Source organism: Marinobacter shengliensis, from assembly GCF_030297115.1.
In the GTDB taxonomy this organism is placed as follows: Bacteria; Pseudomonadota; Gammaproteobacteria; order Pseudomonadales; family Oleiphilaceae; genus Marinobacter; species Marinobacter shengliensis.
The window spans coordinates 1,898,233-1,954,173 of sequence record NZ_AP028062.1 but is presented as its reverse complement, the minus strand read 5'-3'; the positions used below and the strand labels follow the sequence as shown (position 1 = coordinate 1,954,173).

The following is a 55,941-nucleotide window of genomic DNA, read 5'->3' as shown; positions in this document are numbered from 1 at the left end:
CGCTCCGGTGCATGCCGCTCCAATCCTCAGCGATATTGTCTTTGTCGTTGACGAATCTGGTTCCATGGGAACTGTCCAAGCCAACCTGCGGGCCAATATCGGCCTATTTGCCAGCATTCTTACCGGTACAGGCCAGGTTGACGCCCAGTACGGGCTGGTTGGCTATGGCGACAACGCAGTAGTACCACGCATGGTTACCGATCTCACCGATCCAGCCAGCTTTGCAACAGCAGCGCAGGGTCTAAAAATTAATGGTGGCACAGAGCCGGGTTACACCGCCACCGCCTTTGCCCTGAATGCCCTGGATGGGCAGAGTGATCTGTTTTCATTCCGGAGTAATGCCGTCAAGAACATCATCATTCTGACGGATGAACCATCCAATGGCGACTTCGCCTTCAGGGGCACGGTTGGAGGGTCTGCGGTCAATAGTTCGGTGCTGGATGGCCTGCTGACCTCCAATAACGCGCTCTATAACGGTGTTCTCAGAGGCACGTCCACTGAGAATTCGTACAGGACCTTGATCGAAGATCATGGCGGAACCGTGTTCAACCTGAACCTGTTCAACACTTCCGATCAGACGATTGTTCAGCAGTTCGTGACTGATTTTGCCAACGCAAAGCTCCAGGAAACCCTGGACTTCTGCCAGTTGAACCCCACTAACCCGGCCTGTCAGCCGTCCGCATCCGTACCGGAGCCATCTTCCCTGGCGCTGATTGGCCTGGGACTGTTGGGAATCTTTACACGTTATCGCAGGCGCCCAGTGGCGCAAGTGGCGGTGTGAGTGCCTGAATAGCCGTGCACCAATGAAAAAAGCCAGCGTTTTGCGCTGGCTTTTTTTGTTCTGATGCTAACCCGGCTTCTACGCTTTGTAGAAATCCCGATACCAGTCCACGAAGTTGGCGATACCCTCTTCCACCGTGGTGTCGGGTTTGTAGCCTACGTCTGTGATCAGGTCATCCACATTGGCGTAGGTGGCCGGCACGTCTCCCGGTTGCAGTGGCAGCAGGTTCTTTTCCGCTTTCTTACCCACACGCTCTTCAATGATTTCAATAAAGCGGGACAGCTCTACCGGGTTGTTACTACCGATATTATAGATCCGGTACGGGCCTTTGCCGGTGCCAGGGTCCGGCTTCTCGCCAGACCAGTCCGGATTGGGTTCTGCCACATGGTCCAGGGTGCGGATAACACCTTCAACGATGTCGTCAATGTAGGTGAAATCCCGGCGGTGATGGCCATGGTTGAACACGTCAATGGGCTCACCGGCCAGGATCTTTTTGGTGAAGATAAACAGCGCCATGTCTGGCCGGCCCCATGGGCCGTATACGGTGAAGAACCGCAGGCCAGTGGTGGGCAGGTTGTACAGGTGGCTGTAGGTGTGCGCCATCAGCTCGTTGGCCTTCTTGGAGGCCGCATACAGGCTCAGGGGATGGTCCACGTTGTCATGCACGGAGAACGGCATGGTTTCGTTGGCACCATAGACCGAACTGCTTGACGCATACACCAGATGTTTCACATCGTTATGGCGACAGCCTTCGAGAATGTTCATGAAGCCAACCAGGTTGGCGTCCACGTAGGCGTGGGGGTTTTCAAGGGAGTAACGGACGCCGGCCTGGGCTGCCAGGTGCACTACCCTCTCGGGTTTGTGCTCTCGGAACAGGGCTTCCATTGCTTGTCTGTCCGCCACGTCCTGGCGCACTTCGGTGAATCCTGCCTTCCCGGTTAACCGGGCAAGCCGGGCTTCTTTGAGGTTCACGTCGTAATAATCGTTCACGTTATCCACGCCGATCACTTCGTCGCCACGATCCAGCAGTCGATGGGCCAGGTGTGAACCAATAAAGCCGGCGGTTCCGGTAACGAGGATTTTCAAGATCTGTTCTCCATGAAAAATGGCGCCCGGGGGCGCCTTTTAATACCAACTCAGAATCGGAGGCCAGCGCTGACAAACGGGCCGCTGAGTTCTATATCCAGGTTGTCGTCGCCATCGTCATAATCGAGAGATATCTGGCGATAACCTGCCCGCAACTGCAGCAGCGACATTTCATACTGGCCATACACGTTGAAGTCATAGACCGAGTCGCCATCGTAGGAAATGGCGTTGGCGTCGCCACCCACAGACACACCGGTGAAAGGCAGGTCAAAACGGGCGGCTACGTATACCAGGGGTAACACGGCGTCGGCCTTGGTTTCAGAGAACTGGCTGGTGTCGTTCCTGTTCTGAACAAGTAACTCGCCAGAGAAATCCCGAACGGTCAGGCCAAGATCCAGATTCACCCAGTTATCCAGGATTTCGTAGTAAAGGGTGACGTCCAGCTGTTCCAGCTCGAGCTCAGACCGAACATTCGCACCGGCAGTAATACCATCATAAGTTACATCCAGCTGGCCATTACCACTCTGCTTGGTACGGGTATAAGCCAGCCGTACATTCGGCAACACCGGAACCGGGTGCTCAAAATACGCAGTGAGATTGGCGTTGGAATCGCTGCTGAGGTTCAGATCCCGCTCCAGGTCTACCCGGTCGCTGCCTTTGGAAGCCTTGCCGGAATAGTCCGCATCCCAGTAGCCAACCGTGGCGCCTACGCCCAGGATATCGGCGGAGACCACTGGCGCCGCGACCATCATGGACGCGCCCATTGCCATCATTAATTTACGCATATCACACCCGTTTTTTGTCGGTTTTTTGTATTCAGTCGAACTGGATACCCAGACGACGCCCTACTTCTTCGTAGGTTTCGATCACTTCACCAAGGCCCTGGCGGAAGCGGTCTTTATCCATCTTTTTACGGGTTTCCTTATCCCAGATACGGCAGCCGTCCGGGCTGAATTCATCACCCAATACGATCTGGCCTTCGCTGCGACCAAACTCGAGTTTGTAGTCCACCAGCAACATGCCGGCGTCATCAAACAGGGCTTTGAGTACGTCATTCACCTTGTAGGTGAGTTCTTTCATGCGCGCCAGCTCTTCAGCACTGGCCCAGCCAAAGCTGACCGCCAGCGACTCATTCACCATGGGGTCGTGCAGGGCATCGTTCTTCAGGAACAGCTCGAAAGTGGGCGGGTTCAGTTCCTGGCCCTCTTCCACGCCCAGTCGACGGCACAGGCTGCCGGCCGAGATATTTCGAACCACGCACTCCACCGGAATCATATCGAGCTTTTTCACCAGGGATTCAGTGCCAGACAACAGGCCCTCGAAGTGGGTCGGAATGCCTGCTGCTTCGAGCTTGTCCATGATGAAGGCATTGAACTTGTTGTTCACCATGCCCTTTCGGTTCAGCTGTTCTTTCTTCTCGCCGTCAAAGGCTGAGGTGTCATCCCGGAACACCAGTACAAAACGGTTCGGGTCGTCAGTGCGGAATACCGATTTGGCTTTGCCCGCGTATAGCTCTTCGCGCTTTTCCATTTAGATCTCCAAAATCGGACAGCGGCCTTGCCGGCCGCCCCGAATCAATACAGGTGTTCAAATAGTTGTGTGAGCAGGTCTGACGCGCTGTACTCACCAGTATAGCTGTCCAACCTCTCAGCTGTGACAAACAGGGCGTCTTCACGCTGTTCAATGTTCACGGTATGGGTATGGCGGGGTTCAGCCTTATTGCTGAACCAGGAGAACCAGCCCGGGGTGCGTTCGTCTTCGGTACGGAAGTCCACGTGGAACCAACGCTCACTCCGGTTGAGGTCCTGGATGTCTGCGCCAATCTCCTCAAGGGAACGGTTCACTTCCGCCCAGGTGCGGCCGAAATCTAGCTCAACGCGCACAGCAACCGCCTGGTCATCTTCAGACAGCAGCCTCACCAATGGCTGGGCAACCATGCCGGATGCCGCCCGGGAGAACGACTTGCTGTCTTCACGCTGTTTCATGAATTCACCAAGCTCGGCCAACAGCGCCTCTTTCCTGCTCTGGGCACGGGTGTCGGATTCCTGATCCGACTGCCAGGCAACGAGCCCTTCAGGCGCGTCATCAAGCTCCAGAATCCGTAGCCGGATTTCGGTCGTCTTGCGTCGAATGCCCGGGGCCAGTCGCATCTGCAACAGCACTCGGGGCTCCTGAGCGACCGGGTCATCGGCCAGCCCCAGCATGTCACGGCTGCGCTTGCTGAAGTTGGCCAGTTCACTCTGGAGGATGCCCAACTGGGGGTTATCGTAGGCCACGCCAAGGCCGGCATCGTTCATCCAGGCACTGGCAACCGGCCACAGGCGGCCGGGCACTTCATTGACCAGAAGCCAGACACGACCATCCAGTTCCTCGATCACGTAGTTCTGATCCAGAATTTCCGAGGTCATGTCCGGTGGGCGCGGGATGGAAGACGGAAACAGCCGGCGTGAATCATCCTTATTGATGCTCCGAACCGGCATGATCTGGCTCAGCCTGGAATCGTCTGCACCCTCGGGCACGTTGATTGGCTCGCCTTCCGGCGCGTGAACGTATCGCTGGGAGCGATCTTCCAGGATGCCACACCCAACCAGGGTGCTGGCCAACAGGAGCCCGGCTAACGGCCGGAACAGGAATGTCTTGGTGTTACGGGCTCTTCCAGGAACCTGCATCGAGTTACTCCGGTAAAACGGGAATCGGTTGGCCTCAGAGAACACCTGAGGCCTTAAGTGCGTCTTCCACCTCGGCGTGGAACTTCTCGCTCAGCGGCGTCAGCGGCAGGCGAATGCCCTCACCGATCATCCCCATGCGATGCAGTGCCCATTTAACCGGAATCGGGTTGGCTTCCAGGAACAGCTTGCGGTTCAGCGGCATGAGCAGGTCATTCAAACGACGTGCCTCGGCTTCGTCACCTTTGATCGCCGCCTCACACAACTGTGACATGGCTTTAGGTGCCACGTTGGCAGTGACAGACACATTGCCCTTGGCGCCGGCCAGCATCAGGTCTGCTGCGGTGGCGTCGTCGCCGGAGTAGACCGCCAGGCGGCCATCCAGGGCTTCGATCAGCTCGGCACCGCGGGGAATGTTGCCGGTAGCGTCTTTGATGGCAACGATATTGGGGATATCCGCCAGGCGCAGTACGGTTTCATTCAGCATGTCGCACGCTGTGCGGCCAGGCACGTTGTAAAGCATCTGACTCATGCCCGGCACGGCCTCGGCAATGGCTTTGAAGTGCTGATAGAGACCTTCCTGGGTTGGCTTGTTGTAATAAGGCACAACCAACAGACAGGCATCGGCCCCCAGCTTATGGGCTTCGGACGTCAGCTCAATGGCTTCCCGAGTACTGTTACCACCGGTGCCGGCGATAACAGGAATCCGGCCATCGACCCGTTTTATGATGTGGCCGATAACCCGACAATGCTCCTCCGGGTCCAGCGTTGCGGATTCGCCGGTGGTACCCACAGCAACGATGCCGTGCGTGCCGTTTTCAATATGAAAGTCCACCAGCTTGTCCAGATCCTCCCAGTGAATGTCACCGTTTGGATGCATGGGCGTGACCAGTGCGACAAGGCTACCCGTAATCATAAAAACTCCGTCCGAATAAAAGCGATATGGTAATGTTGGGCTCGAACTGACACAAGGGAATTAAAGGAGATGTCATGTCATCCGTAGCATTGAACCAACCCGTGCCCGATTTTGAAGCCGAGGCGACCGACGACCAGATTATCAGACTGGCCGACCTCCGGGGTAAAAACGTCGTCATCTACTTCTACCCGAAGGACAACACACCCGGATGTACCACCGAAGGCCAGGATTTCCGGGACAGGATGCCTCAGTTCAGCGAGCTTGATACCGAAATCTTTGGTGTATCCAGAGACGGGCTCAAGGCTCACGCCAATTTCCGGAGTAAGCATCAGTTTCCGTTCCACCTGATCTCGGACAAAGACGAGGCCCTGTGCAAGCTGTTTGATGTGATCAAACTGAAAAAACTGTACGGCAAGGAGCACCTGGGTATCGAGCGTAGTACCTTCCTGATCGACAAGGACGGCAACCTGAAACGGGAGTGGCGTGGCGTTAAAGTAAACGGCCACGCCGACGAGGTCCTGGAAGCCGTCAAGGCACTCTGACCTACTCTGATACCGCCGGTGAGGGCTCGGATTCCTTCACCGGCCAGGCAGCAAACACCGCCTTGAGCATGGTGGCCAGCGGAATCGCAAAGAACACGCCCCACAACCCCCAGATACCCCCGAAGAACAGAACCGCCACGATAATGGCAACCGGGTGCAGATTGTTCACCTCAGAAAACAGGATAGGCACCAACACGTTGCCATCCAGCGCCTGAATGATGCCATATACCACCATCACCCAGATGAAGTGGGAACTCCAGCCGAACGCAAACAGAGCGATCACCGCGACCGGAATGGTGACCACGGCAGCGCCGATATAGGGAATCACCACGCTCAAGCCCACCAGCAGCGACAGCAGCGCCGCATAGGGCATGCCCAGGAGTTTGAAAGCGGCGTAAGTGACCACGCCAACGATCAGAATCTCAACCGCCTTGCCCCGCACGTAATTGGCGCACTGCAGGTTCACCTCCTGCCAGATGCGAATCATCATCGGACGTTGGGGAGGCAGCATCCGGCCAATGGAAGCGACCAGTACACGTCGGTCTTTCATGAAAAAGAACACCAGAATCGGCACCAGGACCATGTAGATCAGCAGCGCTACCAGGTCTGGAATGCTTGATAGAGAGAACGAGACCAGTACCTGGGTCATGTGAGCGACTTCTGCCGATACCTGGCGGTATATGGTGTCTACTGCCTCCATGGAAATCAGATGAGGATATTCCTCCGGCAGGAGCTCAAGGTAAGACTGAAGCTCGCGAATGATTCGAGGTGCTTCACCGGCAAGGTTACTGACCTGCGTCCAGATCAGTGGCAACAGCCCGAAAATAAACCCGACCAGAACACCGAGGAACACCACAAACACGCTGATGATCGCCACCAGTTCGGGTACACCCATCTTGTGCAGCTTGGCAACCAGGCCCTGAAGGATAAACGCGATAATCAATGACGCGATCGCCGGAGCCAGCATGGCGCCGAACAGAATGACAAAAACCGTACCGGTAACCAGAAGCAGAAACAGAATCACTGCTTCTTCATCAGAAAAATACTTGTGGGCTAGACCGCGCAGAATTCTGACCATGAACAACTCCGGAAGATTAACCGCCGCACTTTATCACGAAACGGAATTCGCCGTGATGCTCTGACTGGCTGACCAAAGTATGAGAAGACATTCCAAGCCAGGCCGGGATATCCCGGGCAGAACCCGAATCCGTTGCAATCACTTCAAGCTCTTGCCCGGCATTCATGGCGTTGAGTTCCAGCTTGGTTTTGAGAAGTGGCATCGGGCAACGCAGCCCGGAGGCATCCAGAATTCGATCAGCCATGTTAAGCGAACACCATTACCATTTATCCAATAATCGAGCAGGCATTATGCCGGGGGTGTTACCCTATTGCATCTCAAGTCTTCGTAATACAGATAAGAACTTTCCGGGCTATGCTGATGTCAAAGTGGCAAATCCCCACGGGTGTGACTGAAATCCATGAATCGAACTGATCGCCAGAATCCTGTCTGCCGTTTACTGACCACGTTTGCTCTGGCACTCCCCCTGCTGCTCTCCGGCGGGTTCAGCCATGCCCAGGAATCCAGCCTGCCCAGTATAGGCGGCAGCGCTGGCCTCATTTCCGGCCAGCAGGAAGCGGAAATCGGCCAGCAGGTGATGGCGTCTATCCGGCGTTCCGCACCCCAGATACAAGACCCGCTGGTATACGACTACCTGCACGCCATTACCTACAAACTGGTGCCCTCTGCCCCGCTGGATAACCGGGAACTGAAGCTGGTTCTGATCGACAGCCCTGCCCTTAACGCCTTCGCCGTCCCGGGCGGTATCGTGGGCGTTAATGGTGGACTGTTCCTCAATGCCGCAACGGAACAACAGTTTGCCTCAGTCATGGCCCACGAACTGGCGCATTTGAGCCAACGTCACTTTGCCCGCCGCATGGAGCAACAGGAAACCAGCGCACCGCTGACACTGGCCGGGATGATCGCCGGTATCGTGCTGTCCGCGGTTACCCAATCCGATATTGGCATTGCCGCCATCGCCGGCACCCAGGCCCTGTCAATCCAGAACATGCTGGCCTACAGCCGGGCCCATGAACAGGAGGCCGACCGGGTGGGCATGGAGATTCTGGCCAACGCCGGCCTCGATCCGCGCGGCATGCCGGAAATGTTCGAAATCATGATGAGACAGAACCGGTTACAGGGAAATCAGATGCCCGAGTACCTGTCGACCCACCCATTAACCCAGAACCGGGTCGCCGACAGCCGTAACCGGGCGGAACAGTATCCCGACGAACGCATCCGGGATGGCCAGGAATATCACCTGGTTCGTAGCCGCCTGCAGGTGCGTTACGCCTCGTCAGCGCAACTGGCAGTCGAGACGTTCGAGGATTACCTGGCAAGGGATGACGCCAAACGCAACGACGCCATTCGCTACGGGCTGGCTGTGGCCTATCAGCGCAACCAGCAATACGACAAGGCCGAGCGCATACTGCGGGAACTTCTGGACGGCAGCCCGGGCAGAATCACCTTTCAGGTGACCCTGGCCGACGTGATGCTGGACCAGAAACGTTATGAAGACGCACGGACATTGCTGCGGCAGGCATTGGCCAGAAACCCACGCAACTACCCCATCACCTGGACACTCGCCGAAATCGAGATTGCCGACGGCAATGGGGATACCGCCGCCGGCTTGCTGCGGGACCTGGCCCGGCGCCTGCCGGAACGGGAGCAGATCTGGTTACGACTGGCCGAAGCCGAGGGAATGGCCAGGAATATCGTGGGTGTGCACCGCGCACGGGCAGAATACTATGCCTTGATGGGGGACTTGCAATCCGCCCAACGTCAGCTGCGCCAGGCTCAGGAAAAGCTGCCCGCCGGGTCTGCCGAACGGCAGGTGGTCAACGAACGCCTGAACGACATTACTGACAGACTGCAAGCCCGGAGAGGCTAACGGGGATGGTCAGGCGTTTCCGGCAGCTTTCAGGTTCATGTTGGCGGTGAAATCCAGCATCCGGCGCAGCGGGCGCAATGCGTCTTCACGCAGGGTCGGGTCAACCAGCACTTCCTGATCGCCCCGCTCCAATACCGCAAGCAGGTTCTCAAGGCCGTTCATAGCCATCCAGGGGCAGTGGGCACAACTGCGACAGGTGGCGCCATTACCCGCCGTTGGCGCTTCAATCAGCGTCTTGTTGGGCGCCAGTTGCTGCATCTTGTAGAAAATACCGTTATCCGTGGCCACGATGAATTCTTCATTGGGCAGCGTCTGGACCGCGTGAATCAACTGAGAGGTTGAACCGACCACATCAGCCATCTCCACCACCGCGTCGGGAGATTCCGGATGCACCAGTACAGCTGCCTCGGGATAAAGCGCCTTGAGATCTTCCAGGCCCCGATGCTTGAACTCTTCATGCACGATACAGGAGCCATCCCACAACAACACATCAGCGCCCGTTGTCTTCTGCACGTAGTGGCCCAGGTGTTTGTCCGGCGCCCACAGGATCTTCTCCCCTCTGGCATCCAGATGCTCAACAATGGCCTGGGCGCAGCTGGAGGTCACCACCCAGTCCGCCCTCGCCTTTACGGCCGCAGAAGTGTTCGCGTACACCACCACCGTCCGGTCCGAATGTTGATCGCAGAAAGCGGAAAACTCATCCGCGGGGCAGCCAATATCGAGGGAGCAGGTAGCCTCCAGCGTGGGCATCAGCACCCGCTTCTCGGGATTGAGAATCTTGGCGGTTTCACCCATGAAACGGACACCAGCCACCACCACCGTAGACGCAGGATGCTGGTTACCAAACCGTGCCATTTCCAGGGAATCGGCAACACAGCCGCCGGTTTCCTCGGCAAGACGCTGGATATCCGGATCTGTGTAGTAATGGGCCACGAGCACAGCATCCTTCTCTTTGAGGGCTGCCTTGATGCGTGCCTCAAGCTCAGCTTTCTCGCTGGCACTCAGGGCCTTTGGCTCCGCTTCGTGTGCCAGATGTTCCTGAACAAGGATACGGTCTTGCGCTCGTGTCATTTCTGGATCTCTGAAGTTACTGTTACCGCGAGAGTATATCACTTCCGGGCATGTTTTCATGGGGCTGTAACATAGCCTCCCGGGCACCCGGAAAATGAGTACGCCCATGCTGACTAGATGGGATCGTGAAGCCAAAAAAAAAGAGCCCTGGGGCTCTTTTTTCCACAAAACCCGGTGTCGGGCCTTGCTATTTGGTGGGTCGTGAAGGATTCGAACCTTCGACCAATTGGTTAAAAGCCAACTGCTCTACCAACTGAGCTAACGACCCATAACTGGTTGCCGGCGCTTCCCCGGCGAATGAAGGCACTCAAGACCACCATTCCGCAATTTGGTGGGTCGTGAAGGATTCGAACCTTCGACCAATTGGTTAAAAGCCAACTGCTCTACCAACTGAGCTAACGACCCAAACGAGGCGCACATATTACTGAATTTTTTTTGCTGATCAACCCCTTTTTGCGGGATTTACCAACTTTTTTCCGGGACCGATCAACAAGCAGACAAGCGGTTCAATCTGTGATCAGAGTCACGCCTTCTCGAGGTACTTCCGGGCCAGATCCGCAGCACCCGTATTCGGATAATTATCCACAACGCTCTGCATGCGGCGTTTCGCCTCGTCTTTTTCGCCCATCCGATCCAGTGTTACACCGAGCTTGTAGACCGAGTCTGGCGCTTTTCGGTGATCACTGAAACGGGTAGCGACAATGGTGAATGCCTGCTTGGCCTGCTCGAGGCGGGGTTCCGCCAGGTACACCTCACCCAGCCAATAGTAGGCATTGACGGTAAGGTCCCCTTCCGGATATTCATCGATAAACTCATACAGCCGACTGATGGCGGTATCAAAGTCTTTCTTGTTCCGGATCAGATCAATGATTTCGTTATAGGTTTTCTGCTCATCCGCACCGGGGGATCGGTAAACCCTGGCCGGCGTTAGCTGGCCACCCTGACCAGATTCGGCTGCACGGCTTGATTCCCGGGTGTTTTCGGCCTTGCGCTCAACAGCCTTGGACAGGTCCAGTATCCGCTGGTCCAGATCCACGTAGCGATCCCGGCTTTGCTGCTGCAAGCGGCTGATCTGATGCTTCTGTTCTTCCACCTGCCCCTGCAGCCTGCGCACATCGCTCTGGAGCTGCTGGATCATGTAGAACAGTTCCGCCGTAGCCTGGTTATTACCCGACTTACGCTGGGCCTCAGAGGCATTGTTCTGAAACGCGGGTGCAGACGACTGTGCCAGACTGACTCCCGCCAGGCCGAGGCCCAGCGGAAGCAGCACTGTCGCCATGAGCAATTTTCTCATGGGACCTTCCGATCATTGATTTCGATTACTTGAACACCAGCTCAACGCGACGGTTCTGTGCCCAGGCACTTTCGGACGAACCGCGAACAGCCGGCTTCTCTTCACCATAGCTTACGGTTTCGATCTGGCCACGGGAAGCACCATTAACGATCAGGAAGCGCTGAACCGCATTGGCACGACGCTCACCCAGGGCAAGGTTGTATTCCTTGGTACCACGCTCATCGGCATGACCTTCAAGACGAACATTCTGGCGTGGATTGTTGGCCAGGAACTGGGCGTGGGCAACCAGAACATCGCGAGCTTCCTGCTTGATCTCGGAGGTATCGAAATCAAAGTAGAACGTAGTGATGTTGCGCAGTGCTTCCTGCTCAGCCTGCTGGCGCGCGGCCTGACGCTCTTCTTCGCTCAGACGAGAGGAAGAAACGCCATCACCATCGGCGCCGCCGTAAACGGTGGAACCACCGTCCTGATCAATAGCGGCCACATCGGAGCCATAAGCACCATCTTCCATGGTATCGCCGGTGGAGCTACAACCGGCTACCAGGCCCACGGACAACAACATCGCAAACGCTTTAGTCTGTACTGACAGTTTCATGTGTGCACTTCCTTATCGTGATTGGTTTATTGGACAACAACGTGTTCAGCGAACGATAGGGCCCCAGGCGGGCTCACGGACATCACCGTCTGACGCCGGCAGGCTGTACGCCGCCCCGCCATTTGCCGAGACAACCGTGAGCACGCTGGTACCGTTTTGCTGTGTGGCATAAATCAACAAGCGTCCGTTTGGTGAAACGCTCGGTGATTCATCCGATTCGGTTCGGGTAATGACAGATTCCTCCCCGTTTTTCAGATTCGTGCGGGCGATATGGAACGCCCTCTCCCTTTGATGCACGTAATACACGTACTCGCCTTTGGCATCCGGTCTTGGGCGGGCGTTGTATCGGCTGCCAAAGGTAATGCGCCTTGGTTCGGCACCCGCTCTTTCCATATGGTAGATCTGGGGGCCGCCTGAACGGTCTGACGTGAAATAGATTCCCCGGCCGGTGTGATCCCAGGCACCCTCAGTGTCGATGGCCCAATGGTTGGTCATCCGGGTCAGGTTGCCTGAGGCAATATCAAGCCGGTAGATCTCTGCGTTACCGTCTTTGGACAGAGTCAGCAGCATGGACTTGCCATCCGGTGACCAGGCGGGTGCCGAGTTCAGACCAGGAAAATCCGCCACCTTCTTGCGGTTTCCACTGGCCAGTTCATGAACAAACACCACAGGCTTGCCGGTTTCAAAAGACACATAGGCCAGCTGCTTGCCGTCCGGAGACCAGGCGGGAGACAAAATGGGCTCGCGGCTTTCAAGGCGGATTCTTGAGCGCTTTCCGTCTACATCGCTTACGTGCAAACGATAGCGGGCGTTATCGCCGTCTCCGGTCACCGTGACATAGGCAAGCTTGGTCGAGAACACCCCCGGATCCCCGGTAATAGCCTCGTACACCCGGTCACTGATGTGATGGGCGAGAGTTCGAACGTTGCTGGCCGGGGCACCGGCTGTTTCTCCGAGGATGCGTTCTTCCCGGTTAACATCAAACAGTTCGTACCTGGCTTCGATACGGTCACCTGAACGGGTGAGTTGCCCCACCAGAACATAGCGCTGCCCCAGCAGGCGCCAGTCCCGGAAATACACCTCCGAGCGCTGTGAAGGCAGGCTCAGCATTCGGGAGGGCTCAAGCGGGCGAAACTCGCCGCTCATGGTCAGGTCTGCCTGCACAATACTGCTTACCTTGTCGCCCGCGGGCATGGCACCGCTTTCGGCAAATGGCACCACCGAGATCGGTATGGCGGAATCAGCGCCTTCCGTGATGCGGATCAGCAGCTCTGCCCTCGCCTGACTGGCAAGCAGCATGAGAACAACCAATGCTGCCAGTGCCGTGCTAAAGGGAATTCCCTGACGATATGAGTCATGTGCGTTCAATGTCATAGGCCTCACCGCAACCGTTGCGGATTGAATTCAATAGTAAACTGACGGAAATAACGCTCAAACGTATCCCGATCTGACGGAATCGGGTACCGGCTCAAAGACCGGACTGCACCCAATGCCGAGTTATCAAATGCCGTATTCCCGCTACTGCTGACCAGACGGGCGTTCACCAGTTCCCCGGTGGGCAGCAGGGTTATCTGAACCCTGGCCGTCATATCTTCCGTCGCTGACGACGGCGGATACCAGGCCTGGCTCAAACGCTCACGTATAAGCGCCTGGTATTTCTCGCTTTCTGACAGCATTTGCGCTTCACGGGCGCGGGCGGCAGCGGCTTCCTGCTGGCGCCGGGCTTCCGCTTCCCGCTCTCGGCGGGATTCTTCGGCCAGGGCTTCGAGTTGCTGCTCTCTCAATCGGCGCTCGGCTTCCTGGCGTTTGCGTTCTGCTTCCTGCCGGGCAGCCTCCTCCTGACGTTTACGTTCCGCTTCTTCCTGCCGGCGACGCTCTTCCTGGCGACGCTTCTCTTCCTCGGCTTTGCGCTTTGCCTCTTCCTGACGCTTGCGTTCCTCTTCAGCACGCTGGCGCTCACGCTCTTTGGCCTCTGCCTCAGCTTTCTGGCGCGCAGCCTCCTGTTCCCGTGCCTGCTGCTCGGCCCGTTCGCGAGCCTGAGCTTCCTGACGCTTGCGCTCTTCTTCCCGCTGCCGCGCCTGTTCCTGAGCCTGCCGTTCGGCTTCCCGCCGGGCCTGCTCTTCCTGCTGACGACGGCGCTCCGCTTCCTGCTGCTGGCGCTCAAGCTCCTGTTGCTGACGACGCTCCTGTTCGCGATCTCGCTGATCCTGCTCATCCACCACCGGGCTCGGCCGGGGTTCCGGGCTGACCAGCCGCGCAGAAATGGTTCTGGGCTCCGGCTCAGATATCGGCGATGTCCAGGACCAGCCCGCCAGCGCAATCCCGACAATCAGCAGGTGTAATGCCACAGACATTACCACTGGCGATTTCAGGGGCGCCGTATCGGTACTGATGGTTTCCCGCTCGTGACCCTTCACAACAATAATGCCACCCTGTTAAGGCCTTTCCTGAGGTGCGTCGGTTATCAGGCCAACCCCGGTTGCGCCTGCCGCCTGAAGCTCAGCCATCAGTCGCACCACTACGCCGTACTCCACGAACTCATCACCGCGCACCAGCACCTCACCATTGGTGCGCTGAGACAGGATATTGGCCACCTGTTCACGCACCTCAGCCAGCGTCATCGGGTCGCTGCTGCGGTCACCGATATCCATGTAGTAGGCGCCGTTGGCGTCTACAGAGACGGTAATGGACTCAACGTCTTTATCCTGCTGGATCGGGTCTGACGTGGTTTGGGGTAAATCCACCTTTACCCCCTGGGTTAACATCGGAGCCGTCACCATGAAAATGATCAGCAGTACCAGCATCACGTCGATGTAGGGCACCACATTAATCTCAGACATCGGCTTGCGCTTTTGCTGGGGCATCAAGCCCATACCTTTCATGCCGCTCATGCCGTTCTCCTCCCGTTATCGACGAGTGCCATCAGGCAGCCTGGTCACTGTTATGGACACGGCGATGCAGAATGCTGGAAAACTCCTCGGCAAAGGTTTCATAGTTCTTCAGCAGCGCATCCGACATGGCAGAGAACCGGTTGTAGGCGATAACCGCCGGGATCGCTGCAAACAGCCCCATGGCGGTTGCGATCAATGCCTCCGAGATACCTGGAGCCACCGTGGCAAGCGTTGCCTGCTGCACCTGCGCCAGCCCCCGGAAGGAATTCATGATGCCCCAAACAGTCCCGAACAAACCCACATATGGACTGGTTGAACCCACAGTTGCCAGGAACGGAAGATGGGTCTCCAGGCGCTCCTGCTCACGGGAAAAGGCAACCCGCATAGCCCGCTGGGTGCCCTCCATGACGGCGTCGGCATCGCGACTTTGCTGGCGCAGACGGGAAAATTCCTTGAAACCGGCCCGGAACACAGATTCCATGCCGGAAAACGGCGTCGGGTCTGCATTCACCTCTTTGTAGAGCTGCCCCAGATCCATGCCGGACCAAAACCGTTCTTCAAAGGCCAGCTGCGCCTGCTTCGCTTTCCGGAACACCTGAATGCGTTGAAAAATCAAAGCCCAGGACACCACCGATGCCAACACCAGCAACAGCATGACCAACTGCACCAAAACCCCGGCATTGGCAATCAGATACCAGACTGAAAGTTCCGCTTCCACTGTGCACTCCCAACTATGTTTGTAGGCTTTTCAATAAACTAAATGGATTTCTTCAGAATTTCTTGCATGTTTTCAGGCAGCCTCTTGGGCTTGCCGGTATCCAGTGCGATGCAGGCCACCCGCACATCGGCCTCGCACAACAACTGCTGGTCTGCCGCTCGCAGCACCTGCTGCCGAAAGTTCATCCAAACCCGGGATGAGGCCGTGGGCTCTGCAGTAACCAGCAGTTGGTCGTCCAGTTTGGCCGGCACTTTATAGTGCAGATTCATGCGCTGAACCACGTAACTTATGTTGTCTTCCAGGCCGGCCCTCAAGCCAACACCGTGGCTACGCACCCACTCGGTTCTGGCCCGTTCCATGTAGTGAAGATACTTGGCATGGAAGACGATACCACCAGCGTCTGTATCTTCTATATACACCCGGATAGGTAATTCAAAGCGTTCTTTCGTACCGTTTTCAGTCAAAGAGGTCATCCTCAGCACCGGATTTCGGGGCCACCACACCAAAATGGCGGTAGGCGCTGGAGGTTACCATCCGCCCACGGGGCGTTCGTACCATAAAGCCCTGCTGAATCAGGAACGGCTCCAGCACGTCCTCGATGGTCCCCCGCTCCTCGCTAATGGCCGCAGCCAGGCTTTCCACACCCACCGGCCCCCCATCAAACTTTTCGATCATGGCCAGCAACAGGCGGCGGTCCATGTGGTCAAAGCCCTGGTCGTCCACTTTCAACATGTTCAGAGCCTGGTCGGCAATGTCGGCAGTTATGTGGCCGTCTGAGCGAACCTCGGCAAAATCCCTCACCCGCCGCAGCAGGCGGTTGGCAATTCGTGGTGTGCCCCGGGAACGGCGGGCTATCTCGAACGCCCCCTGTTCATCGATGGTCACCGAAGACAACCGTGCCGACCGTAGAATGATGTGCGTGAGGTCCTGGGTGTTGTAGAACTCCAGACGCTGAACAATGCCAAAACGGTCCCGCAGTGGCGATGTCAGCAAACCGGCCCTGGTTGTGGCACCCACCAGGGTGAATGGGGGCAAATCCAGCTTGATGGATCGCGCCGCCGGCCCTTCGCCGATCATGATATCCAGCTGATAATCTTCCATCGCCGGATACAATACTTCTTCAACCGCAGCGCTCAGGCGATGAATCTCATCGATAAAGAGCACATCGCCTTCTTCGAGATTGGTCAGCATGGCGGCCAGGTCGCCGGCTTTTTCCAGTACCGGGCCAGAGGTGGTCTTGATCGACACCCCCATCTCGTTGGCAATAATGTTTGCCAAGGTGGTTTTACCAAGTCCCGGCGGGCCGAAGATCAGCACGTGGTCCAGCGCTTCCTGGCGGCCCCGGGCAGCAGAGATGAAAATTTCCATCTGCTCACGAACCGTCGGCTGACCCACATACTCAGACAGCAACGTCGGGCGAATGGCCCGATCATGCACTTCCTCGTATTCACCGGCCTTTGCCGAGATCAGTCGGTCAGATTCAATCATGGCATTATCCGCTTGCTGGGAATAAACAACGTGCCCACAGGTTTGGCCTGACGTTCAAGTTGCCCCAATTGTACAAAGGGCATGGTTGGAGTCACGTTACGCTCTATACACATTGGTGTCATGGGGCGACACATAAAAAGACCGGGGAGCAAGTTAACTACCCGGCCGGAATCATATTACGCAGGGCAAGGCGAATCAGCGCCTCGCTGGTCATATCTGGCTCAGCCACCTTGCTGATGGCCTTGGCCGCTTCCTGGGGCTTATAGCCCAGGGCAATCAACGCGGCCTCGGCCTCGTCTCTCGCATCGTGACTTGCCTGCGGCGCTGTTGTGGAGCCGCCCGGAGCCGCTGAACCGGGTACCGTCGGGGTGAACTGCCCTTCCAGTTGGCCAATGCGGTCAGCCATATCAATCAGGAGTCGCTCGGCGGTTTTCTTACCGACCCCCGGCAGCTTCACCAGGGCGCTGACATCGCGGGCCTCAACACAGCGTATAAACTGTTGGGCATCCAGGCCGGACAGTATGCCGACAGCCAGTTTAGGGCCAACGCCATTGACCTTGATCAGCAGCCGGAAAAGATTGCGATCCAGCCGGGAGGCAAAGCCATACAGGCTCTGGGCATCTTCTCTGACCGCAAAATGCGTGTGTAGGGTAACTTCCTGCCCGGTTTCCGGCAGGTGAAAGAAGGTGGTGTAGGGAATGTCGACTTCATAACCCAAACCGGAGCACTCCACCAGTGCGTGGCCGGGGGCCTTCTCTATTAATACGCCTCGGATTCTACCGATCAATGCAGGCCTCCTGGGGCTTGTCTGAGCCTGTTATTGTTGCCGAACCCGCCCACTTCGCGCTTTGCCACCGCTGCCGGCGAGCTTCAGTATGCTCTGGTTCATGTGGGCATGACACAGTGCGATCGCCAGGGCATCCGCCGCATCTGCCTGGGGCTTGCGGGACAAACCCAGCAGTGCCTGGACCATATGCTGAACCTGGGATTTGTCAGCGCCACCAGTACCAACCACCGCCTGTTTGACCTGGCGAGCGGAATATTCATGGACAGCCAGGCCGCTGTTGGCGGCACTGACAATCGCCGCACCCCTGGCCTGCCCCAGCTTAAGGGCTGAATCCGGGTTCCGGGCCATGAACACCTGTTCAATGGCGAACTCTTCCGGGCGGTACTCACCAATCAACACAGCAAGGCTATGGAAAATGGTTTGCAGGCGTTCCGCCATGGGCTTTTCACCCACCCGGATACAGCCGCTGTCGATATACTCGATCTGGCGGCCTTCCGCACGAATGATGCCGTAGCCGGTGATTCGTGAGCCAGGGTCTACACCCAGGATGATGGCCATCCGCGCGCCCTCAGAGATCGCTTGAGCAAAAGCACTCAGCCCGGAGGCCCCAGGAGCAACCTCCGGGCTTGCGCATCACTCGTTGTCTTCGGCTTTGTTACCTTCAACCGCTTTGGCTGAGCGGCGCAGGCGAATATGCAGTTCTTTCAGCTGCTTTTCGTCTACCGCACCCGGCGCCTGGGTCATCAGACAGGTGGCGCTCTGGGTTTTCGGGAAGGCGATGACGTCCCGGATGGACGACGAACCGGTCATCAGCATCACCAGGCGATCCAGGCCGAAAGCCAGGCCGCCGTGTGGCGGGCAACCGAACTTCAAAGCGTCCAGCAGGAAGCCAAACTTGGCGCGAGCTTCCTCTTCCTCGATACCCAGGATGCGGAACACCGTTTCCTGCATTTTGCCGTCGTGGATACGGATAGAACCACCGCCCAGCTCGGTGCCGTTCAGTACCATGTCGTAGGCGCGGGACAACGCATTGGCCGGGTCCGCTGCCAGCTCGTCCGGGCTGCAGGATGGCGCAGTGAATGGATGGTGAATAGCGGTGAGGCTGCCGTCTGGCAGTTCCTCAAACATCGGGAAGTCCACCACCCACATCGGCGCCCACTCGCAGGTAAGCATGTCGAGGTCATGACCGACTTTGATGCGCAATGCGCCCAGTGCTTCGTTGACCACGGTGGTCTTGTCAGCACCGAAAAACACGATGTCGCCATCTTCCGCCGCAACGCGCTCCATGATCGCCATGGCCACGTCGTCGCCCAGGAACTTAATGATCGGCGACTGCAGGCCTTCGACGCCCTTGGCCAACTCATTGACCTTGATGTAGGCCAGGCCCTTGGCCCCGTATATGCCGACAAACTTGGTGTAATCGTCAATCTGCTTACGGGTCAGCGCACCACCCTTCGGCACACGCAAGGCTGCAACACTGCCTTTCGGATCTTTCGCGGGTCCGGCAAAGACCTTGAAGTCCACGCCTTCCACCAGGTCGTTCACGTCTTGCAGTTCCAGCGGAATACGCAGGTCCGGCTTGTCGCTGCCGTAACGCTGCATGGCCTCGGAATACGGCATGCGCGGGAATTCCGGCAGCTCCACATCCAGCACGTCTTTGAACAGCGCACGGATCATGTCTTCGTTGAGCTTCATCAGGGTCTCTTCATCAATGAAAGAGGCCTCGATGTCGACCTGGGTAAACTCCGGCTGACGGTCTGCCCGCAGGTCTTCGTCACGGAAACACTTGGCGATCTGGTAGTAGCGGTCAACGCCCGATACCATCAGCATCTGCTTGAACAGCTGCGGCGACTGGGGCAGCGCGAAGAAGGAACCTTCGTGGGTACGGCTGGGCACCAGATAATCACGGGCGCCTTCGGGGGTGGCACGGGTCAGGATCGGTGTTTCCACATCCATGAAACCGCGGCTATCCAGGAAGTTGCGGATGTAACTGGTTACCCGGGAACGGAAACGCAGACGGTTGATCATTTCCGGGCGGCGCAAATCGATGAAGCGATAGCGCAGACGAACGTCTTCACCCACATCTACGTGCTCGTCCAGCGGGAACGGCGGCGTGGCAGCGGCGTTCAGGATCACGACTTCCTTACCCAGCAACTCAACCTGGCCGGTCGGCATGTTGCTGTTCTCGGTGCCCGCCGGACGGCGACGCACGCGGCCGGTGACTTTAACAACAAACTCACTGCGAACCTTCTCCGCCAGAGCAAAGCTCTCAGGGGTGTCAGGATCGACAACCACCTGGGACATGCCATCCCGATCTCGCAGATCCAGGAAGATAACCCCACCGTGGTCCCGGCGGCGGTGTACCCATCCACAGAGAGTGACTTCCTGATCGATGTGGGATTCGTTGATCCCACCGCAATAATGACTGCGCATATCGGTTCCCGTTGTATCTGAATGTGTTCTTGGTTTGCCGCATCGGGCGGGGGGTGTGCTTTCCGAAACACGCTGTGGATACGTCCATGTACGCTCTGCTCCGCCATCCATGGCTCCGCAAGGTTTCGGAAAGCACACCCCCCGCCCGACGCTACGTCGTTCTTGACCGCACGGTGTTGAGGCGCCGCCGGTAAAAGCCGCCCATTATAAACACAATGACTGTGAAAATCAGGCGTCCCCAAGCAGAATTGAAGCCAGATATTGAACACCGGGATGACTATCAAAAAACCGGGGGCTAGAATGCATGGTTTGAGCGGACCATGGAGTATGACGTTGGCCACCAGAGCGGAACAAAAACTGAAAACCCGACGGGCTTTGATGGATGCCGCCCTGGCACAACTGAGTGCGGATCGGGGCTTTGGCAGCTTGAGTTTGCGCGAGGTTGCCCGGGAAGCGGGCATTGCCCCCACCTCCTTCTACCGGCATTTTTCCGAGCTGGATGAACTGGGCCTGGCCCTGGTTGATGAAGGCGGTGTTGCGCTACGACAGTTAATGCGCCAGGCGCGCAAGCGAATAGCCCGTGACGGCAGCGCCATCTCGACATCTGTCGATACGTTTATGGAGTATCTGGGCAACAACTCCAACCTGTTCCGCCTGATGCTGCGCGAGCGCACCGGAGTATCGAAACCGTTCCGAACCGCCGTCAAGGCCGAGATCGATCATTTCGTTACGGAACTGGCAGATGACCTTGGACGGTTTGCGGATGAACAGAACAAGCCTCTGGCCGATGCCCGGGTTGTGGCCGAAGCCATGGTGACACTGGTTTTCAATCAAGGCGCGGAGGCGCTGGATGCGACGCCCAAGGAGCGGGAGGAACTAAAGCACAAGCTCAAAACCGAGCTGCGGATGATTCTGGTGGGCTCCCAGACCCTGGCGCAGTGGCAGCAGGGCCGGGAATAAAACCATTGAAGTTCAAGTGAGATGATGGAGAAGCGGTTTCAGCTTCTCTTTGACCTGCGCCAGTGCAGCCCCTTCATAGGGCACCGGTGGCTGCTTGCCCCACACAGGGCCTGGCCAGGCCGGGTCACCTTCAAAGCGCACGATGTGGTGCAAATGAAGCTGCGGCACCATGTTACCCAGCGCCGCCACATTCATCTTGTCGCCCCTGAAAAGCTCCATCATGCCCTGGCTAAGCGTGGAAGACTCTTCCAGCAACCGCACCTGTTGCTTATGGTCCAGCTGGTAGATTTCCCGGATGTCCGGCACCGCCGGCACCAGAATTATCCAGGGCCAGGTGCTGTCGTTCATCAACAGGATTTCACACAGGCGGCTGCAACCCAGGTAGTAGGTATCTGCCGCGAGCCTTTCGTGTAGCTGAAACATCACCGGCCCTCTCGATCAGCCCGCGGAATGAAACTGGTTACGGCCGCGGCCAATGGCGTAGTAAACCAGACCATGGCGCTCGAGCATTTCCGGCTCGTACAGGTTACGACCGTCAAACACCGCTGGCTGTTTCAGGGCACCGGCAATCAGGTCGAAGTCCGGCGAACGGAATTCTTTCCACTCGGTACAGATGGCCAGCACATCGGCACCTTTCAAGGCCTGTTCTTTGGTGCCACACAGGGTCAGGCCTTCGTGGTCACCGTAGATGCGCTGGGTTTCTTCCATGGCTTCCGGATCAAACGCCTGCACCGCAGCTCCGGCCTTCCAGAGATTTTCCATCAGCGTCCGCGAGGAGGCTTCACGCATGTCGTCAGTGTTCGGTTTGAAGGCCAGGCCCCAGACCGCAACCACCTTGCCTTTCAGATCACCCTGGAAGAAGTGGCTGATCTTGTCGAACAGCACGTGTTTCTGAGCGTAGTTAACGGCTTCTACCGCATTCAGCAACTTGGCCTCGTAATCGCAATCACCTGCCGTCCGGGCCAGGGCCTGTACGTCTTTCGGGAAGCAGGAGCCTCCATAGCCGCAGCCAGGGTAGATGAAGTGGTAGCCGATACGGGGGTCGGAACCAATGCCCCGGCGTACCGCTTCGATGTCGGCACCCAGGCGTTCAGCCAGGTTAGACATTTCGTTCATGAAGCTGATCTTGGTGGCCAGCATGGAGTTGGCAGCGTATTTGGTGAGTTCCGCCGAACGGATATCCATAAAGATCATCCGGTCGTGGTTGCGGTTGAACGGGTAGTAAACCTCCCGCAACAACTCCGCCGCCTGTTCGCTGTCGGTACCCACCACAATGCGGTCCGGCTTCATGAAGTCATTGATGGCGGCGCCTTCTTTCAGGAATTCCGGGTTGGAAACCACGTCGAAATCCAGCTCCAGGCCGCGCTTGTCGAGCTGTGCACGCACCGCTGCCTTGACCTTGTCACCGGTACCTACCGGCACAGTGGACTTGTCGACAACCACCTTGTAGTCATCCATGTACTGACCGATGGATTTCGCCACCGCGAGCACGTATTGCAGATCGGCAGAGCCGTCTTCATCCGGCGGCGTGCCCACGGCAATAAACTGAAGGGTGCCATGTTTGACAGCCTGTTCGGTGTCGGTGGTGAACGACAGGCGGCCGGCTTCCACGGTGTGTTTAACAATGCTATCGAGGCCTGGCTCGTAAATTGGAATCTTACCGTTCTTCAGTTTCTCGATCTTGCCCTGATCCACATCCATACAAAGCACATCGTGACCAACATCCGCAAGACAGGCACCTGTTACCAGGCCCACGTATCCGGTTCCGAAAATCGTAATCTTCATTTAAAAGTTCCTGAAAATCGTTGTTTGAGAGTGTTATCGAGAAGCTTTTTTCTTCTGCCAGACCGCTTCCCAGGCCAGGGCGGTGCGCACGATGGTATTGAGGTCATCGTAATCCGGCTGCCAGCCCAGAACATTCTTGATTCGCGTGTTGTCGGCCATCAGTGCCGCCGGGTCGCCGGCGCGACGGCCGGTTTCAGTTACCGGAAAATCGACACCGGATTCCGCCTTGACCACATCAATGACTTCTCGCACGGTAAAGCCGCGGCCGTAACCACAGTTGAGCACCAGAGACTCGCCACCGCCAGCCATGTAATCCAGCGCCATCACGTGGGCCTTTGCCAGGTCTTCCACATGGATATAGTCGCGGATACAGGTGCCATCGCGGGTTTCGTAGTCAGTGCCGAATACACTCATACCATCGCGCTGACCGGTCACACATTCGCAGGCCACTTTGATCAGGTGCGTCGCCTCCGGCGTTGCCTGCCCCAGCAGTCCCTCCGGATTAGCGCCGGCCACATTGAAGTAGCGCAGGATAACGTAGCTAAGGTTACTGGCCGCAGCCAGGTCCATCATCATCCGCTCGCTCATCATCTTGGAGGCGCCATAGGGATTGATAGGTGCCAGCGGCAGGTCTTCTGTCAGCACCGTTTCCTCTGGCATGCCGTAGACCGCCGCGGTGGAAGAAAACACCATATACGGCACCTGGTGGCGTTCAACCGCTTTCAGCAGATTCAGAGTGTTACGGGTGTTATTACTGTAGTACTTGAGGGGATTGGCGACAGACTCCGGCACCACGATGTTCGCTGCAAAGTGCAGCACCGCTTCGAACTTATGGGCGGAAAATACGGCTTCTATCGCGTCTTCATCCGCCAGGTCGGCTTCCACCAGCTCCCCGGCGGTTACCGCCCAGCGATAGCCGGTAGAGAGGTTATCAAACACCACAATGTCGTGGCCCGCTGCTGCCAACTGACGCACAACGTGGCTGCCGATATATCCGGCACCGCCGGTAACAAGAACTTTCATGAGTCTGTGCTTCCCTTCCCTGAGTGTTGTTGGCGGCGCTGCCGGATTTCCCGACGGCGCCGGCTGAAAAATTCGGAGATCACCCGACCGCACGGTTCGGCCATCACGCCCCCGCAAACCTCTACCCGCCAGTTCAGATGCGGCTCTTCAAGGGTTCTTCTGGCCGACTCGACGGCACCCGCTTTGGGCTCAGCGGCACCATACACTAACCGGCTGATACGACCGTGGACAATAGCTCCCACACACATTGTGCAGGGCTCCAGGGTTACATACAGCGTAGCACCCGCCAACCGGTAGTTCCCCACCCGAGCCGCAGCATCCCGCAGGGCTCTGATTTCCGCATGGGCGGTCGGGTCGCAGTGGGAAATCGGGGCATTGAAACCCGCCCCAATCTCCCTGCCATCCAGAACAACAATGGCGCCAACCGGCACTTCACCGGCTGCCCCGGCCTGGGCGGCAAGCTCCAGTGCCCTGGCCATCCAGCGCCGATCTTCCGGAGTGTCGCTCACTATCCCTTATCCCCTGCCTCGACTTACTCCCACTCAATCGTCGCGGGTGGCTTGGAAGAGATGTCGTAGGTCACACGGGAAACGCCAGAAATCTCGTTAATGATCCGGTTGGAAACCGTTTCCAGCAGATCATACGGCAGGCGCGCCCAGCGTGCGGTCATGAAGTCCACGGTCTCCACAGCCCGGATGGCAATCACGTATTCGTAACGGCGGGCATCGCCTACCACACCGACGGATTTCACCGGCAGGAACACCGCGAACGCCTGACTGGTCTTGTGGTACAGATCCGCACGGTGCAACTCTTCCAGGAAGATGGCATCGGCGCGGCGCAGGATCTCTGCGTATTCCTTTTTCACTTCGCCAAGAATACGGACACCCAGACCCGGCCCCGGGAACGGGTGGCGGTAAACCATGTCGTACGGCAGGCCGAGCTCAAGGCCAATCTTGCGAACTTCGTCTTTGAACAGCTCCCGCAGCGGCTCAACCAGTTTCATCTTCATGGTTTCCGGCAGGCCACCCACATTATGGTGGGACTTGATGACATGGGCTTTACCGGTTTTGGAGGCGGCAGATTCGATCACATCCGGGTAGATGGTGCCCTGGGCCAGCCAGTTCACGTCTTTGATCTTGGCGGCCTCGGCATCAAATACATCAATAAAGGTGTTGCCGATGATTTTGCGCTTCTGCTCAGGATCGTTAACACCCTTGAGCTTTGACAGGAACAGGTCTTCGGAGTCGGCACGGATGACTTTAACGCCCATGTTGCTGGCGAACATGTCCATCACCTGATCGCCCTCGTGCAGGCGCAGCAGGCCGTTATCCACAAACACACAGGTGAGCTGGTCGCCGATGGCCTTGTGCAGCAAGGCGGCGGTTACCGAGGAATCCACACCGCCAGACAGCCCCAGCAGAACCTTTTCGGAGCCTACCTGCTCACGAATCTGGCGAACGGCGTCATCAACAATCTTGGCCGGTGTCCACAGGGCCTCACAGCCGCTGATATTCAGGACAAAGTGCTCGAGAATCCGCTTACCCTGGAGGGTGTGGGTCACTTCCGGATGGAACTGGACACCGTACAGGTTACGGCTGAGGTCCTGCATGGCGGCAATCGGCGCGCTCTCGGTAGAGGCTAAAAGTTCAAAGCCTTCCGGCATGACAACTACTTTGTCACCGTGGCTCATCCAGACGTCAAGCAGGGATTCACCCGCAGGTGTCAGGTGGTCGGTAATGTCCTGCAGCAGAGGGCCCTTGGCCCGGACTTTCACCTGAGCGTAGCCGAATTCGCGCTTCTCAGAGCTGGCAACACGGCCGCCCAGTTGCTCCGCCATGGTCTGCATGCCGTAGCAGATGCCCAGAATCGGAATGCCTTTGTCGAACAGCCCTTCCGGTGCACGGGGACCACCCAGTTGGGTTACCGATTCCGGACCACCCGCCAGGATGATGCCTTTGGGATTGAACTCGTTGAGTTCTTCGTCTGTTACGTCAAAGGCCTTGATTTCACAGTACACGCCGATTTCGCGCACACGGCGGGCGATCAGCTGGGTGTACTGGGAACCGAAATCAAGAATCAGGATACGGTGGTCGTGAATGTTCTGAGCCATGGAGTCCTCGGGCTTTAAAAAAACAGCGCGGCCCGGAAACCGGGCCGCGTCAAATCAGGCAGTTTTTAGCCGATTCGGTAGTTGGGAGCTTCTTTGGTGATGGTCACGTCGTGCACGTGGCTCTCACGCATCCCGGCGTTGGTAATGCGCACAAATTCCGGCTTGGTACGCATCTCATCCATGGTTGCACTGCCTGTGTAACCCATGGATGCACGCAAGCCACCCACCAACTGGTGCACGATGTTGCGCATGGGGCCTTTGCAGGCCACACGGCCTTCAATGCCTTCCGGCACCAGTTTTTCAATACCTTTGCTGGCGTCCTGGAAATAGCGGTCGCTGGAACCCTGCCCCATGGCACCAATGGATCCCATACCACGATAAGCCTTGTAACTCCGGCCCTGGAACAATTCCACTTCACCCGGAGCTTCGTCAGTACCCGCCAGCAGGCTACCGATCATGACGCTGTGAGCGCCCGCTGCGATGGCTTTTGCGATATCACCGGAGAACCGGATACCACCATCGGCAATCACGGGTACGCCGCGCTCTTTCAGCGCCGCTGCCACATTGGACACCGCCGAAATCTGCGGCACACCAATGCCGGCGACAATGCGGGTGGTACAGATGGAGCCGGGACCGATGCCCACCTTGACCGCATCCGCGCCGGCATCAGCCAGGGCAATCGCCGCACCCGAGGTGGCAATGTTACCGCCAATCACCTGAACATCAGGGTAGTTCTGCTTTACCCAGCGAACCCGGTCAATCACACCCTTGGAATGGCCATGGGCGGTATCCACGACAATCACATCCACGCCGGCTTCGGCAAGCGCTGCAATCCGGGCATCGGTATCGCCACCGGTGCTCACCGCCGCACCCACTCGCAGACGGCCCTGCTCGTCTTTGCAGGCCAGCGGGTAGTCTTTGGCTTTCTGGATATCCTTGACGGTAACCAGGCCCCGCAATTCGAATTCGTCGTTCACTACCAGAACTTTTTCAATGCGGTGACGGTGCAGCAGTTCCTTGATTTCCTCCAGGCTGGCACCCTCTTTGACCGTAACCAGCTTTTCCTTCGGAGTCATGATGTCACGCACCAGGGTATCCATCCGGCTTTCGAAGCGGATATCACGCCCGGTGACGATGCCGACCAGATCAGTGCCGTCGACAACCGGAAGGCCGGAAATGCTGTTGGCCATGGTGATATCCACCAGTTCCCGAACCGTTGTCTCCGGTGTGACGGTGATCGGATCTTTCACCACACCACTTTCATATTTCTTGACCTTGCGTACGGCAGCTGCCTGCTGCTCCACTGACATGTTCTTGTGCATGATGCCGATGCCGCCTTCCTGAGCCATGGCAATGGCCAGCTCGGCTTCAGTGACCGTATCCATGGCCGATGACACCAGCGGAATATTCAGGGTGATGCCTTTGGTCAACTGAGTCTTCAGCTCCACCTGATGAGGCAGAACTTCGGAATATCCGGGCACGAGGAGAACGTCGTCAAACGTGAGGGCTTCTTCGGCAATACGCAGCATTTGGGTCCGCCTTTTGAACATGCTAAGTTTGGAAATTCCATGCTGTACCCGCGGCGGCACAGCAAAGCAAAATCCTTAATCGATCTATTATAAAGTGGTGCCAACAGACAGTAAACCGCGAGGTTTTTGGCGTTTGGTTGCATCTTTTTGAATTTCCGTTATTTTTACCCCTCTCTTTCGGCTATTGCGTATGAATAATCACGGAGCGCGCCCTTTGATACCCCCTTATCCGGATTCCCGGCCCCGGGCCCTGTCGGTCAGTGAACTCAACCATCAGGCACGACATCTGCTGGAAACCAGCTTTATGCAGGTGTGGGTGGAGGGCGAATTGTCCGGATTTTCAAGACCTTCCTCCGGGCACTGGTATTTCTCCCTGAAGGACCAGAAGTGCCAGGTACGCTGTGCCATGTTCCGGGGTGCCAATCAACGCCTGCGCACCCTGCCCCGTGAAGGCGACCAGATTCGCATCCGCGGCAAGGTCACACTCTATGAGAACCGGGGCGACTATCAGATCATCGTTGAACACCTGGAGCCGGCAGGGCTGGGCGAATTGCAACAGGCCTTTGAGGCCCTGAAGCTGAAACTGCAATCGGAGGGCTTGTTTGACCCGGCCCGAAAAAAACCGGTTCCAGCCACACCGCGCCACATTGGCGTGGTGACCTCACCCACGGGTGCCGCCATCCATGACATATTGACCGTGCTGGCCCGCCGCTGCCCGGCCATCCCCGTCACCCTCTACCCCACAGCAGTTCAGGGCCAGGCCGCCACGGCCGACATCGTCAACGCGATCCAGCGCGCCCAGCAACACGGCGTGGCCGATGTATTGATCATCGGGCGCGGCGGCGGCTCACTGGAAGACCTGTGGTGTTTCAATGAAGAAGCAGTAGCCCGGGCTATCGCCAGCTGCAGCATTCCAACTGTCAGCGCGGTGGGCCACGAGGTTGACGTGACCATTGCCGATTTCGTGGCAGACCTTCGCGCCCCGACACCCTCGGCGGCCGCTGAGAAGGTTTCCCCGGACCAGAGCCACTGGCTGCGCCGGCTGAACGAGCAGGAACTGAGGCTGAGTCAGGCGGCGCGCCGGTTAACCCAGCGCCTGCACACCCAGCTCGGCCACCTGTCTGCGCGGCTGCGGGACCCGCGCCGGGAGTTGCAGGAAAAGGCGCAGCGCATGGATGAGCTGGACGTACGGCTGAACAAGGCGATCGCCCAGCGACTCATCCAAACCCGGGTAAAAGCCGATCACCTGACCCAGCGCCTTGCCACCCAATCCCCACGCCGGACACTGATCACCGCCCGGGACCAGGTGACCCGTCTCCACGAGCGGTTGGAGATGGCAACCCGCCACTACCTGAAGCAACAACAGGAACGTTACCAATACAACGCCCAGGCACTCCACGTTGTCAGCCCGCTCGCCACCCTGGGGCGGGGTTACGCGATTGTCAGGGATGAGCAGAACCAGATTGTTCGTGACGCCAGCCAGCTTGGCGAAGGCTCCGCCATCACCGCCCGGCTGGGCCACGGCAGCGTTTCTGCGAAGGTGACGGAGATCAATTCCAAAGGGGATTGACCAGACAAAAACGGGCAACTACGCCTATGGTCTAGTAGCCCCTGTTTCTAAAGCTCCTACAGTTGTGCATAACAGCCACAGAACAATAACAGCACAACTGAGGTGGAAAGCATGACATACCACTCCGAGTTCCGCCGGTCCATCGACCAACGGGATGACTTCTGGCGCGAGCAGGCCCAGAACATTGACTGGATCGAAACCCCGAACACCATCTGGCAGGCACTCGATAACGGTCACGGCCAGTGGTTCCCCGATGGCCTTCTGAATACCAGCGACGTGGCCCTTGACGCCAACATCCGGGCGGGCCGTGGTCAACAGACAGCCCTGATTTACGATTCGCCGGTGACTAACAGCCAGCAACACTTCACCTATGACGAATTACGGGATGAAGTAGCCCTGTTTGCCGGCGCCCTGCGTGCTCGCGGGATCGAGAAGGGTGACCGGGTCATTATCTACATGCCAATGATTCCGCAGGCAGCCATTGCCATGCTGGCCTGTGCCCGCCTGGGCGCCATCCACTCAGTAGTGTTCGGTGGGTTTGCTGCCCACGAACTTGCCGTGCGTATTGAGGATGCCAAGCCCAAGGCGCTGATCACTGCCTCCTGCGGCATTGAAGTCACCAAGGTCATTGAATACAAACCGTTGGTGGACAGGGCCATTGAGCAATCCAGCCACAAGCCTGAGCTATGTGTGGTGTACCAGCGGCCGCAAGTCACAGCCAACCTGTCGGAAGGACGGGATTACGACTGGAACGACATGACCGCCAATGCGGAGCCAGCAGACCCGGTGCCAGTGAAAGCCACCGACCCGCTTTATGTACTTTACACCTCCGGCACCACCGGCAAACCAAAAGGCGTGGTGCGGGATAACGGCGGCCATGCCGTGGCCCTCAAATACAGCATGAAACTGGTCTACGACGCCAAACCCGGCGATGTCTTCTGGGCGGCGTCAGACGTGGGCTGGGTGGTAGGCCACAGCTACATTGTCTATGCGCCTCTGTTCGCCGGCTGCACCACCATCCTGTATGAAGGCAAACCGGTGAAAACTCCGGACGCCGGTGCGTTCTGGCGGGTAGTCCAGGATCACAAGGTGAACATGCTGTTCACCGCGCCCACCGCCTTCCGCGCGGTACGCAAGGAAGACCCCGAGGCAGACCAGCTAAGCCGCTACGATGTCTCGTCGCTAAAACGCATTTTCCTGGCCGGCGAGCGGTTGGACCCGCCCACCTACGAATGGCTGAAGGAACACACGGGCCTGCCGATTCTCGACCACTGGTGGCAGACCGAAACCGGCTGGGCCATCTGCTGCAACCCGGTAGGCATTGAAATGATGACCACCAAACCGGGCTCGGCGACGGTACCGTCACCCGGCTTCAATGTGCAGGTCGTCGATATGGAAGGCAGCCAGGTACCGGCCGGCGAACAAGGCCAGATAGCCGTCAAACTGCCCCTGCCACCGGGGTGCCTGATGACCGTATGGGGCGACGACAAACGCTTCCAGAGCAGCTACCTGAATCCGATTCCCGGCTTTTACAGCTCCGGCGACGGCGGCTTTATTGATGACGACGGCTACGTGTTCATCATGGGCAGGACCGATGACGTGATCAATGTCGCCGGACATCGCCTGTCCACCGGCGAAATGGAAGAGGTGGTGGCTTCTCACCCAGCAGTCGCGGAATGCTGTGTTGTAGGCGCCCACGACGACATGAAGGGCCAGATCCCGGTCGGCCTGGTGCTGATCAAGGACGGCGCAACCATAGACCAGGATGAACTGGAAGAAGAACTGGTAGAAATGGTCCGCGACAAGATTGGCGCCATAGCCTGCTTCCGTCGGGCCATGGTGGTAGAGCGTTTACCGAAGACCCGGTCTGGCAAGATTCTGCGCCGCGTGATCCGCCAGATTGCGGACGGCGAAGAGTACAGCGTACCCAGCACCATTGATGATCCTGCCATTCTGGAAGAGATCAGCGAGAAATTCGTGCGCTGACCTATCCCACCCGTGTACACGGACCACAACACAACTCTGCCTCAAAGACCGGCAGAGTTGTGTTTCATCCTTATGACAACCCATTGTTTTTTATCAACTAAAATCCCGACACTGATCACTAAAAAAACAATTGACGCTCCCCAAAGTCGGTCTATACTGAAAATTGCTGTGCTCTTCTGCAGCGGTATTTGACGAATGCGCTACAACGTCCTGCCCAGGCTTCGCGTTGCCCCTTCCTCAGTACGCTCCGGACGACTCAGCATCGACGGCTTCCGCTCAGGCGGAAACCGCGTTTGTATGGATCCAGAGTCTGTGCGAAACAAGAAGGTCCCGTGAGGGCAAATTTTCAGAAAGACAGGAAAGATCGATGTCCGATACCAAAACTGGCCACGTGAAGTGGTTCAACGAATCCAAGGGCTTTGGCTTTATTGCCCAGGAAGGCGGCAGTGACGTTTTCGTTCACTACAGTGCAATCAACTCCAACGGTTTCCGTACCCTGACAGAAGGTCAGCAGGTGCAGTTTACCGTTACTCAGGGACCCAAAGGCCCCCAGGCGGAAAACGTAACCCCTCTGTAAGGGCAAAGGTTTACCGCCGGATGCCCCTCACGGGCAGACGGAAAACAGAACGGCCGGCAACTTTGCCGGCCGTTCTGCGTTCTGGCGTAGACAGAACCGGCTATCAGACCGCTTCCGCCGCTTCCGGCGTCTTTGCTGCCGGCATATCCGTACCCACCGCCTGAGCCACTGCTGAAAACAGCGCCTGCAGGGTTGCCGAGGTGGTATCTTCCGCCAGGGCCGCTGCGCTGCAATGCTGACCATTGGCGGTCAGGCGAATACAGGCCAAGGCATTGGCGTTGGTGCCCTCGCCCAGGGCAAACTCATCGTATGCCTCTACCGCCACCGTGACGCCAAATCGTTTGGCCAGGCCGTCAGACACCGCTTCAACCGCACCCAGGCCGCGGCCTTCAAAGGTCACGGGAGAAGTGTCGCTACCGACCACCACTTCTGCACGAACACCCTCTTCGTCCCGATGCAAATCGTAGGAACGCAGTGACCAGTCTTCATGAACCTTCAGGTAGCGGTCTTCGAACAGGCGGTGGATGGTGTGGGAGTCAATTTCGCCACCGTTGGTCTCGGCTTCTTTCTGGACCACCTTACTGAATTCGATCTGCAACCAACGCGGCAGGGTAATGTCGTAGTCCCGCTCCAGTACATAAGCAACGCCACCCTTGCCGGACTGGCTATTGATGCGCACCACCTCCTCATAGCGACGACCCACATCGAACGGATCGATAGGCAGGTAGGCCACGTTCCAGGCGTCGCCCTCGTTGCGGCGGGCCAGGCACTTACGGATGGCGTCCTGGTGGCTGCCAGAGAAGGCGGTGAACACCAGCTCGCCCGCATACGGATGACGCGGGTGGGTGGAAATCTCGGTACAGGCTTCCACCACCTCGGTAATTTCTGCCATGCCGGACAAGTCCAGGGTCGGATCAATGCCCTGTGAATACAGGTTCATGGCCATGGTTACCAGATCCATGTTGCCAGTGCGCTCCCCGTTACCCATCAGGGTCCCTTCAATTCGGTCAGCGCCAGCCATCACGCCCAGTTCGGCCGCTGCAACCGCACACCCCCGGTCGTTATGGGTATGCAGACTGATGCTGATGTGCTCGCGGTAGCGGATGTTCTCGCAAATCCACTCCACCTGGTCGGCAAACACGTTGGGGGTCGACATCTCTACGGTTGCCGGCAGATTGATAATCACCGGCTGCCCCTGATCCGGACGCCACACGTCGGTAACCGCATCAATCACTTCCGCAGCGAAGTCCAGCTCGGTGCCGGTGAAGCTCTCCGGGGAATACTGGAAAGTCCAGTCGGTGTCCGGGTAACGGGCTGCGATCTCTTTCACCAGGGTGGCGCCGTTGACAGCAATCTCTCGGATGCCGGCCCGATCGAGACCAAATACCTGCTCCCGCTGCACGGTAGACGTGGAGTTGTACACGTGCACGATAGCCTGTTTTGCGCCCTGCAAAGCCTCGTAAGTGCGTTCAATCAGTTCCGGGCGGGCCTGGGTCAGCACCTGAATCTTCACATCGTCCGGAATCCGGTTTTCTTCGATCAGCTTGCGGCAGAAATCAAAATCCGGCTGGCTGGCGGCCGGAAAACCAATCTCGATTTCCTTGAAGCCAAGCTTGACCAGCAAATCGAACAGGCGCTGTTTCTGGGCAACGGACATGGGCTTGATCAGCGACTGGTTGCCATCCCGCAGGTCGACAGCACACCAGGTGGGTGCTTTCTCGATGACCTGGTCCGGCCAGCGGCGGTCTTTCTTGGCAACCGGTTTGAAGGCGACGTATTTACGATGATCAAAGGCCATAACGGAACATTCCTTTCGCTGTTCGTATCAATGGAGAGAGTGTAACGCCCAAACCGCGCTATTTGGTTGCTATTTCAGCCCAAAACCGTTATTCATAAGCCACATATTGCCAACAAGTCAGGATTTACAGCATATGATTGCGAGCAATGACAAGGCACTGGTCAGAATTGACAAAACTGACCGGAAAATCCTGGAACAATTGCAGAAGGACGGCTCACTAACCAACCAGCAACTGGCGGAGAAAGTCGGGCTTTCACCCTCCCCCTGTCTGCGCCGGGTGCGGGCGCTTGAAGACGCGGGCATCATAGTGCGCACGGTGACGATTCTGGACCACAAAAAACTGGGGTTGTCGCTGACCGCCATCATCCTGATTGGCATGGACCGACATACACCGGAACGCTTTGCCGCTTTCGAGGAACAGGTGGCGGTCTTTCCCGAGGTTCAGGAGTGCTACCTGATCACCGGCCAGAGTGCCGACTACATGCTGAAAGTGGTGGTGCCAGACATGGACCACTATCACCAGTTTCTGCTTAATCGCATTACCCGGATTCAGGGTGTCAGTGGGGTGCACTCCAGCTTTGTACTGCGGAGGGTAATCGACAGTACCGCCCTGCCCCTGGGCTATCTTTCCTGACGGGCCAGCTCTGCCAGGTAAGCCCTGGCCATACACTTCAATTCCACCACTAACTGCTGCCCCTGGTCGTCCGGCAGGGTGGCTGCGAGCCTGAGGATGGTTCCGGCAGATCGGGGCAACAACAGGCTGGCGGTCCAGCTGCGTTCCTTCGGCAACGCCGGATACTCCTGCTGGAGCCGGGCATCCAGGTCACGGGCGTTGCTGTAGAGTTCCCGCAGATCCAGTTCCCGCAGCTCTGGCATGGACTCAACGCCGCTCCAGATTGCCGAGTACGCAGGTTCGGTGCGGTAGAAGTCATAGAACTGATCAATCAGCACATCCACCGCGTCGTGCAGGCTCAGCTCGGGCAGTTTCTCCCGCAGCGCGGTTTCCATTTTCTCGACATGCCCTTCGGCAATGGCATGAACGATGGCCGCCTTGTTTGGAAAATAGCGGTAAAGGGACGCTAACGACATGCCAGATTGCCGGGCAATGGCGGACATACTGGTGCCATCTACCCCGTTCTCATGAAAAATGGCCGCGGCATGGCTGAGGATATTGCCCACCCGCTCCCGACTGCGCGCCTGAACCGGTCGCCGGCGAGGTGTTACGTCGATAGATTCGTCAGTCATCATCTGTACCTTGTGAAGCAGGCTCCGTACAATAACGTCCACTTTACGACAAAGAAAGGCAGAAGCAGGCCAGAAGCCCTGCCAATTAGTCTTAACCCCCACTTTTCAATAAAGCGGAAGACACGATGCGAGCAAGCCGTTACCTGATTGCCACCCAGAAAGAGACACCCTCAGATGCAGAGATTATCAGCCATCAGCTGATGCTGCGCGCCGGAATGATCCGGAAGCTGGCCGCAGGCCTCTACACCTGGCTCCCCATGGGCCTGCGCACCCTGCGCAAGGTGGAACGAATTGTTCGCGAAGAGATGGACAAGAGTGGAGCCCAGGAAGTTCTGATGCCGGCCGTACAGCCAGCCGAACTCTGGCAGGAATCCGGGCGCTGGGAGCAGTACGGCGGCGAACTGCTGCGCATGAATGACCGCCACGGCCGTGACTTCTGCTTTGGCCCGACCCACGAAGAAGTCATCACCGACCTGATCCGCAACGAGCTGAAAAGCTACAAGGAACTGCCGGCTAACTTTTATCAGATCCAGACCAAGTTCCGTGATGAGCGCCGCCCCCGCTTCGGCGTTATGCGTGCCCGCGAGTTCATTATGAAGGACGCCTACTCCTTCCACCTGAACGCAGCTTCGCTGGATGACACCTACCAGGTCATGCACCAGACCTACTGCAACATCTTTGATCGCCTCGGGCTGGATTACCGGCCGGTGCAGGCGGATTCCGGTGCCATTGGTGGCAGTGCCTCCCACGAGTTCCATGTGCTGGCATCCTCCGGCGAAGACGCCATCGTGTTCAGTACTGAAAGCGATTACGCCGCCAACATCGAAAAAGCCGAAGCCATCGCCCCTGCGGGCGAGCGCCCGGCGCCCGGCGAGGCCATGACCGAAGTGCACACGCCAGGCCAGAAAACCATCGAAGCCGTTTCCCAGTTCCTCGGCCTGCCGGCAGAGCGCAGCGTGAAGACCCTGCTGGTCAAAGGTGAAGCCGACGAGAACGGCGAGTCCGGCCTGGTTGCACTGATTCTCCGGGGCGATCACACCCTGAATGACATCAAGGCAGAAAACCTGAACGGTATTGCCGAGCCGCTGACCATGGCCACCGATGAAGAAATCGAAAAGGCCATTGGCTGCAAACCCGGCTCTATCGGCCCGGTCAATCTGGCTGTGCCTGTGATCGTCGACCGCAGCGCTGCCCACCTTGCAGACTTCGTGTGTGGTGCCAACAAGGACGACTACCACCTGACCGGTGTTAACTGGGAGCGCGACGTACCCCTGGGCCGGGTAGAAGACCTGCGCAACGTGGAGGAAGGTGATCCCAGCCCGGATGGCAAGGGTACCCTGGAGATCCGCCGTGGTATCGAGGTCGGCCACATCTTCAAACTGGGTAACAAGTACAGCTCCGCCATGAACGCCACCGTTCTGGATGAAAACGGCAAGACGGTGATCATGGAAATGGGCTGCTACGGCATCGGCGTTTCCCGCATTGTGGCCGCGTCTATCGAACAGAACCATGACGACAAGGGCATCATCTGGCCAGACGCCATCGCTCCGTTCCAGGTGGCCATTGTTACTCTCAATGCCCACAAGAATGCGGTAGTGGCCGAAGCTGGCGAGAAACTTTACAGCCAGTTGCGCCAGGCGGGTTACGACGTACTGCTGGATGACCGTAACGAACGCCCGGGCGTGAAGTTCGCCGATATGGAATTGATGGGCATTCCTCACCGGTTCGTGATTTCAGAGCGCGGGCTGACCGCCGGCACCCTGGAATACAAGGGCCGCCGCGATGAAGAGAAACAGGACATCCCGGTGGAAGAAACGCTGGCGTTCCTGGTGAAAGCCTCCCCGAAGGGCGGCCTCTGAGGCCGCTCGATCATCGCTTGGGCTGCCTGCAAGGGCAGCCGGGCGGTTTTCTGACCAGCCACTCTAACGGGCGCCAACGACCCCCGGTTCCATTTCAAGCTCAACCCCGAAGGTTTCCTGCACAGACCGGCGCACCTCGTCCGCCAGCGCCAGCACCTCGGCACCAGAGCCCCCCGAGTGGTTGATCAGGACCAGGGCCTGGCGGTTATGAACACCCACCCGGGTATTGCGAAAGCCTTTCCAGCCAGCCTGGTCAATCAACCAGGCCGCAGCCAGTTTGACACCCTGCTCTACCGGATAGAACACCACGTCGGGAAAGCGCTCCTGCAACCTTTCGAACGCCACCTGATTGATCACCTGATTCTTGAAGAAGCTGCCGGCGTTAGGCAAGACGGCGGGATCCGGCAGCTTGCGGTGCCGCACCGCCATCACCGCTTCCGCAACCTCCAGAGGCGTAAGGGCGTTGATATCGGTATCCCCGAGATAATCCTGAAGATCCCGGTAATCCAGCTTTAATGGCAAGGATCGGGAAAGCTTTAGTCTAAGTTCAAGGATGATGTAGCGGCCAGGCTGCCGTTTGAACAGGCTGTCACGGTATCCAAACTGGCAATCGCCGGCGGCCAGGGTAACCACACCCCGGGTAACACGATCCAAAGCTGTCACACTTACCAGGGTATCGCCAAGTTCAACACCGTAGGCACCAATGTTCTGCACCGGCGCAGCGCCGGCAGTGCCGGGAATCAGCGCCAGGTTTTCTATGCCCCGGTAACCCGAACGGGCAGCGTATAAAACCGCCTCATGCCAGTTCTCACCAGCGCCCAGAACCAGTACGGCGTCGTCACCGTTTACTTTTTCCCAATGCCGGCCCCGAATCTGTATGTGCAGGACGGCACCGTCAAAATCACCGGCAAACACAAGGTTACTGCCACCGCCGAGAATCAGGGTGTCCAGCTCTCGGGCCTCAGCCCAGGCCAGTGCCGCGGTCAGGTCATCCACGCCGGCAATCCGGATCAAATAACGAGCCCGTGCCGCAATCGCGAGCGTGTTCAGCTCACGCAGATCAGCATGCTCGGTGACCCTCAGCGCGCCATTCAAGCCAATCGCCCCCGGATATCCTCCAGTAAGCCTTGACTGGCTTCGTGAATCAGGTCAAGCACTCGCTCAAAACCGTCCTCACCGCCGTAGTATGGATCCGGCACCTCGGCCTGGCCGGACTCACCAAACTCAAGAAAAAGGCGAGGTTCGGTGCCGCCATTCTGGTGCCAGATATCCCTGACATCGGCCAGGTTCTGCCTATCCATCACCAACACGTAATCAAACCGGTCCAGGTCTTCAGCCTTGATCTGCCTGGCCCTCAGGTCACTGATATCAACACCGCGACGGTCTGCCGCCGCCATGGCCCGGGCATCCGGTGATTTACCAATATGCCAGTTACCGGTGCCACAGGAGTCAATTTGCAGGTGTTCTGTCATTCCCTGCTCAGTGACCAGTTGCCGGAACACCCCTTCCGCCGTTGGCGAACGACAGATGTTACCCAGACAAACAAACAACACACTGACCTGGTCAGGCATAACCTCCTCCTGCTTCTATCAAAGCCCGCACCCGGGCCAGATCCTCTTCGGTATCGACGCCCGGTGCGGGCGGTCGATCAGCAATATCCACGTGGATGTGAGCACCGTTATACAAGGCCCGGAGCTGTTCCAGCGCTTCCACCTGTTCTGTCGGTGCCGGCGGCCAGCTGACAAACTGGCTGAGCACACTGGCACGGTAGCCATAAATGCCAATGTGCCGGAAGTAACCAATGCCTTCGGGTAAGTCTACGTCCGCCACCGACGCGTTGGCGGGCCAGAAGTCCCGCGCCCAGGGGATGGGTGCTCGACTGAAGTAGTGCGCCATGCCCCGGCTATCGAACACCACCTTCACCACATTCGGGTTGAATACCTGCCGGGCGTCGTGGATACGCTCGCACAGGGTGGCAATGCTGGCTTCAGGGTAGTAGTCGAGATTATCGGCCACCTGGTTGATCAGCGCCGGCGGTATCAGCGGCTCGTCACCCTGGACGTTAACCACCCGGTGGTCCGGGTCCAGCCCCAGTTTTCGGGCAACCTCCTCAAGCCGATCCGTTCCACTGGCGTGGTGTGGTGACGTCATGACTACCTCGGCACCGAATGCCTGGCACGCTGCCTCAATACGCTGGTCGTCGGTGGCAACCACGACCCTGCTCGCCCGACTTTCCTGGGCGCGTTCACATACGTGCTGGATCATCGGTTTGCCGGCAATCATGGCCAGAGGTTTACCGGGTAACCGGCTGGATGCGTAGCGGGCGGGGATGACAACGGTAAATGACATGCTGATGCGTCCTGCTGGCGGGTGTGTCAGTGCTTATCAAGCCGTTCGTCGGTACTCAGGGTACGGGCCTCTACGGCTAACATGACAGGGATACCCTCACGAATCGGAAATGCCATGGCGTCCTGGTAACAGATCAGTTCGGTACGGGCATCGTTGAGCTTGAGTTCACCCTTGCACACCGGGCAGGCAAGCATGGCCAACAGTTTCTTATCCATGGTTGGTTCTCTCAGTATTTTGTTGATGCAACTGCCCAGAGCATGCCCTGAGCCGTTCCAGAAAGCGATGTTCAAAAGGTTCCGACAGACAGGCATCCACCGTCAATACCCAGGCGTTGTCGGGGGCAAAACCCTGGCATTTGACCGCATCTTTCGCGGTCATGACCAGCCACTCGCCAGCGCTGGAACCAAGGTCTTCCGGGCGGAAGCGGTGATGATCGGGAAAAGCCGCTTCGGTGACCTGTGCTCCCAGGTTCCTCAGTGTGTCAAAGAAACGTCCCGGGTTGCCTATTCCGGCAACCGCACGCACTGACCGGCCCCCGAGTGCTGAGGGCGCCAAAGTCTCCCCGGAGTTCAGGTTCACCAACGACGCCGGCTGCAGTGACATGGCATGGATCTCGGGGTGCGCAACGCCGGCAAACTCGTCGATCTGCTGACCCGACGGCGGGAACACTTCACCATTGAGAATCACAAAATCCACACTCGAGAGCCGTGTTACCGGTTCGCGCAGGGGGCCCACCGGAATCAGGGCACCGTTACCAATGCCCCGGCCGGCATCGAAAACCGCCAGTTCAATATCCCTGGGCAAGCGGTAATGCTGCAAGCCATCATCACAGATCAGGACGTCGCCGAGTGCCTGCTCCAGGGCCCAGTGCCCACCGCGACAACGGTCGGGATCGACCACCACCGGGCACCCCGTGGCCAGCGCCAGCATCAGCGGCTCATCACCGCAGACCGATGCCGGCGTGGTGTCTTTTACCAACAGAGGATAATGATCGCTTTTGCCGCCGTAGCCCCGGCTCAGGATAACCGGATGCCAGCCGTCCTGCTTCATGCGTTGCACCAGCCGGGCAGTCAGGGGGGATTTGCCGGTACCACCTGCGGTGATATTGCCAACCACTACGACCGGCACGGGTAAGCTTTCATTGCGGGCCTGCCAGGCTTTCCGGCGTTTCGATTCAGACACCACACGGTACAGCCAGGCCAATGGACCGAGGATGGCCAGGGGCTTGCCCTGGCCATACCATAAGCGGTCAATGCGGCTGCTGCTCATGCATGCTCGCTGAACTGGATCTGATGCAACTGGGCATAGGCGCCATCTGCCGCCAGCAATTCCTCATGCGTGCCGGATTCGACAATATGGCCTTTGTCCATCACCAGTATCCGGTCCGCCTTTTCGATGGTGGACAGGCGGTGGGCAATGACCAGCGTCGTCCGGCCTTGCATCACCGTCTCAAGGGCTTCCTGAATATGCCGCTCCGACTCTGTATCCAGTGCCGAGGTGGCCTCATCAAGGATCAGGATCGGGGCGTTCTTCAGCAGTGCCCGGGCAATAGCCAGGCGCTGGCGCTGGCCGCCAGACAACATCACACCGTTATCCCCGATCATGGTATCCAGACCTTCCGGCATCCGGTCGATAAACTCCAGGGCATGAGCCTTGGCGGCGGCTTCCCGGATTTCTTCACGACTGCAGTTGCGCAAGGCACCGTAGGCGATGTTGGCGGCAATGGTGTCGTTGAACAGCACCACGTTCTGGTTCACCAGAGCAATCTGGGAACGCAAACCCTTGAGCGAGAACTCCTTGAGAGACCTGCCATCGATTCGGATGTCACCCTCGGTGTACTCATAGAATCGGGGTAGCAGGCTGACCATAGACGATTTACCACTGCCCGAACGGCCGACCAGTGCCACACTCTGCCCGGCCGGCACGCTCACTGAAATGCCGTCCAGGACATTATCCAGTTGATCACGATAGCGGAAGCACACCTTATCGAACTCAATATGGCCTTCCACACGCTCTGGGGTGTATTCGCCGCGATCTTCCTCTGGCTGCTCGTCCATGGTTTCAAACACGTCATAGGCCGCAGCCACGCCCTTCTGAATCTTGGCGTGCACCGAGGTTACCTGGCGAATGGGCTTGGCCATGGTCGTCGCCGCGGTAATGAAGGCGATTAACTGGCCGGTACTCATCTCACCACGGATTTCCGGAGACAACATGGTCCAGACCAGCGCGGCAATGGCGATAGCTACCAACACCTGGATGACCGGCACGCTGATGGCCTGAGTAGAGGCCATTTTCAGGCTTTGTTTGAGGTTCTGGTCGCTGACTTCCCGGAAGCGTTCACGTTCGTAGTCTTCCCCCCCAAAGGTTCGCACCACCCTGTAACCGGATATGGATTCTGAAGCCACATGGGTGATATCACCCATCGACCCCTGAATACGCTTACTGATTCGGCGAAAGCGCTTGCTGGCGTAATTCACCACCAACCCGATCACCGGCCCCACGGTCAGGAACACCAGGGTCAGCTTCCAGTTGGTATACAGCATAAAGCCAAGCAAGCCGACGATGGTCAGGCCTTCGCGGAGGGTGATGGTGATGGCGTTGGTTGAGGCCTCGGCCACCTGCTCCACATTGAAGGTAAGCTTGGACACCAACCTGCCAGAAGCATTGTCATCATAATACCGCGACGGCAGTGTCATCAGGCGATCGAACACATCATTACGGAGGGCATTGATTACCTGCCGCCCGACGTAACTGATGAAGTATTGACTGAAAAAGGTGCCCACCCCCCGCAAGGCGAAAATGCCGACAATCAGGCCCGTCAAGAACAACCGGTTCTGATCCGTCGGATTCTCAATGGCGGTAATCACATACTCCATGGCAGCCGCCATGCCTGTGGAGGCCGCAGCATAGATAATGTTCCCCAGCACCGCCAGGGAGAACGCGAACCAGAAGGGTTTCACATAGGCGAGCAATCGTTTGTAGGTTGCCCAGCTTCCGGTTGGCGGTACCTTCAGCGGTTCCGGCCTTGCATCGATCACGGATTCTCAGCCTCCCGCTCTGTGGTTATGCTCAGTTTCGCAAACCCCAGGCGGCCGGCCACATCCATGGCGCGCACAACGTATTCATGGGGAGTTCTGGCATCGGCCGTAATGATAAACGGCAAGCTGTTGTCTCCCTCAGCTAATTCCCTGACACCCCGCTCAAGGGTTTCACGCCGATTATTGACCAGGGTCCTCTCGTTCAGGATGTACTGGCCCTCAGCATTGATCACCACATCGATCTGCCTTACCTCAGAGGGCGAAACCGGTTCGCCGCTCGCCTCGGGCAAATCCACCTGCAGGTGGCTTTCCCGGGTAAAGGTGGTGGACACCATAAAGAAAATCAGCAACAGGAACACCACATCGATCAGTGGCGTCAGGTCAACCCCGACCTCCTGGCTTCTCTGGCGCTTGAACTTCACGGTGTTCAGGCTCCTTCCACGTCGATTTCACGGTCGCCATGAACCACTTCCACCAGCTTGATGGCTTCCTGCTCCATGTTAACGACCAGTTCATCAACGCGACGAATGAAGTAGCGGTGACAAATCAGGGCGGGAATAGCCACGCTCAGGCCCGCGGCCGTAGTGATCAGCGCTTCCGAAATACCGCCAGCGAGATTACCGGCGTTACCCACGCCCGCCAGCTGAATTTCCGCAAATACTTTGATCATACCGATGACCGTACCCAGCAAGCCCAGCAGCGGTGTAATAGTGGCAATGGTGCCGAGGGGGTTCAGGAAGCGTTCCAGATCATGGATGACCTGGCTGGCTTCATGCTCAATGCTCTCTTTCATGATCTCCCGGCCGTGCTTGGCGTTGATCAGCCCGCCAGCGAGTATACGGCCAAGCGGTGAGGAGCCCTGAAGCGCCTTGAGCTTGCGCCCATTCAGTTCTTTTTTCTTGATCCAGCGCCAGAGTTCGTTAATCGATTGTGGGGGCGCTACCCTGGAGGCTCGCAGAGTCCAGAATCGCTCCAGAACAATGGCAAGCGCCAGGATGGAACAGGCAACAATGGGCACCATCAGGATGCCACCGGCTTTCAACAGCTCGAACACGCTTGATCTCCCTGATTAATTACAAGCCGCGCTACTTTAGCATAGCTGCCCGTTCAGGCCACACCCGGAATGTCACGGTATTTTACATTGGTCACGGGTCAGCCCCGGACCCTGGATCCAAAACGGAACCGTGTGGCGTAGCTCACTGATTTTCGGGCCATGCTTACTCAAGGTAATGACGATCTCTCCGGAGCAGGCGGTGTTGAGTGGGCGAGCATTCGCCAGCTGATACCGGGCCACCACATCAGGATGGGGGTGGCCGTATCTATGCCGATAGCCCGCTGTGTAGATTACCCAGTCGGGCGCGACACGATCGATCCACGGTGCAGAGGACGATGTTTTGCTGCCATGGTGCGGCGCAAGCACCAAGCGGAAATCCACTGTCTTGCGCAACCACGGCACCGCGCCGGGGGCAAGCATCTCTGCCTCTACCCGTTTACTGATATCCCCGGTAAGCAGCACGTCAGAACCACTGGCGGGATGGTGAACCCGGACCACACAGGACGCATCGTTTCCGGTGCGCTCGGCTTGGGACTGCCAGAATTCGAACACCACCCCATGCCACTCGAACGGCTCTGACCGACACTGTCCTACCGATTTCCCCGGCACTGCGTCCAGAATCCCGGCCACGACTTCCGGCTCACCGCTCTGTATCTGCCCCACCTCTACGGCTTGTACCAACTGTACCAGGCCACCGGCGTGGTCACTGTCACCGTGGCTGATTATCAGACGATCAAGTTTGTTAATCCCCAGGGCCCGGAGGTTCGGAAGCAGTGTCGAGTCAACAGCCGAAAACACACCCCGTACTTCCGGCCCTGTGTCGTAAACCAGTGCCTTGCGCCCCACACGCACCAGAACAGACAGACCCTGGCCGACATCCCAGACACGAATTTCCGGCTCCACCACCTCTGGGTTAATGGCGGCAGGCCTTGTCAGCGCCGCCGTGACCGCCCAGGCCCCGACTAACGCCACGGTCATCAGGCGAAAAACCCTGTCAGGGAAACGGAGCAGCAGAACGACGACAGCCGCCAACAATGCCAGCAAAAAGGGTGATGCCTCTGGCGTTAATACGGACACTGGAGCCGCCAGTTGCTCCACCCACTGCAGCCAGGCCATCAACGGGCCCAGTACTGCATCGAGCAGCGAACTTACCCAACCCGTCACCGCGCCACCAGACACCAGCACCAACAAAGCACCTGCGAACAGCACCGGCATCACAACCAGCGATACCCAGGGAATCGCCACCAGGTTTGCCACCAAACCGGCCAGCGGCTGGCTCTGCCCAAGCCCGGACAACAATGGCCACAAGCCCGCAAAAACCGCTACCTGTGCCAATACCAGGCCCTTGAGCCAGCCGGGGCCTGCCAGGCGCCCGCTGAATACCGCCAGCAAAACCGCCACCGCACCAAAGGACAACCAGAACCCCTGATCCAGCGGCGCGAACGGGTCAAGTAACAGAACCAGAAGCAAGGCTGAGCAGAATGGCCGCCAGACACTGGCCTCGCGGGCCAGAAGCAGATACCAGCCGCCAACCAGAACCATGATCAAGGCTCGGCGGGTTGGTACGGTAAACCCGGCAACCAGTGCATAGAACAGGCAACACAGGATAACCAGCGCAAAGCCTGCGATTCGCCTGCGCCGCTCATCCAGCCAGTGCGCCGGCACTGACAAGGTGAATCGGCGGGCAACCAGGCCGGCACCAACCGCCACCAGTCCCAAGTGTAACCCTGATATAGCCACCAGGTGAATCGTGCCCGTGGCCCGAAGCGTTTGCCAATGCTGATCGGTAAGATAACCGCGGTGGCCAATCAGTAACGAGGCAATCAATGGGTATTCACTGGCATCGGAAAAATGCCGATGGACCTGCTCAGCGACCGTTTGATGCCAGGCGTGGTACCGGCAATGCCAGCCACAATGAAGATCCTGGTCCAGGGCGACCGCACGAACGCTTCCGGTTGCCCGGTAACCTTTCCTGAACAGCCAATCCTCATAACGAAACCCCTCGGGGTTCAGGTTGCCGTGTGGCCGTTTAAGGACCACCTCCAGCCTCAGCCGATGGCCGGGCAGCGCCTGATCATTCCGGCCGTACCAGGAGAGACGCACTCTGCGGGGAAGTACCGGTGTGGCGCCCTGTTGGCCTTCGCTGTGCCAACTGACAACACACACGCTAAAGCGCAAACTGCTGAAAATGCCAGCCTGCGGAAGCTCACAAACATACCCTGATAGTTCCAGACGCTTGCCTTCCATATCCGCCGGCAAGCGCTCCGCCAGGCGCACTTCCGCATGCCAACCCGCCCAGGCCAGGCCCAGCAAAACCAGCGCCAATAGCCTGACCAGACGGTGCATGGTGCCATGACTGCTCAGGAGGGACGCACTGACCATCAGCAGCCCGGCCAAAAACAGCCACCAGGACGGTGGTAAAAGCGTTAGTTGATACAGTAAGATAACGCCGCACGAGAACGCGACAATGCCGGGCGCGCCGACTACGCTGTGTTCAGGCGTTTGGTGAGTATGAAACAGACCGGACAATCCTTGTCCTCCAGTGCATTAGCCCGGCGCGCTCAGGGTGCCGGAAGTTATCCATTCCGAAGCAACAGGCCGAACTTCCTATGCCCAAGAAGTTCATGAAACGGTATCTGCCTTCCCCGGAAAAAGTGCAATCCATCGAATCATTGCGCTTTCTGGGCGATATCCTTCATGAACCCAACCTGTGGCACATCAACCGGCACAGTGTGTCTCGCGCCTTCCTGATCGGGCTATTTCTCAGTTTTATCCCGATGCCATTCCAGATGGCGGCAGCAGCAGGCATGGCCATCTGGATCAATGCCAACCTGCCGTTGTCCGTCGCCCTGGTCTGGATCAGCAATCCGTTGACCATGCCGCCCATCTTTTACTTTAACTACAAAGTAGGCGCCTGGATTCTGGACCGCCCCGTGCTGGCTTTTGAATTCCAGCTCTCCTGGTCCTGGCTGAGCAGCCGCCTGATGGAGATTGGCGTGCCGCTCTATGTCGGGTCAATTGTGGTCGCGACCGCTGCGGGTTGCAGCGCCTATCTGATCATCCAGTACCTTTGGCGGCGTAAAATCCGCACAGACTGGCAGGTTCGGCGCTTTTCAAGAAAAGCCCGCAAGAAGGCCCGTAATCAGGCTTCCTGAACCAACCGCCCTTGCTCCAGTCGCAACACCCGGCCGAGGCTCCTCGCCATTCGCATATCGTGGGTGACCATCACAAAGGCAATGCCAGACTGCTCTCGTAAATCCTCAATCAGAGCCCTGATACCCTCGCCGGTATGCTCGTCCAGGTTACCGGTTGGCTCGTCCATCAACACACATTGGGGCTCGTTGACCAGTGCCCGGGCAATGGCCACCCGCTGGCGCTCACCGCCTGACAGCTCCGAGGGCTTATGCTTCAATCGTTCGCCCAGGCCAACCCGGACCAACAAGGCTTCTGCCTTTTGCCTGGCAACCGCGAGTGACTGCCCCCCCAGCGCACAAGGCATCATCACATTTTCCAGCGCTGTGAATTCCGGCAACAGATGATGGAACTGGTAGACAAAGCCAAGGTGGCCATTGCGGAAACGTGCCCGGCCGGCCTCCGACAACCGGTGAATATCCTCACCACAGATATGAATCTGGCCGGATGATGGCCGGTCCAGGCCGCCAAGCAGGTTCAGCAACGTGGTTTTACCAGCACCACTGCTGCCCACGATGGCAACGGTTTCGCCTGCCGACACTTCCAGGGAAATGTCGGAGAAAATCGTCAGTGTCTCTGGGCCCTGGTCGTAGGTTCGGGTAACCTGGCGGCAGTCGATGACCAAAGGCTTGCTGGCCGCCCTTTCCACTTCACTCATAACGTAACGCCTCTGCCGGTTCGACCCTGGATGCCCGCCATGCCGGGTAAATCGTTGCCAGCAGGCTCATCACCATTCCGGCACTGCTGATGATTGCCACATCCTGCCACTGCAACTGGGACGGCAGGTAGCTGATGAAGTAGACGTCGGCACTCAGGAACTGGTGCCCCATCAACCCCTCAAGCCAGGAAATGAAAGCGCTGATATTCAGGGCTCCGAAGATTCCGAGCGCGGTTCCCATCAGGGTGCCAAAGATACCTATTACAGCGCCCTGAATGATGAAAATTCGCATAATGCGCCCGGGTGTCGCCCCCATGGTTCGCAGAATCGCGATGTCTGCGGTTTTGTCGGTGACTACCATGACCAGGGTGGAAACAATATTGAAAGCGGCCACGGCCACAATGAACATCAGCAACAGGCCAATCATGGTCTTTTCCATCCGGATAGCCTGGAACAGGTTTCCGTGAGTACGGGTCCAGTCCGACACGTAGTAACGCCCCCCCAGATCCTGCGCAACCTGATTGACCACGCGCGGGGCCGCGAACAGGTCATCCACGAGCAGGCGCACGCCCTCGGCACGGCCACCGGTTCGCATCAGGCGGGCCGCATCATCCATATGAATCAGCGCATAGTTGCCATCCAGCTCGGCACCGACACTGAATATGCCTTTGACGGTAAATCGTTTGAGTCTCGGCAGTACGCCGGCCGGGGTTACCGAGGCCTCGGGCAGGACAACCGTCAGCTTGTCTCCGACCTGGAGCCTGAGGCTGTTGGCCATCAGCCGACCGATGATAATGCCGAATTCTCCCGGCTTGAGTTCATCCAGGTTGCCTTCAATGAAGTGATTCTCAATGATCGATACCGTGGCTTCCTGCTCGGGCACAATGCCGCTTAGCATCACTCCCCGAACATCACCTCCGCCAGTCACCATGCCCTGGCCCTGGATAAAGGGCGCGGCCGCCAGTACCCGTGGATGCTCCTGTACGCGGCGATCAATCTCTTCCCAGTCTTCCAGCGGGCCCGACGCCCCCTGAATCGTGGCGTGGGGCACCATGCCCAGAATGCGCTGCTTCAATTCCCGGTCAAAACCATTCATGACGGACAACACGATGATCAGGACCGCCACGCCAAGCATCAGCCCGAGCATGGAGGTCAGGGATATAAAGGATATAAAGTGATTACGTCTCTTGGCTGCGGTGTACCGCAAGCCGATATAGAACGATAAGGGTCTGAACATGGGGAGGTGCCTGTCGCTACCTTCTGGCCTGTCGTGGTTTGGTACCCCGGATCACTCGCGAGCCTCCGGGAAACTGCTAAACTACTCTTTACCAATAAAATTTCAGCCCGCCGGAGACAGAATGCCAGGCTCGCCTATCACGCCACCGATCACCGATGCCAAAGCCGACCGACGCGAGTATTTCCGGATCGAGGACCGTATTGGCCTTGAAATCCGCCGTCTCTCCGGGAACGCTGACAGCGAGCAGGATGATCCGTTCAATGGATCGCCACTGGAAAGCCTCAAAGCTGAATTCCGCCGGCTGGACCAGGACGTAAAAGCACACCTCGCCAGCCTGGCGGAACGTGACCGGCTACTGACCGGATTAATTAAATCCATGAACAGCAAGCTCGACACGCTGGCGCGCATTATCGCCTTTGAGCAAAATCCGTTGCAACCGGAGGACTGGCAGGATGTGACTCTCAGCGAGGGTGGCCTGTCGTTTTTCAGCAGCACCCCTGCCTGGAACCAGGGCGACCGTATTGCGGTACGTATGACACTGCCACCGGAACTCTATCAACCTCAAGCCATTGCAGAAGTTCTGAGCGCAGAGGTGGATGATCGGGGCGGAGCAAGGGTTCACACCGAGTTCGTTCAACTTGACGACAGTAGCCGCCAACAAATTGCCCGCCATGTGATGCGTTGGCAAATCCGGCAGCGGCAAAAAGAGTAAACTTTGAAAAAACACTGACTTTTGCCCGTTTTTTCGGGATATTACGTTTTATCCATGTCCTGCGGTATCGTTCGCGGGAACCAGGCATTAATGGAGAACCCAATGAAGAACAAGCGAAACCTGATCACCGCCGTGGCATTGACGTCCCTTATGTCGGCCGGCCTGGCATCCAACCTGCACGCCGAACAGCTGAAAATTCCCGTTGGCAGCCAGGCCGATCGCAGCCAGGTCAGCCTGCCGACCACCGGCATGACCCAGGCCTCGGTTCGCAACCGCTGGGGCGCTCCTCAGGATATCCAGGGGCCAGTAGGTGAGCCTCCAATCAGCCAGTGGCACTACTCCGATTTTATCGTCTATTTCGAACACGACCGGGTGCTGCACACTGTCGTCAAGCGCAACCGCTAATCCCCTCCGGACAAAGGTTCAATTTTCTCCGCCCATGGCCTGACGTTGTGGCAATGGTCAGATAGAATGGCGGCTTTTGCGAACCAAGGTGACAAATACAGTGACATCCAAGCGAGTGTTGCCTGCGGAGTGGGCGCCCCAAAGCGCAGTCATGTTGACCTGGCCTCACCCGGGCACTGACTGGGCCCGGATAATGAACGAAGTCGAGCCAGTTTTCCTGAATATTGCCCGGCAGGTGCTTCGATTTGAGCATCTGCTGATCAGCTGTGAATTCGTGGCACGGCTGCAGAAACTCGGCCAGGAACTGAACCATTTCGCAGAAGAGAATGGCCTTCCGGGGCGTGTGATCACCGTCCCGGCACCCGCTAACGACACCTGGGCGCGGGATCATGGCCCGATAACGGTCGACACCGGCGACGGCCTCACCCTGCTGGACTTCCGGTTCAACGCCTGGGGTGGCAAGTTTCCGTGGGAAAAAGACAACGCGCTTAACCAGCACCTGGCGAATGCCGGAGCCTTCGGCAACCATCGTTTGCAGTCTGTGGACTTCGTTCTGGAGGGCGGCTCCATCGAATCCGACGGCCAGGGCACGGTCCTGACCACCAGCGAATGCATGCTGACACCGTCCCGAAATCCCTCCATGGACCGCTCGGCTATTGAACAGCTGCTGTCGGAACTTCTGGGGGCCGATCGGATTCTCTGGCTGAACCACGGCTACCTGGCCGGTGACGATACGGATAGCCACATCGACACCCTGGCTCGATTCTGCGCCCCCGACCACATCTGCTACGTCACCTGTCCGGACGCAGCCGATGAACATTACAGCGCGCTGGCGGCCATGGAAGAAGAGCTGCAGGAGTTCCGACAGACGGATGGCAGCCCCTATAAACTGACTGCCCTGCCCTGGCCGGATGCCATCCATGATGAAGACGGCGATCGCCTGCCCGCCACCTACGCCAACTTTCTGATCATCAATGGCGCAGTTCTGTTGCCTGTGTACGATGTACCGCAAGACCAGGAAGCCATCCGAATCATGGCCGGCATTTTCCCTGACCGGGAGATTGTTGCGATCAACTGCCGCCCGCTGATCCACCAGCACGGCAGCCTTCACTGTGTCACCATGCAGATTCCCGCAGGAGTGGTCACGCTATGACTAGCCGGCCCGAGAACCCGCAGCTGAAGATTGCTGCTATCCAGCAAAAGTGTACCGACGACAAGGCTGCCAGCCTCGCCACGTCTGAGAAACTGATCCGTGAAGCCGCCAAGGGCGGCGCACAACTGGTGGTGCTGCAAGAGCTGCATGCCACGCTGTATTTCTGCCAGACAGAAGACACAGACATTTTTGAACTGGCGGAGCCCATTCCCGGCCCCACCAGCAACCGGCTGGCAGACCTCGCTGGCGAACTGGAGATTGTCCTGGTCGGCTCCATCTTCGAACGGCGCATGAACGGCGTCTACCACAATACCTCCGTGGTGTTTGATACCGACGGCAGCCTGGCTGGCATCTACCGCAAGATGCACATCCCCGATGACCCGGGCTTCTACGAGAAATTCTATTTCACTCCCGGAGACGCCAGGTTCAATGACGGCCGCAGCGGCTTCACCCCGATCAATACCTCTATCGGAAAGCTCGGAGTTCTGGTGTGCTGGGACCAGTGGTACCCGGAGGCAGCCCGCCTGATGGCACTGGCCGGTGCCGATATCCTGATCTACCCCACCGCCATCGGTTGGGACATTACCGACGACCCCGAAGAACAGGCCCGGCAGCTGGAAGCCTGGGTCACGGTGCAAAGGGGCCATGCCGTTGCCAATAACCTGCCCGTTATTGCTCCCAATCGTGTTGGCACCGAACCGGATCCCACCGGCCAGGGTGATGGCATCCGATTCTGGGGCAACAGCTTCATCTGTGGCCCCCAGGGCGAATTCCTGGCCAGGGGAGATGACCACAGCGAGTGCATTCTGACAGCCACCCTTGATCGCAACCGTACCGAATCCGTTCGGCGAATCTGGCCGTATCTTCGGGATCGTCGCATCGATGCCTATGAAGACATTCTTAAACGGGTACGGGACTGAGGCCTGCATGAAACAAAAGATGGACAGCGTTGTTACCGAGCTCAACAAAATACTGTTGGGCAAGGACACCCAGGTTCGGCTGGCTCTGTGTGGATTACTGGCCCGCGGCCACCTGCTGATCGAGGACATTCCCGGGATGGGCAAAACCACCCTGTCCCACGCCCTGGCCAAGATCATGGGCCTGAGTTATCAGCGCATCCAGTTCACCAACGATCTGCTACCCGCCGATGTTCTGGGCTATTCCATGTATGACAAGCAGGCCGGCAGCCTGGTATTTCATCCGGGCCCGATTTTTGCCCAGGTTGTACTGGCAGACGAGATCAACCGGGCCTCGCCCCGTACTCAAAGCGCGTTGCTGGAAGCCATGGAAGAGCGACAGGTGTCCATTGAGGGTGAAACCCGGCCACTGCCCTCGCCGTTTTTCGTGATTGCCACCCAGAACCCTATCGAACAGGGCGGCACCTTTCCGCTGCCCGAATCCCAGCTTGACCGCTTCCTGATGCGCCTGCGCCTGGGGTATCCGGATCCGAAGGCCGAGCGGGAACTGCTGGAAGGCGAGGATCGCAAGACCCTAACAGACAGGCTCCAGGCCATCCTCCCCCACGACCAACTGCAGGCACTGCAAGGTGCCGTGGACGAGGTCACTGCCAGCCCGGCCCTGCTGGATTACCTCCAGCGTCTGCTCGAACAAAGCCGTCGCATGCCCGGCCTGCTGTATGGCCTTTCCCCGAGGGCTGGCCTCGGCCTGCTCCGGGCCGCCAAGGCCTGGGCACTGATGGCAGGCCGCAACCATGTGTTGCCAGACGATATCCAGGCGGTTTTCCCATCTGTTGCCGAGCATCGCCTCGAGCAGGGAGAGTCCGGCAAAAGCAAAGAAAGGGTCCGGCAGCTGCTGACCACCGTCTCAGTACTTGAATAATTCCGCAATGCCCATATAGCGAAGCTTAATTGGCCGCATTATCGGAAACGAATGGCAGCCTGGTTATTTCATGTTAGCCTTTCGACTTCTTAATTAATCAACAGTCCGCACGGCCGGACTGAACCTGACTCCTAATTACCAGCGAGCATTCCATGAGCGAAACCCGACACTCACGACTGATCATTCTTGGCTCCGGCCCGGCCGGCTACACCGCTGCCGTCTACGCAGCCCGCGCCAACCTGAACCCAACACTGATTACCGGTATTGAAGTGGGCGGTCAGCTCACCACCACCACCGATGTGGACAACTGGCCGGGCGATAACGATGGCGTTCAGGGCCCGGAACTGATGCAGCGCATGCAGATGCATGCTGAACGCTTCGAAACCAACATTATCTACGACACCATCAACGAAGCTGACCTGAACAACCGCCCGTTCCGGCTGAAAGGTGATGGCGGAGAGTACACCTGTGACGCCCTGATTATCGCCACAGGCGCATCTGCCATGTATCTCGGGCTGGAATCCGAGGAGAAGTTTAAAGGTCAGGGCGTGTCGGCTTGCGCCACATGCGATGGTTTTTTCTACCGGAAACAGAAAGTCGCGGTGATTGGTGGCGGCAATACGGCAGTGGAAGAGGCTTTGTATCTCTCCAACATCGCTGACGAGGTGACCCTGGTTCATCGCAGGGACAAACTGCGAGCCGAGAAGATCCTGCAGGATAAACTGTTCGAGAAAGCAGAAAACGGCAATGTGAAGATTGTCTGGAACCATACGTTGGACGAAGTTCTGGGCGATGGCACCGGCGTTACCGGCATGCGCATCCGGAGCATGGAAGACGGCAGCACTCAGGATATGGAACTGGCCGGTGTCTTCATCGCCATTGGCCACAAGCCCAACACCGGCCTGTTTGAAGGCCAGCTCGAGATGGATAACGGTTACATCCGCATCAATTCCGGGCTCAATGGCATGGCAACCCAAACCAGCATTCCCGGCGTGTTTGCCGCCGGCGACGTGGCTGATCATGTATACCGCCAGGCGGTTACTTCTGCCGGTTTTGGCTGCATGGCCGCCCTGGATGCTGAAAAATTCCTGGATCAACAGGACTGATCCAGGTAATCGCAACATGACGTCGCTACCCTGGCTGGACCCGGATCAGCTCTGGTTCCCCCCGGCAGACGAAGCACTGGACGACCCGGACGGCCTGCTGGCCCTGGGTGGCGACCTGTCATCAGAGCGACTGTTGCTGGCTTATCGCAACGGCATCTTTCCCTGGTTCAGTGACGACCAGCCCATCCTCTGGTGGTCGCCCAACCCACGGTGCGTGCTCTTCCCCAACGAGATTCATATCTCCCGTAGCCTGCGGCGCACCCTGAACCAGCGTCGTTTCGAGGTCACCGCCGATCAGTGTTTCAGCCGGATCATCCGCCTTTGCGCCAATACCCGTGCCGAGGGCACCTGGATCACCGATGACATGGTCACCGCGTACACCAGGCTACACCGGCAAGGCATCGCCCACTCCATTGAAATCTGGAATCAACAGGGCGAGCTGGCTGGCGGCATGTACGGCCTGGCCCTGGGGCGATGCTTCTTCGGTGAGTCGATGTTTTCTCTGGAGACCAATGCCTCCAAAGTGCTCATGGTACACCTTGCCAACCAACTGGCGGTCTGGGGCTACCAGATGATGGACTGCCAGGTTGAGAGCAGCCACCTGCTGAGCATGGGTGCCAGGGCTATCCCGCGGGCGGAATTTTTATCTATACTCAGGGCATGTGTGGATCGGAAAGCGGATCAGCCAGACTGGACATTCACCTGGCGCTGGCCCGGCCCGGAGGCATGAATGAGCAACCTCAGAACCCTGGTTTTCTTTGCAACACCAGCCCATGATTGCAGCTACCTGCCAGACCGCGAAGCCACCACCATGTTTGTGGACCCACGGGCCCACATCGACAAGAAACTCTACAGCCAGTTGACCGCCCTTGGCTTTCGTCGCAGCGGCTCACATTACTACCGCCCCCACTGTGAAGACTGCAATGCCTGTGTGCCTGTTCGCCTGAAAGTGGATGAGTTCAAGCCTGATCGCAATCAACGGCGGGTGCTGCGCAAAAACCAGGACCTCAGTTGCAGACTGGTGCCAGCCGCCTTCAGCGAGCGCTACTATCGCCTCTATGCCCACTATATAGAAGAACGCCATGAGGACGGAGACATGTACCCACCCTCCCGGGAGCAGTTCATGTCGTTTCTGGTAGAGGGGGCAACAGACTCCTGGTTCCTGGAGATTTCCCTGGACAGTGAACTGGTGGGGCTGGCCGCCGTGGATCTGCTGGATGATGGCCTGTCGGCCATCTACACCATATTCGCCCCGGAACTGGAACACCGGAGCCTGGGAACCTTTGCCGTGCTCTGGCAAATTGAAGAAGCCCGCCGGCGGGAATTGCCTCATCTTTATCTGGGGTACTGGATCAAAGAATGCCGGAAAATGAACTACAAAACCCGCTTTACCCCGATCGAAGCCCTGCGCGACGGCCACTGGCGAGAGATGCAATTGGACTGATTTTTGCCAAACGTTAAGAAATCAGGCAGAATTGCGCAATTTAAAATCACCGAAAGCATTCCCGAACGAGGTTTTTACTGAATGGCGAAATCAGATGTCATTGAAATGGAAGGGGTTATTATCGACACCCTTCCCAACACCATGTTCCGCGTTGAGCTGGCCAACGGTCACGTTGTAACCGCTCACATCTCAGGAAAAATGCGCAAGAACTACATCCGCATCCTGACAGGCGACAAGGTCAAGGTTGAGCTGACTCCCTATGACCTGAGCAAGGGCCGCATTGTGTACCGCGCCCGTTAATGCTCCAGTGACATCTGAAAAGCCCCGCTTCTGCGGGGCTTTTTTGTTAGATCTGGTAAGTCGGGCGTTCGCTGACCATCATTCGCGGTTCTGATCCGAGCATTCCATGGCACCCGGGTTTGTATAACAACGTATCTTGCGCAGAATCGTCATCATATCTTCGTGATAAACAGCGGCGGCCAACTGGGCCTCTTGCCCTTTATTCGACAGTAGATCTATGCGTACCTGCCTGAGCATTTCCTGATACTCCAGCATGTCCTCCGGACCAATATCCACCCACCGATCACTTGGTATACGGTCCTCGAATTGCCGAATAACCCTGATGGCATCCGGATAGAGCCGGGCCATCAGTTTCCGGGACTCCCGAACAAACTCGGGACTGAATGCACCTTCCCGCGCCACCAGCTGTATTGTCACCTGACCGACCGGGTAGCGAATGATGCCACCCCGATCGCCTGCCCCACGGAACATTTCAAGAACTTCCCAGGCCGCTGCCGGCGCATAGCTCATGTCAGCCTGACCTGAGTTGAAAACCCGGGCAAAGTTCGAGATCTTCGCCGGCACCGGCTCGGCACCCACAAACTCCACCATATGTCGGGCATCATGGTGGCCTTCAAAAACCGTGATGCGTTTACCCTTGAGCGCTTCAACGTGGTTAATGGCCCGGTCATTGACGAACAGGTAAGCCGCGCCCATGGGCGCCACACCAAGCACCTCATAGCCATCCTGGCTCAGGTGCCTCGCGATACGCGGGCTGGCAAGACCATGCAGCAAGACCCGCAAGTCTTCATAATAA

Annotated in this window: 58 protein-coding genes and 2 tRNA genes (2 of these 60 cut by a window edge); 19 read left to right on the top strand and 41 right to left on the bottom strand. The window is 57.9% G+C overall.

From position 1 onward, the window contains the following. Nucleotides 1-781, top strand: the 3' portion of a protein-coding gene (locus QUE75_RS09010; protein ID WP_286255268.1) for a vWA domain-containing protein. Its footprint begins 53 nt before the window's first position; 781 of the gene's 834 nt are visible here — the last part of the coding sequence; its start codon lies beyond the left edge, outside the window; its stop codon occupies nucleotides 779-781. A gap of 78 nt (nucleotides 782-859) precedes the next feature. Here the strand turns inward: QUE75_RS09010 and QUE75_RS09005 are convergent, their stop codons facing one another. From QUE75_RS09005 to dapA, 5 genes are read right to left on the bottom strand one after another with little or no spacing between them, the layout of a single operon-like run. Further along, entirely contained in the window at nucleotides 860-1,867 is a 1,008-nt protein-coding gene (locus QUE75_RS09005) for an NAD-dependent epimerase (RefSeq protein ID WP_286255266.1), read from the bottom strand. A gap of 50 nt (nucleotides 1,868-1,917) precedes the next feature. Further along, entirely contained in the window at nucleotides 1,918-2,652 is a 735-nt protein-coding gene (locus QUE75_RS09000; protein ID WP_286255265.1) for a TIGR04219 family outer membrane beta-barrel protein, read from the bottom strand. A gap of 31 nt (nucleotides 2,653-2,683) precedes the next feature. After that, nucleotides 2,684-3,397, bottom strand: a complete 714-nt coding sequence (gene purC / locus QUE75_RS08995; protein WP_106695603.1) for a phosphoribosylaminoimidazolesuccinocarboxamide synthase — start codon at nucleotides 3,395-3,397, stop codon at nucleotides 2,684-2,686. Between the two features lie 44 nt (nucleotides 3,398-3,441). Further along, nucleotides 3,442-4,536, bottom strand: coding sequence for an outer membrane protein assembly factor BamC (gene bamC / locus QUE75_RS08990; RefSeq protein WP_106695602.1), 1,095 nt, complete (start codon nucleotides 4,534-4,536; stop codon nucleotides 3,442-3,444). A gap of 34 nt (nucleotides 4,537-4,570) precedes the next feature. Beyond that, entirely contained in the window at nucleotides 4,571-5,449 is an 879-nt protein-coding gene (gene dapA, locus QUE75_RS08985; RefSeq protein WP_106695601.1) for a 4-hydroxy-tetrahydrodipicolinate synthase, read from the bottom strand. 74 nt (nucleotides 5,450-5,523) lie between these two features. Between dapA and QUE75_RS08980 the strand changes: the two genes are divergently transcribed. Further along, the gene (locus QUE75_RS08980; RefSeq protein WP_286255262.1) at nucleotides 5,524-5,991 is read left to right on the top strand and encodes a peroxiredoxin; all 468 of its coding nucleotides are present in this window, start codon (nucleotides 5,524-5,526) and stop codon (nucleotides 5,989-5,991) included. A 1-nt stretch (nucleotide 5,992) separates the two neighbouring features. Here the strand turns inward: QUE75_RS08980 and QUE75_RS08975 are convergent, their stop codons facing one another. Together QUE75_RS08975 and QUE75_RS08970 are read right to left on the bottom strand one after the other, a co-directional pair. Then, nucleotides 5,993-7,069, bottom strand: coding sequence for an AI-2E family transporter (locus QUE75_RS08975; protein WP_106695599.1), 1,077 nt, complete (start codon nucleotides 7,067-7,069; stop codon nucleotides 5,993-5,995). Between the two features lie 16 nt (nucleotides 7,070-7,085). Next, nucleotides 7,086-7,313, bottom strand: a complete 228-nt coding sequence (locus tag QUE75_RS08970; protein WP_058089598.1) for a sulfurtransferase TusA family protein — start codon at nucleotides 7,311-7,313, stop codon at nucleotides 7,086-7,088. A 156-nt stretch (nucleotides 7,314-7,469) separates the two neighbouring features. Here QUE75_RS08970 and QUE75_RS08965 point away from each other — a divergent pair, with 156 nt between their 5' ends. Next, nucleotides 7,470-8,939 (top strand): M48 family metalloprotease, encoded by a 1,470-nt coding sequence (locus tag QUE75_RS08965; protein WP_061331030.1) that lies wholly within the window; start codon nucleotides 7,470-7,472, stop codon nucleotides 8,937-8,939. 9 nt (nucleotides 8,940-8,948) lie between these two features. Here QUE75_RS08965 and nadA read toward each other — a convergent pair whose 3' ends face one another. From nadA to aspS, 14 genes are all read right to left on the bottom strand, one after another. Continuing rightward, nucleotides 8,949-10,010: a quinolinate synthase NadA gene (gene nadA / locus QUE75_RS08960; protein WP_058089875.1), complete on the bottom strand. Its 1,062-nt coding sequence runs from the start codon at nucleotides 10,008-10,010 to the stop codon at nucleotides 8,949-8,951. Nucleotides 10,011-10,202: 192 nt separating this feature from the next. Next, nucleotides 10,203-10,278: transfer RNA gene (locus tag QUE75_RS08955), tRNA-Lys, on the bottom strand. 61 nt (nucleotides 10,279-10,339) lie between these two features. Beyond that, a tRNA-Lys gene (locus tag QUE75_RS08950) sits at nucleotides 10,340-10,415 on the bottom strand. A gap of 118 nt (nucleotides 10,416-10,533) precedes the next feature. Further along, nucleotides 10,534-11,304: a tol-pal system protein YbgF gene (ybgF, locus tag QUE75_RS08945; RefSeq protein ID WP_286255254.1), complete on the bottom strand. Its 771-nt coding sequence runs from the start codon at nucleotides 11,302-11,304 to the stop codon at nucleotides 10,534-10,536. 25 nt (nucleotides 11,305-11,329) lie between these two features. Continuing rightward, nucleotides 11,330-11,899: a peptidoglycan-associated lipoprotein Pal gene (gene pal, locus QUE75_RS08940; protein ID WP_058089595.1), complete on the bottom strand. Its 570-nt coding sequence runs from the start codon at nucleotides 11,897-11,899 to the stop codon at nucleotides 11,330-11,332. Between the two features lie 45 nt (nucleotides 11,900-11,944). Beyond that, nucleotides 11,945-13,273, bottom strand: a complete 1,329-nt coding sequence (tolB, locus tag QUE75_RS08935) for a Tol-Pal system beta propeller repeat protein TolB (RefSeq protein ID WP_396631702.1) — start codon at nucleotides 13,271-13,273, stop codon at nucleotides 11,945-11,947. A gap of 5 nt (nucleotides 13,274-13,278) precedes the next feature. Beyond that, nucleotides 13,279-14,259: a cell envelope integrity protein TolA gene (tolA, locus tag QUE75_RS08930; RefSeq protein ID WP_138436689.1), complete on the bottom strand. Its 981-nt coding sequence runs from the start codon at nucleotides 14,257-14,259 to the stop codon at nucleotides 13,279-13,281. Nucleotides 14,260-14,334: 75 nt separating this feature from the next. Next, the gene (gene tolR / locus QUE75_RS08925; protein ID WP_058089873.1) at nucleotides 14,335-14,781 is read right to left on the bottom strand and encodes a protein TolR; all 447 of its coding nucleotides are present in this window, start codon (nucleotides 14,779-14,781) and stop codon (nucleotides 14,335-14,337) included. Between the two features lie 40 nt (nucleotides 14,782-14,821). Continuing rightward, a complete protein-coding gene (tolQ, locus tag QUE75_RS08920; RefSeq protein ID WP_244178336.1) occupies nucleotides 14,822-15,445 on the bottom strand; it encodes a protein TolQ in 624 nt (207 codons plus the stop codon). Between the two features lie 101 nt (nucleotides 15,446-15,546). Beyond that, nucleotides 15,547-15,981 (bottom strand): tol-pal system-associated acyl-CoA thioesterase, encoded by a 435-nt coding sequence (gene ybgC, locus QUE75_RS08915; RefSeq protein ID WP_106695595.1) that lies wholly within the window; start codon nucleotides 15,979-15,981, stop codon nucleotides 15,547-15,549. After that, a complete protein-coding gene (gene ruvB, locus QUE75_RS08910) occupies nucleotides 15,965-16,996 on the bottom strand; it encodes a Holliday junction branch migration DNA helicase RuvB (RefSeq protein ID WP_106695594.1) in 1,032 nt (343 codons plus the stop codon). Before ruvB ends, ybgC begins: the two co-directional genes overlap by 17 nt. A gap of 157 nt (nucleotides 16,997-17,153) precedes the next feature. Beyond that, nucleotides 17,154-17,783 (bottom strand): Holliday junction branch migration protein RuvA, encoded by a 630-nt coding sequence (ruvA, locus tag QUE75_RS08905; RefSeq protein ID WP_286255250.1) that lies wholly within the window; start codon nucleotides 17,781-17,783, stop codon nucleotides 17,154-17,156. Nucleotides 17,784-17,813: 30 nt separating this feature from the next. Further along, nucleotides 17,814-18,341 carry a crossover junction endodeoxyribonuclease RuvC gene (ruvC, locus tag QUE75_RS08900; RefSeq protein ID WP_106695592.1) on the bottom strand — a complete coding sequence of 176 codons (528 nt, stop codon included), beginning with the start codon at nucleotides 18,339-18,341 and terminating at the stop codon, nucleotides 17,814-17,816. Nucleotides 18,342-18,416: 75 nt separating this feature from the next. After that, entirely contained in the window at nucleotides 18,417-20,216 is a 1,800-nt protein-coding gene (gene aspS / locus QUE75_RS08895; RefSeq protein ID WP_286255248.1) for an aspartate--tRNA ligase, read from the bottom strand. 333 nt (nucleotides 20,217-20,549) lie between these two features. On the opposite strand from aspS, the gene fabR reads away from it, so the two are divergent. Next, the gene (fabR, locus tag QUE75_RS08890) at nucleotides 20,550-21,176 is read left to right on the top strand and encodes an HTH-type transcriptional repressor FabR (RefSeq protein WP_106695590.1); all 627 of its coding nucleotides are present in this window, start codon (nucleotides 20,550-20,552) and stop codon (nucleotides 21,174-21,176) included. Between the two features lie 12 nt (nucleotides 21,177-21,188). Here fabR and QUE75_RS08885 read toward each other — a convergent pair whose 3' ends face one another. From QUE75_RS08885 to guaB, 6 genes are all read right to left on the bottom strand, one after another. Beyond that, entirely contained in the window at nucleotides 21,189-21,599 is a 411-nt protein-coding gene (locus tag QUE75_RS08885; protein ID WP_286255243.1) for an HIT domain-containing protein, read from the bottom strand. Between the two features lie 15 nt (nucleotides 21,600-21,614). Continuing rightward, the gene (locus QUE75_RS08880; protein ID WP_286255241.1) at nucleotides 21,615-22,961 is read right to left on the bottom strand and encodes a UDP-glucose dehydrogenase family protein; all 1,347 of its coding nucleotides are present in this window, start codon (nucleotides 22,959-22,961) and stop codon (nucleotides 21,615-21,617) included. Between the two features lie 33 nt (nucleotides 22,962-22,994). After that, the gene (gene galE, locus QUE75_RS08875; protein WP_286255239.1) at nucleotides 22,995-23,984 is read right to left on the bottom strand and encodes a UDP-glucose 4-epimerase GalE; all 990 of its coding nucleotides are present in this window, start codon (nucleotides 23,982-23,984) and stop codon (nucleotides 22,995-22,997) included. Then, on the bottom strand, nucleotides 23,981-24,463 hold the full coding sequence (tadA, locus tag QUE75_RS08870) for a tRNA adenosine(34) deaminase TadA (RefSeq protein ID WP_072678228.1): 483 nt from the start codon (nucleotides 24,461-24,463) through the stop codon (nucleotides 23,981-23,983). Before tadA ends, galE begins: the two co-directional genes overlap by 4 nt. 53 nt (nucleotides 24,464-24,516) lie before the next feature. Continuing rightward, nucleotides 24,517-26,094 (bottom strand): glutamine-hydrolyzing GMP synthase, encoded by a 1,578-nt coding sequence (gene guaA, locus QUE75_RS08865; protein WP_106695586.1) that lies wholly within the window; start codon nucleotides 26,092-26,094, stop codon nucleotides 24,517-24,519. A gap of 65 nt (nucleotides 26,095-26,159) precedes the next feature. Beyond that, a complete protein-coding gene (gene guaB / locus QUE75_RS08860) occupies nucleotides 26,160-27,623 on the bottom strand; it encodes an IMP dehydrogenase (RefSeq protein ID WP_061331017.1) in 1,464 nt (487 codons plus the stop codon). Between the two features lie 190 nt (nucleotides 27,624-27,813). On the opposite strand from guaB, the gene xseA reads away from it, so the two are divergent. From xseA to QUE75_RS08845, 3 genes are all read left to right on the top strand, one after another. Next, nucleotides 27,814-29,193 (top strand): exodeoxyribonuclease VII large subunit, encoded by a 1,380-nt coding sequence (gene xseA / locus QUE75_RS08855; protein WP_286255236.1) that lies wholly within the window; start codon nucleotides 27,814-27,816, stop codon nucleotides 29,191-29,193. Between the two features lie 111 nt (nucleotides 29,194-29,304). Beyond that, nucleotides 29,305-31,179, top strand: coding sequence for a propionyl-CoA synthetase (locus QUE75_RS08850; protein WP_072677492.1), 1,875 nt, complete (start codon nucleotides 29,305-29,307; stop codon nucleotides 31,177-31,179). 367 nt (nucleotides 31,180-31,546) lie between these two features. Beyond that, a complete protein-coding gene (locus QUE75_RS08845) occupies nucleotides 31,547-31,756 on the top strand; it encodes a cold-shock protein (RefSeq protein WP_058089577.1) in 210 nt (69 codons plus the stop codon). A gap of 103 nt (nucleotides 31,757-31,859) precedes the next feature. Here the strand turns inward: QUE75_RS08845 and leuA are convergent, their stop codons facing one another. Then, nucleotides 31,860-33,554 carry a 2-isopropylmalate synthase gene (gene leuA, locus QUE75_RS08840; RefSeq protein ID WP_106695583.1) on the bottom strand — a complete coding sequence of 565 codons (1,695 nt, stop codon included), beginning with the start codon at nucleotides 33,552-33,554 and terminating at the stop codon, nucleotides 31,860-31,862. 133 nt (nucleotides 33,555-33,687) lie between these two features. Between leuA and QUE75_RS08835 the strand changes: the two genes are divergently transcribed. After that, complete coding sequence (locus tag QUE75_RS08835) at nucleotides 33,688-34,188, top strand: Lrp/AsnC family transcriptional regulator (RefSeq protein WP_106695582.1); 501 nt, start codon at nucleotides 33,688-33,690, stop codon at nucleotides 34,186-34,188. Here QUE75_RS08835 and QUE75_RS08830 read toward each other — a convergent pair. After that, nucleotides 34,176-34,799, bottom strand: coding sequence for a TetR/AcrR family transcriptional regulator (locus QUE75_RS08830; protein ID WP_061331012.1), 624 nt, complete (start codon nucleotides 34,797-34,799; stop codon nucleotides 34,176-34,178). The genes QUE75_RS08835 and QUE75_RS08830 overlap by 13 nt on opposite strands. Before the next feature lie 125 nt (nucleotides 34,800-34,924). Between QUE75_RS08830 and QUE75_RS08825 the strand changes: the two genes are divergently transcribed. Then, nucleotides 34,925-36,658, top strand: coding sequence for a proline--tRNA ligase (locus tag QUE75_RS08825; protein ID WP_286255231.1), 1,734 nt, complete (start codon nucleotides 34,925-34,927; stop codon nucleotides 36,656-36,658). Between the two features lie 63 nt (nucleotides 36,659-36,721). Here QUE75_RS08825 and murB read toward each other — a convergent pair whose 3' ends face one another. The 9 genes from murB to QUE75_RS08780 form a co-directional block, all read right to left on the bottom strand. Further along, complete coding sequence (gene murB / locus QUE75_RS08820) at nucleotides 36,722-37,753, bottom strand: UDP-N-acetylmuramate dehydrogenase (protein WP_286255229.1); 1,032 nt, start codon at nucleotides 37,751-37,753, stop codon at nucleotides 36,722-36,724. After that, nucleotides 37,750-38,229 (bottom strand): low molecular weight protein-tyrosine-phosphatase, encoded by a 480-nt coding sequence (locus QUE75_RS08815; RefSeq protein ID WP_138436405.1) that lies wholly within the window; start codon nucleotides 38,227-38,229, stop codon nucleotides 37,750-37,752. Before QUE75_RS08815 ends, murB begins: the two co-directional genes overlap by 4 nt. After that, nucleotides 38,222-39,007 (bottom strand): 3-deoxy-manno-octulosonate cytidylyltransferase, encoded by a 786-nt coding sequence (kdsB, locus tag QUE75_RS08810; protein ID WP_106695577.1) that lies wholly within the window; start codon nucleotides 39,005-39,007, stop codon nucleotides 38,222-38,224. The genes QUE75_RS08815 and kdsB overlap by 8 nt, the downstream gene beginning before the upstream one ends. A 26-nt stretch (nucleotides 39,008-39,033) precedes the next feature. Further along, complete coding sequence (locus tag QUE75_RS08805) at nucleotides 39,034-39,222, bottom strand: Trm112 family protein (RefSeq protein WP_011785222.1); 189 nt, start codon at nucleotides 39,220-39,222, stop codon at nucleotides 39,034-39,036. Then, complete coding sequence (lpxK, locus tag QUE75_RS08800) at nucleotides 39,215-40,276, bottom strand: tetraacyldisaccharide 4'-kinase (protein WP_286255220.1); 1,062 nt, start codon at nucleotides 40,274-40,276, stop codon at nucleotides 39,215-39,217. Before lpxK ends, QUE75_RS08805 begins: the two co-directional genes overlap by 8 nt. Continuing rightward, nucleotides 40,273-42,045 (bottom strand): lipid A export permease/ATP-binding protein MsbA, encoded by a 1,773-nt coding sequence (gene msbA, locus QUE75_RS08795; RefSeq protein ID WP_106695575.1) that lies wholly within the window; start codon nucleotides 42,043-42,045, stop codon nucleotides 40,273-40,275. Before msbA ends, lpxK begins: the two co-directional genes overlap by 4 nt. Beyond that, on the bottom strand, nucleotides 42,042-42,467 hold the full coding sequence (locus QUE75_RS08790) for an ExbD/TolR family protein (protein ID WP_058089567.1): 426 nt from the start codon (nucleotides 42,465-42,467) through the stop codon (nucleotides 42,042-42,044). Before QUE75_RS08790 ends, msbA begins: the two co-directional genes overlap by 4 nt. 5 nt (nucleotides 42,468-42,472) lie before the next feature. After that, a complete protein-coding gene (locus QUE75_RS08785) occupies nucleotides 42,473-43,099 on the bottom strand; it encodes a MotA/TolQ/ExbB proton channel family protein (RefSeq protein WP_058089566.1) in 627 nt (208 codons plus the stop codon). A 72-nt stretch (nucleotides 43,100-43,171) separates the two neighbouring features. Beyond that, the gene (locus QUE75_RS08780; protein WP_286255216.1) at nucleotides 43,172-45,628 is read right to left on the bottom strand and encodes a DNA internalization-related competence protein ComEC/Rec2; all 2,457 of its coding nucleotides are present in this window, start codon (nucleotides 45,626-45,628) and stop codon (nucleotides 43,172-43,174) included. Nucleotides 45,629-45,708: 80 nt separating this feature from the next. Here QUE75_RS08780 and QUE75_RS08775 point away from each other — a divergent pair, with 80 nt between their 5' ends. Continuing rightward, nucleotides 45,709-46,254, top strand: coding sequence for a DUF2062 domain-containing protein (locus QUE75_RS08775; protein WP_072677501.1), 546 nt, complete (start codon nucleotides 45,709-45,711; stop codon nucleotides 46,252-46,254). Here the strand turns inward: QUE75_RS08775 and QUE75_RS08770 are convergent. Continuing rightward, nucleotides 46,242-46,949, bottom strand: coding sequence for an ABC transporter ATP-binding protein (locus tag QUE75_RS08770; protein WP_286255212.1), 708 nt, complete (start codon nucleotides 46,947-46,949; stop codon nucleotides 46,242-46,244). The two genes, QUE75_RS08775 and QUE75_RS08770, sit on opposite strands and share 13 nt — an antisense overlap. Next, nucleotides 46,942-48,186: a lipoprotein-releasing ABC transporter permease subunit gene (locus tag QUE75_RS08765; RefSeq protein WP_072677503.1), complete on the bottom strand. Its 1,245-nt coding sequence runs from the start codon at nucleotides 48,184-48,186 to the stop codon at nucleotides 46,942-46,944. Before QUE75_RS08765 ends, QUE75_RS08770 begins: the two co-directional genes overlap by 8 nt. Before the next feature lie 121 nt (nucleotides 48,187-48,307). Between QUE75_RS08765 and QUE75_RS08760 the strand changes: the two genes are divergently transcribed. The 9 genes from QUE75_RS08760 (at nucleotide 48,308) to infA (ending at nucleotide 55,145) form a co-directional block, all read left to right on the top strand. Next, nucleotides 48,308-48,898 (top strand): PilZ domain-containing protein, encoded by a 591-nt coding sequence (locus tag QUE75_RS08760; protein WP_061331002.1) that lies wholly within the window; start codon nucleotides 48,308-48,310, stop codon nucleotides 48,896-48,898. Nucleotides 48,899-49,000: 102 nt separating this feature from the next. Beyond that, complete coding sequence (locus tag QUE75_RS08755; protein WP_286255208.1) at nucleotides 49,001-49,303, top strand: hypothetical protein; 303 nt, start codon at nucleotides 49,001-49,003, stop codon at nucleotides 49,301-49,303. Between the two features lie 151 nt (nucleotides 49,304-49,454). Continuing rightward, complete coding sequence (locus tag QUE75_RS08750; protein ID WP_286255646.1) at nucleotides 49,455-50,456, top strand: agmatine deiminase family protein; 1,002 nt, start codon at nucleotides 49,455-49,457, stop codon at nucleotides 50,454-50,456. Beyond that, entirely contained in the window at nucleotides 50,453-51,376 is a 924-nt protein-coding gene (locus QUE75_RS08745; protein ID WP_286255206.1) for a carbon-nitrogen hydrolase, read from the top strand. The genes QUE75_RS08750 and QUE75_RS08745 overlap by 4 nt, the downstream gene beginning before the upstream one ends. 7 nt (nucleotides 51,377-51,383) lie before the next feature. Further along, complete coding sequence (locus tag QUE75_RS08740) at nucleotides 51,384-52,295, top strand: AAA family ATPase (RefSeq protein ID WP_061330998.1); 912 nt, start codon at nucleotides 51,384-51,386, stop codon at nucleotides 52,293-52,295. A 152-nt stretch (nucleotides 52,296-52,447) separates the two neighbouring features. After that, on the top strand, nucleotides 52,448-53,401 hold the full coding sequence (gene trxB / locus QUE75_RS08735) for a thioredoxin-disulfide reductase (protein WP_061330997.1): 954 nt from the start codon (nucleotides 52,448-52,450) through the stop codon (nucleotides 53,399-53,401). 16 nt (nucleotides 53,402-53,417) lie between these two features. Continuing rightward, a complete protein-coding gene (aat, locus tag QUE75_RS08730) occupies nucleotides 53,418-54,131 on the top strand; it encodes a leucyl/phenylalanyl-tRNA--protein transferase (protein WP_106695569.1) in 714 nt (237 codons plus the stop codon). Further along, on the top strand, nucleotides 54,132-54,845 hold the full coding sequence (locus QUE75_RS08725) for an arginyltransferase (RefSeq protein WP_061330995.1): 714 nt from the start codon (nucleotides 54,132-54,134) through the stop codon (nucleotides 54,843-54,845). Nucleotides 54,846-54,926: 81 nt separating this feature from the next. Continuing rightward, on the top strand, nucleotides 54,927-55,145 hold the full coding sequence (gene infA, locus QUE75_RS08720) for a translation initiation factor IF-1 (RefSeq protein ID WP_058089554.1): 219 nt from the start codon (nucleotides 54,927-54,929) through the stop codon (nucleotides 55,143-55,145). A 78-nt stretch (nucleotides 55,146-55,223) separates the two neighbouring features. On the opposite strand, the gene QUE75_RS08715 is transcribed toward infA, so the two are convergent. Continuing rightward, nucleotides 55,224-55,941, bottom strand: the 3' portion of a protein-coding gene (locus QUE75_RS08715; protein ID WP_286255202.1) for a putative solute-binding protein. Its footprint extends 332 nt past the window's final position; 718 of the gene's 1,050 nt are visible here — the last part of the coding sequence; its start codon lies off the right edge, out of view — the gene reads right to left on this strand; the stop codon is at nucleotides 55,224-55,226.

What these genes read in the sequence shown, in the direction of transcription:
- QUE75_RS08830 (WP_061331012.1), bottom strand. Translation starts at nt 34,799, where the DNA reads ATGACTGACGAATCTATCGACGTAACACCTCGCCGGCGACCGGTTCAG.
- QUE75_RS08725 (WP_061330995.1), top strand. Translation starts at nt 54,132, where the DNA reads ATGAGCAACCTCAGAACCCTGGTTTTCTTTGCAACACCAGCCCATGAT.
- galE (WP_286255239.1), bottom strand. Translation starts at nt 23,984, where the DNA reads ATGAAAGTTCTTGTTACCGGCGGTGCCGGATATATCGGCAGCCACGTT.
- QUE75_RS08745 (WP_286255206.1), top strand. Translation starts at nt 50,453, where the DNA reads ATGACTAGCCGGCCCGAGAACCCGCAGCTGAAGATTGCTGCTATCCAG.
- QUE75_RS08775 (WP_072677501.1), top strand. Translation starts at nt 45,709, where the DNA reads ATGCCCAAGAAGTTCATGAAACGGTATCTGCCTTCCCCGGAAAAAGTG.
- QUE75_RS08845 (WP_058089577.1), top strand. Translation starts at nt 31,547, where the DNA reads ATGTCCGATACCAAAACTGGCCACGTGAAGTGGTTCAACGAATCCAAG.
- tadA (WP_072678228.1), bottom strand. Translation starts at nt 24,463, where the DNA reads ATGGCCAGGGCACTGGAGCTTGCCGCCCAGGCCGGGGCAGCCGGTGAA.
- tolB (WP_396631702.1), bottom strand. Translation starts at nt 13,273, where the DNA reads ATGACATTGAACGCACATGACTCATATCGTCAGGGAATTCCCTTTAGC.
- QUE75_RS08760 (WP_061331002.1), top strand. Translation starts at nt 48,308, where the DNA reads ATGCCAGGCTCGCCTATCACGCCACCGATCACCGATGCCAAAGCCGAC.
- guaA (WP_106695586.1), bottom strand. Translation starts at nt 26,094, where the DNA reads ATGGCTCAGAACATTCACGACCACCGTATCCTGATTCTTGATTTCGGT.
- trxB (WP_061330997.1), top strand. Translation starts at nt 52,448, where the DNA reads ATGAGCGAAACCCGACACTCACGACTGATCATTCTTGGCTCCGGCCCG.
- aat (WP_106695569.1), top strand. Translation starts at nt 53,418, where the DNA reads ATGACGTCGCTACCCTGGCTGGACCCGGATCAGCTCTGGTTCCCCCCG.
- ruvB (WP_106695594.1), bottom strand. Translation starts at nt 16,996, where the DNA reads ATGATTGAATCTGACCGACTGATCTCGGCAAAGGCCGGTGAATACGAG.
- ybgC (WP_106695595.1), bottom strand. Translation starts at nt 15,981, where the DNA reads ATGACCTCTTTGACTGAAAACGGTACGAAAGAACGCTTTGAATTACCT.
- ybgF (WP_286255254.1), bottom strand. Translation starts at nt 11,304, where the DNA reads ATGAGAAAATTGCTCATGGCGACAGTGCTGCTTCCGCTGGGCCTCGGC.
- QUE75_RS08740 (WP_061330998.1), top strand. Translation starts at nt 51,384, where the DNA reads ATGAAACAAAAGATGGACAGCGTTGTTACCGAGCTCAACAAAATACTG.
- QUE75_RS08965 (WP_061331030.1), top strand. Translation starts at nt 7,470, where the DNA reads ATGAATCGAACTGATCGCCAGAATCCTGTCTGCCGTTTACTGACCACG.
- QUE75_RS08805 (WP_011785222.1), bottom strand. Translation starts at nt 39,222, where the DNA reads ATGGATAAGAAACTGTTGGCCATGCTTGCCTGCCCGGTGTGCAAGGGT.
- tolQ (WP_244178336.1), bottom strand. Translation starts at nt 15,445, where the DNA reads ATGCTGTTGCTGGTGTTGGCATCGGTGGTGTCCTGGGCTTTGATTTTT.
- xseA (WP_286255236.1), top strand. Translation starts at nt 27,814, where the DNA reads ATGAATAATCACGGAGCGCGCCCTTTGATACCCCCTTATCCGGATTCC.
- QUE75_RS08850 (WP_072677492.1), top strand. Translation starts at nt 29,305, where the DNA reads ATGACATACCACTCCGAGTTCCGCCGGTCCATCGACCAACGGGATGAC.
- QUE75_RS08980 (WP_286255262.1), top strand. Translation starts at nt 5,524, where the DNA reads ATGTCATCCGTAGCATTGAACCAACCCGTGCCCGATTTTGAAGCCGAG.
- QUE75_RS08770 (WP_286255212.1), bottom strand. Translation starts at nt 46,949, where the DNA reads ATGAGTGAAGTGGAAAGGGCGGCCAGCAAGCCTTTGGTCATCGACTGC.
- infA (WP_058089554.1), top strand. Translation starts at nt 54,927, where the DNA reads ATGGCGAAATCAGATGTCATTGAAATGGAAGGGGTTATTATCGACACC.
- QUE75_RS08970 (WP_058089598.1), bottom strand. Translation starts at nt 7,313, where the DNA reads ATGGCTGATCGAATTCTGGATGCCTCCGGGCTGCGTTGCCCGATGCCA.
- QUE75_RS08755 (WP_286255208.1), top strand. Translation starts at nt 49,001, where the DNA reads ATGAAGAACAAGCGAAACCTGATCACCGCCGTGGCATTGACGTCCCTT.
- QUE75_RS08750 (WP_286255646.1), top strand. Translation starts at nt 49,455, where the DNA reads ATGTTGACCTGGCCTCACCCGGGCACTGACTGGGCCCGGATAATGAAC.
- guaB (WP_061331017.1), bottom strand. Translation starts at nt 27,623, where the DNA reads ATGCTGCGTATTGCCGAAGAAGCCCTCACGTTTGACGACGTTCTCCTC.
- lpxK (WP_286255220.1), bottom strand. Translation starts at nt 40,276, where the DNA reads ATGAGCAGCAGCCGCATTGACCGCTTATGGTATGGCCAGGGCAAGCCC.
- QUE75_RS08815 (WP_138436405.1), bottom strand. Translation starts at nt 38,229, where the DNA reads ATGCCTGACCAGGTCAGTGTGTTGTTTGTTTGTCTGGGTAACATCTGT.
- QUE75_RS08835 (WP_106695582.1), top strand. Translation starts at nt 33,688, where the DNA reads ATGATTGCGAGCAATGACAAGGCACTGGTCAGAATTGACAAAACTGAC.
- QUE75_RS08765 (WP_072677503.1), bottom strand. Translation starts at nt 48,186, where the DNA reads ATGTTCAGACCCTTATCGTTCTATATCGGCTTGCGGTACACCGCAGCC.
- bamC (WP_106695602.1), bottom strand. Translation starts at nt 4,536, where the DNA reads ATGCAGGTTCCTGGAAGAGCCCGTAACACCAAGACATTCCTGTTCCGG.
- nadA (WP_058089875.1), bottom strand. Translation starts at nt 10,010, where the DNA reads ATGACACGAGCGCAAGACCGTATCCTTGTTCAGGAACATCTGGCACAC.
- ruvC (WP_106695592.1), bottom strand. Translation starts at nt 18,341, where the DNA reads ATGGCCATCATCCTGGGTGTAGACCCTGGCTCACGAATCACCGGCTAC.
- QUE75_RS08880 (WP_286255241.1), bottom strand. Translation starts at nt 22,961, where the DNA reads ATGAAGATTACGATTTTCGGAACCGGATACGTGGGCCTGGTAACAGGT.
- QUE75_RS08975 (WP_106695599.1), bottom strand. Translation starts at nt 7,069, where the DNA reads ATGGTCAGAATTCTGCGCGGTCTAGCCCACAAGTATTTTTCTGATGAA.
- leuA (WP_106695583.1), bottom strand. Translation starts at nt 33,554, where the DNA reads ATGGCCTTTGATCATCGTAAATACGTCGCCTTCAAACCGGTTGCCAAG.
- aspS (WP_286255248.1), bottom strand. Translation starts at nt 20,216, where the DNA reads ATGCGCAGTCATTATTGCGGTGGGATCAACGAATCCCACATCGATCAG.
- dapA (WP_106695601.1), bottom strand. Translation starts at nt 5,449, where the DNA reads ATGATTACGGGTAGCCTTGTCGCACTGGTCACGCCCATGCATCCAAAC.
- QUE75_RS09000 (WP_286255265.1), bottom strand. Translation starts at nt 2,652, where the DNA reads ATGCGTAAATTAATGATGGCAATGGGCGCGTCCATGATGGTCGCGGCG.
- pal (WP_058089595.1), bottom strand. Translation starts at nt 11,899, where the DNA reads ATGAAACTGTCAGTACAGACTAAAGCGTTTGCGATGTTGTTGTCCGTG.
- QUE75_RS08885 (WP_286255243.1), bottom strand. Translation starts at nt 21,599, where the DNA reads ATGTTTCAGCTACACGAAAGGCTCGCGGCAGATACCTACTACCTGGGT.
- tolR (WP_058089873.1), bottom strand. Translation starts at nt 14,781, where the DNA reads ATGAAAGGTATGGGCTTGATGCCCCAGCAAAAGCGCAAGCCGATGTCT.
- kdsB (WP_106695577.1), bottom strand. Translation starts at nt 39,007, where the DNA reads ATGTCATTTACCGTTGTCATCCCCGCCCGCTACGCATCCAGCCGGTTA.
- purC (WP_106695603.1), bottom strand. Translation starts at nt 3,397, where the DNA reads ATGGAAAAGCGCGAAGAGCTATACGCGGGCAAAGCCAAATCGGTATTC.
- QUE75_RS08825 (WP_286255231.1), top strand. Translation starts at nt 34,925, where the DNA reads ATGCGAGCAAGCCGTTACCTGATTGCCACCCAGAAAGAGACACCCTCA.